We start from the raw sequence: 57671 nt of genomic DNA on the forward strand, positions 1-57671 counted from the left end.
CAGGTGATGACTGGGTTGATAGGCCGGGTGTGGAAGCATCGTAAGGTGTGGAGCTGACCGGTACTAATAGGCCGAGGACTTGACCACAGAGCATGCTCGCGTCCACTGTGTGATCTCAGAGACAGCAGACCTGAGACCCGCACCATTCCACGTCTGGCGTGGTGTTGTGTGTGCTTGGTTTGTGTGTTTCGCGGGGTTACGGCGGTTTTAGCGGAAGGGAAACACCCGGTTACATTCCGAACCCGGAAGTTAAGCTTTCCAGCGCCGATGGTACTGCACCGGGGACGGTGTGGGAGAGTAGGACACCGCCGGACAATCTTTGTTTAACGCAGGAAGGCCACCCGGGCTGCCGGGTGGCCTTCCTGCGTTTCTGGCGTCTTCTCATATACCTGTGTCTTGCTTCGTGTATTGAGCTGTAGGCCGGGTTCTCGGCAGTGGCCGCGGGCCCTGGAGAAACCCGGCCTTTTTGTGTGCCATGGGCGTTTCAGGGGCAGACCGAAGTTCGGGGACGGGCGCAGGGTGGCAGAGAGGGACAAGCGCGTAGGGAGAACTTTGCTGCGCGGACCGGTGGGCTTGGGTGGCTTGCTAGGCTGGAGGTGCTGGCCACCCCACGGCGGGTGGCCATCGTCGCGTAAGACGCCGAGGGCGAGCAGCGACAGAGCGCGAACGGGCCTGTGGCTCGCGGCCGGACGGATCGTCCCCTCCGCACACGGTCGGCGCGATGAAGGAACGCGATCACAACGCAAGTGGTCAGCGAATAACTAAGGACAGAAGTGAACAGAGACAACGGACGTGAGGACTCGGGCCGTCCCGACGAAGGCGGTTACCGCTCGGGCGAGCGCTCTGGCGGGTTCCGCGGCGACCGCCCCGCGCGAAGCAGGGACGACCGCCCGGCGGAGCGTGACCGCGGAGGTGCGTCCCGGGAAGGACGTCCGGGGGACCGTCCACGCTATGGCGAGCGTCGTGAAGGCCGTCCCGCCGGCTCCTACGGGTCCCGCGATCGTGACTCTCGGGGCGCTCGTCCGTTCCAGCGCGAGGGCGGCGGCGACCGGCCGTTCGATCGTGAAGGGCGCGGCGGCCCGGCGGGCGGCCGCGGGTTCGACCGGGACAATCGCGGGGACCGTCCCGACCGCGGGGACCGTCCCGGCCGTTTCTCTGATCGTGACAGCCGCCCCTCCGACCGCGGCGAGCGGGGCGGTTACGGCGGCGAGCGTTCCTACAACCGAGATGACCGTGATCGCGGCCCAAGCCGTGGTTCGTACGGCTCGCGGGACGACCGTCCCTATCGTGAGGGAGGGCGTCCGGAGTCTCGTGAGGGAGGGCGTCCGGAGTCGCGTTACGGGGACCGGCGTGAAGGCCGCCAGGGTGGCGGCTATGGGCGGCCCCAGCGTGACGACCGCGGCGGGCGGCCGTACCGCTCGGACGACCGTGGTGGTTCCTACCGGTCGGATGATCGCGGCGCTCGTCCCTCCCAGCCCGGCGACCGTGGTGACCGTGGCGGCAGGCCCTTCCAGAGGGACGATCGGAGAGGCGGGCCGGGTCCGCGCCCGTTCAGCCGTGAGGGACGCGGTGAGAGCGAGGGGCGGCGTCCGTACAACCGCGACGAGCGCGGCGACCGGGAAGGCCGGCCGCCGTACCGCGATGACCGCGGCGCTTCGGGCGAGCGCCGCTACGGCCGTGACGACCGCGGTCCCGCCGGTGGTGGCCGCCCGTCGAACAGGGACGACCGGTACGGCCGGGAGGGCGGCCGTTCGTTCGACCGCGGGCCCCAGGGGGGTGGAGGAGACCGCTTCTCCGGCCGTGGCGACCGCGCGCCTCGTTCGTTCGACCGTGATGACCGTCCGGGACGAGGTGGGCGCTCCTTCGAGCGCGACGACCGCAGGGGCGGGGATTCGCGTCCCCCCTTCAACCGCGAGAACCGTGACACGCGCGAAGGCCGGCCGGATCGGGGCGACCGAGGCGGCTTCGGCGAGCGTCCTCCATACCGGCGCGAGGACCGCCCGCATGGCCGGGACGATCGCGGTGGGCGTCCGTTCGAGCGGGACGACCGGCGTGGCGCGGGGCCGCGTCCCTTCAGCAGGGAAGGCCGTGAGGCCCGGGACGATCGCGGCCCACGGGGCGGGCGGACGTTCGAGGGGGATCGCGGGCGGTCGTCGGGGTACCGCGACAGGGATGAGCGGGGCTCCGGTGAGTTCCGTGGCGGGCCCGCGCAGTCCGAGAGCGGCACCCGTGCCCGGTACGGCCGTGAGCGTGGCGGCCGGCCCTTCGAGCGTGAGACCGCACGGCCCGCGCGGGAGGAGCACGTCCCCATTCCGGAGCTCGCGGCCGACATCATGCCGGACGAGCTGGACAAGGAGATCCGCGACGAGCTGCGCGCGCTCCCGAACGACCTGGCGGACAAGATCGCGAGCCACCTGGTCGCCGCGGAGCGTGCCTTGGGTGACGATGATCCGGAGCTGGCCTACGAGCACGCGAAGGTCGCGCGCAGGTTCGCCGCCCGTATCGGGGTCGTGCGCGAGGCGGTCGGGCTGGCGGCATACCGCGCGGGCCAGTACGCGGAGGCCCTCAGTGACCTGCGCGCGGCACGCCGGCTGACCGGGTCGGACGAGTTCCTGCCCATCATGGCCGACTGCGAGCGCGGCCTCGGCCGCCCGGAGCGTGCCCTCGACCTGGTCCGGTCCCCCGAAGCCGAACGTCTCGACCGGGCCGGGCGCATCGAGCTGGCGATCGTCGAGTCGGGAGCCCGCCGTGACCTCGGGCAGCACGACGCCGCCGTGATCACGCTGCAGCGCCTGCCGGAGCTGCGCGTCCCGGAGCCTCGCCCGTGGTCCGCGCGCCTGACCTTCGCCTACGCGGACGCGCTCGCGCAGGCGGGCCACCTGGAGGCCGCGACCGACTGGTTCGAGCGCGCGATGGCGTTCGACGAGGACGGCGAGACTGAGGCCGCCGAGCGTTACGCGGAGCTGACCGGCGCGGTGATCGAAGACGTCGAGGAGCTTGAGGACGACGAGTCGTTCGAGGACTTCGACGACGCGGAACACGATGTCGATGACGAGGCTGGGGACCTGGACGCCCTCGACACCGATGACGACGCCGATGACGATGAGGATGGCGACGTCCTGGCCGCCGAGGCGGTCCTGGTCGACGACGCCGACGAGGATGACGACGACGAGGACATCGAGGAGAACCCGGACCTCACCCCTGCGGTGACGCAGAGGCCTGACGTCACGCCGGTGGTGGGTGCCGATGAGCCGGCGGTTGCGGTCGCGGACTCGGCGGAGCGCGGTGCGACCGGGGAGAAGCCGGTGGCCGGGGCCACGGGCGCCTCGTCCAAGGACGCCGCTGTCACGGAGGGCGTCGACGACGAGGGCGACGACATCGAGGGCGACATCCTTGGGCCCGGCGGCGGGCGCGTGCGACTGGAGCCGGGAATGGCTCCGGCGTTCATCGAGCCCGACTTCGGTGACGTGAACGCCGGGGACTCGGGCGACGACCTCGATGACGATGACGAGCCCATGGATAAGCCGGACAAGTCTGACAAGCGCAAGCCCTAGGCGCGCCAGAGGGAGGTTGGTGGGCGCCGCCTAGCGTGAAGGCGCGCGGCGCCCGCCACACATCGTTCCCACACCGCATCGTTCCTATGCATGCTCATGGAAATTCGAGCCCGGCCTCGGCGTTTAGCCGTGACCGGCCCGGAGGGGCTCAGATGGACTCGGGCTTGGCGAGATCGAGCCAGTGCATGATGCCTGCCACGTTCGAGGGCGCGCCGCTGAGCAGCTCGAAACGCTCCGCCGTCTCCGCGTCCTCGAAGGCCAGCGCGGCGTAACGCTCGCGCGTCTTGTCCCGGACCATCGCGACCGCGTGGTCGAGGTCCATGCCCGCCGCGTGCGCCTGCTTGGTGAGATCCACCCATACGCGCAGTTCCTCGGCCGACCGCTCCAGTGTCGCGGCGACGTCGGCGACCGGCCCGTAGTGGCTGAACAGCAGCCTCTGGGGGCGCAGATCGCCGAACAGCGCGACGGACCGGAGCGCGGTCTCGAGGTCGAAATCGGGCGGCGGGGTGGCGGGGCGCAGGTCGCCGGTCTCGGGAAGGTAGACGCCGGCCGCGTCGCCGACGTACAGGTCTCCGGTGGCCGAGTCGAGCAGGCCCACGTGGTGCTTGGCGTGACCGGGGGAGTAGTGACCCGCCAGTACGCGGCCGCCGCCGAGGTCGACCGAGCCGGTGTCGCCGAGGGTCCTGATGCGTGCGGCGTCGGTCGGGGCGAGTGAGCCGAAGAGACTGTCCAACTGGTCGCCCCACACCATACGGGCGCTGGCCATGAGACGCGACGGGTCCGCCAGGTGCCGCGCGCCCTTCTCGTGGACCACGATCTCGGCGGACGGGTAGTAACCGGCGATGTCGCCGACCCCTCCGGCGTGGTCCAGGTGGATGTGGGTGACCACGACCGAGGCGAGATCGTCCGGGCCCACGCCAAGAGATGTCAGGGCGTCGCGGACCACAGGCGCCGACGTGGAGGTTCCCGTCTCGACCAGGCAGGGACGGTCGCCGAGGATCAGGTAGCCGGCCGTGATCCCGGCGTATCCCGCCATCCGCGTGTCGATCTCGTAGACGTCACCGCCGAGCGGTGTCACGTTGTCCACAGGTCACTCCCTTGCAGGCCGGCGGGTTCGTGCGGGTTCGCTGACGAGCGTAGGGCACGTCCGGCATGCGATGCGGTGCCGGTTCGCCCGTTTGTTCGGCGTTCGGGCGAAATGGCGGACGTTCTCGTTGCCGCCCATCCCGTCATACCCGGGGAGCCGATCGGCATATATCCGTAATGGCGTTGCCCGGATCCGCACGCGGTTCCGTCTCGTCGTCGTCCCTTCGTGCTGGCCGGCCCCGGAGCCGCGCCGGTGCGCCGTCGGAGTTTTCCACAGAATGACGCTCGGCCCTCGTCCGGCCGTCCCGAGCCCCAAGAATGGGCCCCGATCGAGGAATCCGACGCAAGGGGGATCCGATGGAAGAGAATGTGGCGCACCGCAACGAGGTCACGCTGGTCGGGCGCGTGTCCAGGGCGCCCATCTGCAAGGAGCTGCCCAGCGGGGACCGGGTGACGAGCTGGGGCCTCGCCGTCCGGCGGCCGCGCGGTCATCCGAGCAACAAGAAGTCCGACGGCATCGCCTGCGTCGCCTTCGGATCCGAGGTGGCGGCCGTCGTGACGGAGTGGAGCGTGGACGACGTGGTCGCGGTAGAGGGAGCCCTCCACCACCGATTCTGGAGGATGCCCGGTGGCGGGTCGAGCACCTACGAGGTCGAGGTGCACCGAGCCGGAAGGCTGGAGCCGGCACGGCGTTCCCACGCGGCCGGCCCGCCCGGGCCGCCGGGCGACGACAGCCTTGGGGATCTCACGTCGCAGGCCGTCCCCTCCCATGCCGCCACGGCTCCGCTGTAAAGGAAGTCCGTGGCCTCATGGGAGTGCGGAAAGCGTGCCGGCCGGACGCCGGGCCGGCCTGTCAGCCGGTCGCGAAGGTTCGCAGGATCAACCCGGTGCGTGGCTTGGGGCCGAACGACGTCGACTTGCGCGGCACCCGTTCGCCTCCCGCCGCGATGGCGTACACGTCCTCCACGGAGAGGGGGGGCACGATCACCGCGGTGCCCGACTCCTTGCGGGCCATCCGGACGGCGAGCAGGGGGTCGTGGTGGACGATTCGGACGGTGCGCTCGTCGTCGTGCAGTCCCCAGACCTTCGGCAGGAGGAACTCCGACAAGATCGAGGTGGTGAGCGACTTCCATCGCGCCGTCCGTGACCCGGGCATCGCGTGGTCGACCTGGACGGGGTCCGGGTCGGTGAGCAGATGGCTCGGGCCGTGCCCCGCCAGGACGAAGGCCGGCCCCTCGGCCGCGGTGAGCGCGGCGAGGGCGTCCTCCAGGTGGGCGTGCTCGTGCACCTGCCAGGCACCCTTGGCACGCGCCGCCGCCTTGGCCAGGGGAAGCCCGGGGATGACGCGATGGATGGCCTTGAGGTGCGGAGGGTAGGCCGTCGAGTCGACCAGGAGGGCCAGGCCGTAGTCCCAGGGGCCGGGGCCGCGCCCTTCGGCGTGGTACTCGCGCTGGAGCGCCAGATATGTCGCGTATCGATGGTGTCCGTCGGCGATCAGGGCCTGGTGGCCGTGCAACCCGGTCGCCACGGTGCCCAGTTCGTCCGGCTCGGTCAGAGCCCACAGGCGATGGACGACGCCGTCGTCCGTACGGACGTCGACCAGAGGTGGCCGGGTCGAGGCCACGTCGTCGACGAGCGGCGCGAGGGCGCCCTTGCCGTCGTAGAGGAGGAAGATCGGTTCGAGGTTGCTCTCGGTGGTCCGCATGAGCGCGAGCCGGTCCGCGACCGTGCCGGGCATGACGTCCTCGTGCGGCAGCACGATGCCGTCCTCCGGGGCCGAGAGGGCGAGGCCGCCGATGAGGCCCCGCATCACGAGACCGGGGGCGCTCTGTTCGTACACGTAGATGGCGGGGAGGTCGTCCGCGACGAGGACGCCGGAGTCCAGCCAGGCACGCAGGGTGTCGCGCGCCTCGCCATAACGATGCTGGTCGGCGCCGGGAAGGATCAGCCGCACCACATTGTTGGAGTGGACGTCAAGAAGGGGCTGCACGTCTTCCCGCGCGATGAGGTCGTACGGTGGGGAGGTGACTGCGGCCAAATCGTCGACGGCGAATCGCACGCCGCGAAAAGGGCGTAGTACCAGTCCGTCCGGTGACGGCAGTTCAGGAATCGCCATACCGGGCATGGTGCCATAAGGCCGTCGGTCACTCAGAGACAGCCCCGACATCGTTGCGCTGACCGGCTCGTCGGAAAGCCGGAATCACAGGTCGCCCGAAGGAGGTTTCGAGGAAATGACGCAGGGACGAGGCCAGCCTGAGTCCCCCGACTACGAGCCGAGTGCTCCTGCGGGTGATGTCTACGAGTGGTTTCAGCGCGGAGTAAAGCTGTTGAAGGACGGCAGCCCGGCCGCGGCGGCGGCCATCCTCGCCCGGGCGGCCGACGCCGAGCCCGATTCCCGCAGCATCAGGGAGGCGCTCGCCCGGGCGCAATTCAATTCGCGGCGCTACGAGGACGCCGCCGACAGTTTCCGCTGGATCGTCTCGGCCAACCCCACCGAGGACTACGCGTACTTCGGCCTGGGCATGGCACTGTGGCGTACCGGCGACATGGAGGCGGCCCAGGAACCCCTGGCCATCGCGGTCGCGATGCGCCCGGATTCCCGCGACTACGTGCAGGCCCTCAAGCAGGTCCGGGCGACCCTGCGAGCAAGAGAAACCTGACCCGCGCCGCCCCCCCGCGCACCAGGACTACCCTCCCGTCCTCGATCCCCTCCGGCAGCGGCCTTTCGTGCAGGCGGGCTGTGGGCGGGGGAGCGATTGGGTGGGGGGGTGGGCTGTCGGGGTTCTTGGATCGGAAATAGTAGGGGCATGGACTCCGCTTTGATCGACATTTACGACACCCTGTTGCTCGATCTCGACGGGGTCGTGTACCTGGGGCGGCAGGCCGTGCCGGGGGCTCCGGAGGCGCTTGTCCGGGCGCGTGACGCCGGTGTGCGGCTGGCTTACGTCACCAACAACGCCTCGCGCACCCCCGCCGCCATAGCCGAGCACCTGGTCCACCTGGGGGCGCCCGCCACTCCGGACGACGTGGTGACCTCGGCGCAGGCGGCCGCGCGGTTGATCGCGGAGCGGGTGCCCGCCGGCGCGGCCGTGCTCGTGGTCGGGGGCATGGGCCTGCGCTCGGCCGTGGGGGCGCGCGGCCTTCGCCCGGTGACGACGGCCGCGGACGAGCCCGTGGCGGTGGTCCAGGGCATCTCGCCCGACCTGTCCTACGCCCTCCTCTGCGAGGGCACGCTGGCCGTACGACAGGGCGCGTGGTTCGTCGCGGCCAACGCGGACACGACCATGCCCACCAACCGCGGGGTGCTGCCGGGCAACGGGGCGATGACCCGTGTGATCGCCACCGCGACCGGCGTCGAGCCGGTGGTGGCGGGCAAACCCGAGCCTCCCCTGCACCGGGAGTCGATGCTGCGCACCGGCGCGAAGCGCCCGCTGATCGTGGGCGACCGCTTGGACACCGACATCGAGGCCGCCACGCGCGCGGGTGCCGACAGCCTGCTGGTGCTGACCGGCGTCACGGGCCCGATGGATCTGCTGACGGCGCCGCCCGAGCACCGTCCCACGCACATCGCGGCCGACCTGTCCGCCCTCCATCTGCCGCCCGCGCCGGTCACTCAGGAGGGGGACGCGTGGACCCGCGCGGGCTGGGCCGCCCGCTGGGAGGGAGATCGCCTGAGGCTGACGGGCGCGGGTGATCCGGTGGACGGCCTCCGCGCGGCGTGCGCCGCCGCCTGGGCGCGCGCGACCGGCGGGCCCGCGGACGAGGACGGCCTCAAACAGGTCGCCGAGGTCCTGAGCCTCTAGTCCGGGACTTGTGGATCGACCGTTTGAGCCCTGAGCCCGGGGTCGCCGAGGTCCTGAGTCTCCGGCGGGCCTGAGGGGCGATCGTCTGAGCGACTGAAGGCCAGGTGACGGAGGCCCTGAGCCGCGCTGTCCCCGGGCTTGATATCGATCGTCGAAGCCTCAGCTTCTCGCCCCGTCCGGGGCGTCCGCCTTCTCGGGGGCCGAGCGTGGTTCAGAGCAGCTTTCGGAGGCGGAGGAGGTCGCCGAGGCTGGCGTCGATCTTCACGCGTCCCCCGAACAGGGCACGCCCCATGTCCAGCTCGCCGTTCACCAGCGAGAGCAGGTCGTCGCTGGAGATGCGGATGCGTACCTCGGCGGGCCGCCCGTCGGGCGGGGGCACGTCGGTGAACGGTTCGAGCCCGTCCTGGTGGATCCTGCCGTAGAAGGTCACGTCCAGGTCGGTGATGCGGCAGCTCAGACTCCTGTCGACCACGTGCTTGGTACGGGTCTCGTCGTCCAGCTCGCCGAACTGCTCGGTGAGCTTGTCCAGCGCCGCCCGGCACTCATCGACGGTCGCCATGCGTCCTACCCCTTCTCATGCGCCGAAGCTCCTGACCTACGGAAGGTAGCGTTTCACTTGAGTACTACGCGAAATTCGGCGCCCTGGAGCGGCCTGGGAAGAGAAGTGCATCGCACGAGTCGTGGCTTCCGATACGGTCAGGGTCTGACGGCCGTGACACAGGCGGTCGTCCGCCTGCGCGTTGAGCACACCATCATGACCGGAATCCGCGCCGCGACCAAGAGCGACACCGCGAATGGAAGGTGTCCGGCAGTGGATTTGCCCGTGGTGGGCGCGAGCGGACGCGGGCGCGGCGCCCGGGGTGGCCGCGAGGACGGCGGCCGGGCGCGGGGGCGGGCGGTGGGACGATGATGCGGGTGGGTGGAAAGACGGATGACGGAGAGCGGCGAGACCCGGACGGAGAGCGGCGAGGCGCGGGTCTCGGCCGCTCTGACCAGGCTGGGCGCCCTCGGCGACCTTCCCGTGGGGGAGCACGTCGCGGTGTTCGAGGAAGTGCTCGGGGAGCTGGAGGCGATCCTCGCCTCGGTGGACGAGACGTCCGCCGTGCCCGGGAACGGACCTCGGTGAGAGGGGCGGCGCCGGCCGCCGTGACGTACGAGACGGCAGCCCGGCGGCGCGGGCGGGCGCGGTGAGCCGTCGTATCCGGCTGGACAGCGAGCTCGTACGCCGCGGCCTGGCCCGTTCCCGCGAGCACGCCGCCGATCTGATCACCGGGGGCCGGGTGACCGTGGGCGGCCGTACGGCGGCCAAGCCCGCCACCCAGGTCGACACCGCCTCGGCGATCGTGGTGGCCGAGGCCGCGCAGGGCCCCGACTACGTCTCACGGGGTGCCCACAAGCTGCTCGGCGCCCTGGAGGCGTTCGGCCCCGCGGGCCTGGCAGTGGCGGGTCGCCGTTGCCTGGACGCGGGCGCCTCGACCGGCGGCTTCACCGACGTGCTGCTCCGCGCGGGCGTGGCGCACGTCCTGGCGGTGGACGTCGGGTACGGTCAGCTCGCATGGTCGCTGCGCACGGACGACCGCGTCACGGTGATGGAGCGGGTCAACGTCCGCGATCTCACGCCCGAGATGGTGGGCGAGCCGCCGTCCCTGGTCGTCGGGGATCTCTCGTTCATCTCGCTGCGCCTGGTGCTGCCCGCCCTGGCCGCCTGCGCGGCCCGCGAGGCCGACTTCGTCATGCTGGTGAAGCCGCAGTTCGAGGTGGGCAAAGAACGTGTGGGGGCGGGCGGCGTCGTGCGGGATCCGGCGCTGCGGGCGGGCGCCGTGCGCGACGTCGCGGCGGCGGCGTCCGCGCTGTCCCTTGAGGTGCGCGGCGTGACGGCCAGCCCGCTGCCCGGTCCCTCGGGCAACGTCGAGTACCTCATCTGGCTCGGGAGAGGTCCCGGGCCCGCGCCGGTGGCCGATCTCGACGCCGAGATCGGCCGCGCCGTCGCGGAAGGTCCCCAGTAGTGCGCGGAGTGCCCGCCGGACGAGCGGAGTAGAGCATGGATGCCGTCAAGCGTACGGTGCTGATCACGGCCCACACCGGGCGCGAGCCGGCGGTCGAGAGCGCGCGGCGGGTGATCGAGCGTTTCCTGGAGGCGGGCTTCACGGTCCGCGTGATGGAGCCGGAGGCCGAGGAGATCGCCGCCCCCGGGGTGGACGTCGTGCCCGCGCGCCCCACGGCGGCCGAGGACGCCGAGGTGCTGATGGTGCTCGGCGGGGACGGAACCCTGCTGCGGGCCGCCGAGCTGGCCCGTCCGGCCGGTACGCCGCTGCTGGGGGTGAACCTCGGGCACGTGGGGTTCCTGGCCGAGGCCGAGATGGCCGACCTGTCGGAGGCGGTGGACCGCGTCGTGGCGCGCCGCTACACCGTCGAGGAGCGGATGACGGTCGAGGTGAACGTCCGGGCCAACGGTGAGGTGCTGGCCTCGACGTGGGCGCTGAACGAGGCGAGCGTCGAGAAGCGCGACCGCATGCTGGAGGTCGTGGCCGAGATCGACGGCCACCCGCTGTCGCGCTGGGGTTGTGACGGGGTGATCTGCGCCACTCCCACGGGTTCGACGGCCTATGCCTTCTCGGCCGGCGGCCCGGTGGTCTGGCCGGAGGTCGAGGCCCTGCTGCTGGTGCCCAACAGCGCCCACGCGCTGTTCGCCCGCCCGCTGGTGGTCTCGCCGCGCTCGGCCATCGCGCTGGAGATCCTTCCCGGGACGACGGGCGCGGTGCTGTGGTGCGACGGCCGCCGCCGGTTCGACCTGCCGCCGGGTGTGCGGGTCGAGGTGCGCCGGGCCGACCTGCCCGTGCGGCTGGCGCGGCTGCACGACGTCGACACCACGGGGGCCCCGTTCACCGACAGGCTCGTGGCCAAGTTCGATCTCCCCGTGCAGGGCTGGCGGGGCCGCGTCCGCCCGTAGTGCCCCGCACGGTCCGCGACACTCCAGGACGCCCGCCGCCCGGCTCCCGGTCCGCATGGGGTTTACGCCCTGGTCGCGCCCATGTGCGGGGGTAGTCATCGAAAACCTTGGCGATTTCCGCGTAGGATCGGCTCCGCACGGAGAGGTGACCGAGCCATGCCCCACACGGTCCGGCGAGGTGCCCGGTCGGGAGGCGGCGCGGCGATACGGCGGGAGGGACCCAGTGCGGCCACGGGTCGATGAGGTCCGGATCAAAGGGCTCGGCGTGATCGATGAGGCTGTCCTCAAGCTCTCATCGGGTCTGACCGTCGTCACGGGCGAGACCGGCGCGGGAAAGACGATGGTCGTGACCGGGCTCGGCCTGCTGTTCGGAGGCAGGGCCGACCCCGCGCGCGTCCGGCCGGGCGCCGACCGCGCGTCGGTGGAGGGCACGCTGGTCGTCGAGTCCGGCGGCCGGGTGGCCCAGCAGGTCGAGGATCTCGGCGGCACGGTCGAGGACGGCGAGCTGATCATCTCGCGCACGGTCTCGACCGAGGGCCGTTCGCGGGCGTGGCTGGGCGGGCGCTCGGTGCCGGTCGGCACGCTGACCTACCTAGCCGAGGACCTGGTCGCCGTGCACGGCCAGATGGACCAGCAGCGGCTGCTCCAGCCGGGCCGCCAGCGCGCCGCCCTGGACCGCTACGCGGGCGAGGAGCTGGTCAAGCCGCTGCGCGCCTACACCCAGGCGTACCGGAGGCACAAAGAGGTCAGCGACGTGCTCGACGAGCTGACCACCCGCGCCCGCGAGCGCGAGCAGGAGGCCGACCGCCTGCGCTTCGGCCTGGAGGAGATCGAGAAGGTCGACCCCAAGCCGGGCGAGGAGGTCGAGCTCAAGCAGGAGGAAGAGCGGCTGGCCCACGCCGACTCGCTGAAGAGCGCGGCGGTGAGCGCCCACACCGCCCTGCTCGGCGACCCCATGGCGAGCGCCCAGGGCGCGCAGGACGCCATCTCGCTGCTCGGGCACGCTCGCTCGGTGGTGGACGCCGTGCGCGGCTTCGACACGGCGCTGGCGGGCATCGGCGACCGCCTGGCCGAGGCCGGCTACCTGGTCTCGGACGTCGCCACCGAGCTCGCCGCCTACGCCGAGTCGGTCGACTCCGACCCGGCCAGGCTGGCGGCCGTGCAGGAGCGCCGGGCGCTGGTGACCGGCCTGCTCAGGAAGTACGGCGAGGACACCGCGGCCGTCCTGGCGTGGGCGGCGAACGCCGCCGCCCGGGTCTCCGAACTGGAGGGCGACGACGACCGCATCGCCGAGCTCACCCGCGAGCGCGAGGAGCTGACGGCCCGTCTGACCGAGCTGGCGGGCGATCTCACCCGCATCCGCACCTCGGCGGCCGAGCGCTTCGGCGCGGCGGTCACCGCGGAGCTTGCCGCGCTGGCGATGCCGCACGCGCGGGTGGTCGTGGTGGTCTCGCCGAGCGGTCAGTTCGGCACCGAGGGCGCCGACGACATCGAGCTGCGCATGATGTCCCATCCGGGGGCTCCGGCGCTGCCGCTCAACAAGGGCGCCTCCGGCGGCGAGCTCAGCCGGGTGATGCTGGCCATCGAGGTCGTGTTCGCCGGTGCCGATCCTGTGCCGACCTTCGTGTTCGACGAGGTCGACGCCGGGGTGGGCGGCAAGGCGGCCGTCGAGATCGGCCGCCGCCTGGCCCGCCTGGCCCGTACGGCGCAGGTCATCGTGGTGACCCACCTTCCGCAGGTGGCGGCGTTCGCCGACCAGCATCTGGTGGTCGAGAAGGCGCGGGACGGCAGCGTCGTGCGCAGTGGCGTGACGGCGCTGGACCACGAGTCCCGCGCCCGCGAGCTGTCGCGCATGCTGGCCGGTCTGGAGGACTCCGAGCTGGGCCGCGCGCATGCCGAGGAACTGCTGTCGATCGCCGCCGCGGACAAGGCGGCGGACTGACCAGGACCGCCGGACCCGCCCGTTTCGCCGGGTATGCAGTGACTCACCGCGGGCAGGGGGATCGAGTGATCGCAGGGCGGAGGTCCGCGGTCCGGGGGCAGTGACAAATCTGACACGCCACGAAGCGAGCCCATCTTGGTCTCAAGCTCTGGCAGGATGGTCCGTGATGAAGGTGCCGACCTTGAGGGTTCAGGGCCTCCGCCGCAGGAAGGCGTCAGACCTTCCCGGGGTGACGGCAGTGGCGAGGATCGATCGGCGGACCAAGACACTGACCAAGCGTCTGCGGCCCGGGGAGATCGCGATTATCGATCACGTCGACGTTGACCGGGTGAGCGCGGAGGCTCTTGTCGCGTGCGGTGTTTCGGTCGTGGTGAACGTCGCGGCCAGCATCAGCGGGCGCTATCCGAACCTCGGGCCGCAGATCCTGCTCAACGCCGGGGTCACGCTGATCGACAACGCCACGCCCGACCTGTTCGACCGCGTGCGCGACGGCGACGTCGTGCGCGTCCACGACGGCGAGGTCTACCTGGAGGACGAGCTCGTCGGCAAGGGCGAGCCGGCCACCGCCGAGAGCGTCGGCGCGGCGATGACCGAGGCGCGGGCGGGCCTGTCGATCCAGATCGAAGACTTCGCCATGAACACCATGGAGTACATCCGCCGCGAGCGGGACCTTCTGATCGACGGCGTGGGCGTGCCCGACATCCGCACCACCATGGAGGGGCGGCACGTCCTGGTCGTGGTGCGCGGGTACCACTACAAGGAGGACATCGCCACCCTCCGCCCCTACATCCGCGAGTACCGCCCCATCCTGATCGGCGTGGACGGCGGGGCCGACGCCCTGATCGAGGCCGGTTACCTGCCCGACCTCATCGTGGGCGACTTCGACTCGGTGTCCGAGCGCGCGCTGTGCTGCGGCGCCGAGCTGGTCGTGCACGCCTACCGCGACGGGCGCGCGCCGGGCCTGGAACGGGTGCAGCAGCTCGGCCAGCAGGCCGTCATCTTCCCCGCGACCGGCACGAGCGAGGACATCGCGATGCTCCTCGCCGACGACAAGGGCGCCAGCCTGATCGTGGCGGTCGGCACGCACGGGACGCTGATCGAGTTCCTGGACAAGGGCCGGTCCGGCATGGCCAGCACCTTCCTCACCCGGCTGCGCGTCGGCGGCAAGCTGGTGGAGGCGAAGGGCGTCAGCAGGCTCTACCGCAGCCGCATCTCGATCGGCTCGCTCCTGCTGCTGGTGGCCACAGCCGTCGTCACCATGAGCGTGGTGCTGTGGTTCTCTCCGATGGGCAAGGTCTGGCTGAACGGGCTTCGTGACGCCTGGAACGGTTTCGTCTTCTGGTTGGTCGGGCTCTTCTCGTGATCGATTTCCGTTACCACATCGTCTCCATCGTCGCGATCTTCCTCGCGCTCGCCATCGGCATCGTGCTCGGCAGCACCGTGCTGAACGCGCCGCTGGTCGCCTCGACGGAGAAGGTCACCGCGCAGCTTCGCGGCACCAACGCCGAGCTGTACGACCAGATCGCCCACGCGCAGACGCGCGGCGGCGCCAGCGACGCCTTCATCGCCGAGCGGCTGCCCCAGCTGGTGCAGGGCACGCTCACCGGCGAGCGCGTCGTGATCGTCGAGGCCCCGGGCGCCGACTCCAAGCTGCGTGAGCCGTTCCAGCAGGTGCTCACCGAGGCCGGCGCCGTGGTCAGCGGCCGGGTCACGCTCACCGAGAAGTACCTCAGCGCCGACCAGGCCGCCGCCGTCGACCGGCTCGCCACGGCCAGGCCCACCCCGCTGACGCTCTCCGCCGACGCCACGCTCTACGACAAGGCGGCGGCGCTGCTGGCCGGCGCCGTCGTGACGGCCGACAAGGCGCTGGCGGGCAAGGACGACCCCTCGTCCGCGGGCGTGCTCGACGGCTTGGAGAGCGACGGCATGGTCGCGCTGGAGGGCGAACCGGGCAAGCGGGCCACCCTCGCGCTGGTCATGGCCCCCGCCGCCCCGTACGAGGGCAAGGACGCCGAAGCGCAGACCGCCGCCGTCGTCGCCCTGGCCACCGCGTTGGACCAGGCGAGCGAGGGCGCCGTCGTGGCCGGGGTGGTCCCGGTGTCCACGGCCGCCGGCGTCGTCGCCGCCGTGCGCGCGGACGGCGACGCCTCCGCGAAGGTCTCCACCGTCGACAACGCCGATATGGCCTTCGGCCGGGCCGCGGTGGTCTACTCTCTGCGGGAGCAGGTGGCCGGGGACGTCGGGCAGTACGGCCTGGGTTCGGACGCCGTGGCGGCCGACCCGTCCCCCGCGGCCACCCCGACCCCCACGCCCACCTCCACGGAGGGCGCGGGCGGCTGATCTGCCCTGACGACCACGCGCCCGGCCCGCGCGCCGGATGCTCCTGACGAAGAGGGATCCGCTGTGGCCCATCGCTCCTGGCTCGGTGCCCTGGCCGGCGCCGCCCTCGGCGCCGTCGCCGCCCGCGCCGCCTACGCCGCGTTCACCCGCCGTCCCCCGATCGGCGACGAGAAGACCTGGACGCGCACCAACCACCGCGGCGAGCCGATCACGCTGCTCGAAGGCCCGGCGTTCGTGGCGGGGGCGGGGGCCGCGGCGGCCCTGGTCCCAGGCCTGCCCGGGCGGGTCCGCGCCGCGGCCGTCCTCGCCGGCGTCGGCGCCGGGGGTCTCGGCGCCTACGACGACCTGCACGGGTCGGGCGCGTCCAAGGGCTTCAGGGGGCACCTGACCGCGCTGGCCCGGGGTGAGGTGACCAGCGGGGCGGTGAAGATCCTAGGCATCGGCGCCGCGGGCCTGGCGGCCGCCTCCCTGTTGCGGCGTTCCGGCGAGGGCGGCGCGACGGCGCGGTTCGCCGACACGCTGATCGACGGCGCGCTGATCGCCGGGGCCGCCAACCTGGCCAACCTGTTCGACCTGCGCCCCGGACGCGCCATCAAGGTGGGCCTGCTGGCCGGAGGCCCGCTGGTGGCGGCGTCGCTGGCCAAGGACGCTACGGCGGGCGCCGCGCTCGCCGCCGTGCCGCTCGGCGCCGGCATCGCCCTGCTGCCCGAGGACCTCGGCGAGCGCGCCATGCTCGGCGACGCGGGCGCGAACGCCCTCGGCGCGCTGCTCGGCGTCGCCGCCGCCTCGTCGCTCGGCCGCCCCGCGCGGCTGGCCGCGCTCGGCGTGGTGGCCGGGCTGACCGCGGCCTCGGAGAAGGTCAGCTTCACGAAGGTGATCGCCGGGAACCCCGTGCTGAACCGTCTCGACATGCTGGGCCGCCGTCCCAGATGATCAAACGGGCGGGCCAGGGGGTCGCGGCGGCCGCGGTGGTGATCGGGGTCGTCACGATCCTGGCGCGCGTGGTCGGCTTCGGCAAGCAGCTCGTCCTGGCCCGCACCGTCGGCACCAACTGCCTGAGCACGGCGTACTTCACGGCCAACCAGGTGCCGAACATCGTCTTCGAGATCGTCGTGGGCGGCGCGCTCGCCGGCATGGTCGTCCCGGTGATCGCCGGCGCGTCGTCCGGCGGCGGCCAGGGCGCGGCGCGGACGCCCGAGGCACGCGCCGAGGCGGGGCGGATCGCCTCCGCCCTGCTGACGTGGGTGCTGCTGCTCCTGGTGCCCCTGGCCCTCCTCACCGCGCTGGCCGCCGGACCGGTGATGGGGCTTTTCGCCGGAAACGTCCCCGGCTGTGACGACGGGGCGGCTCTGACGGCCGTCGCCACCCGCATGCTCGTGGTGTTCGCGCCGCAGATCCCGCTGTACGGGCTGGCGGTCGTGCTGTACGGGGTGCTCCAGGCCCACCGCCGATTCGTCGGCCCGGCCGTGGCGCCGCTGGTGTCCAGCCTGGTGGTGATCGCCGCCTACCTCGCGTACGTGCCGCTGGCCGGGAACGCCGGGACCGACCTGTCCAAGCTGCCTCTGCCCGCCGAGCTGGCCCTGTCCGCCGGCACGACCCTCGGCGTCCTGGCCCTGGTGGTGACCGTGATCGGGCCGGCGTCCCGGCTCGGCCTGCCGCTGCGGCCCACGCTGCGCTTCCCCGAGGGTGTCGCGGCCCAGGTGCGCCGCCTGGCCCTCGCCGGCCTCAGCGCCCTGGTCGCGCAGCAGGTAGCCATGGCGATGGTGGTGTGGCTGGCGAACCGCCAGGTCGGTGGCGGAGCGCTTCCCGGCTACAACTACGCCTGGGCGATCTACCAGGTGCCGTACGCCGTGCTGGCCGTGCCCATCGCCACCAGCGCGTTCCCCGCCCTGTCGGCGCGCGCCGGCGATCCTGAGGGCTTCGCCGCGCTGTCCGCGCGCACCACGCGCGCCGTGCTGCTGGTGTCGGGGCTCGCGGCGGGCGCGCTGGCGGCGGTGGCGGCGCCGGTGGCCTCGGTGTTCGTGGAGGGAATGGGCGGCGAGGTCGCCCCCGCCGAGCTGGCCGGTGCCATCGCGCTGTTCGCCCCCGGCCTGGTCGGGTACGGGCTGCTCGCCCATCTCAGCCGCGTGCTGTACGCGTCCGGCGGGGGCAGGGCCGCCGCCGCGGGGACGGTGGCCGGCTGGGTGGTCGTCATGGTGGCCCAGACGGTGTTCGCGCTGGCGTTCCCCCCTGAGTGGAAGCTCGGCGGGCTCGCCCTCGGGAGCGCGGTCGGGATGACGACCGGGGGCGCTCTGCTGGTCGCCGCCGTCGCCCGCGCCCGGGGCGGCCGGGCGCTGGCCGGTGTCCCGCGCGCGGCGCTGGCCGCCGTGCTGGGCGGGGGAGCGGGCTTCCTCGCCGGTGAGCGGGTCGCCGCGGTCGTGGTCGTCCACGGGCCGGTCGCGAACGTGGGTGTGGCCGTGCTGGCCGGTGGGGTCGCGGTGGCGGTGGCCCTGGCGGTCGCGGCAGTGGTCGACCGGCGCGACCTCGCCTCGCTGGTCGTGCGGGGCCGGGGTCGCGGGGACGGCCCCGCACGGGCGACGCCGCCGGACGAGCCGCCCCCAGGCTCCGGCCCGGAGGAGGTGGCGGGCGAGCCGCTGCGAGGCACGGGGCCGGTGCGAGCAGGTGAGGCCGCGGGCGGTGGCGCCAACGGCGAGACTGGCGCGGAGACGGGCGCTGATACGCGTGAAGGTTCGTCGTCGCGGGTGGTCCGGCGAGGCGCGGACAGCCGAGCGGGCGATGGCCGTGGGCGTGAGAGGGGCGATGGGCATGGGTGACGGGCAGGGGTGGGGGCATGGCTGAGGCGGCGCCGCACGTGCTGCTGGTGCTCGGGACGAGCGCGGGCGGGGTCGGGCGGCACGTGCGCATGCTCGCCGCCGGGCTGACCGCCGAGGGTCACCAAGTGGTCGTGGCCGGGCCCGCGAGCACCGACCGGGTGTTCGGCTTCTCCGGCCTGGCCCGGTTCGCCGAGGTGCCGATCTCCGACCGGCCGCGCCCCGCGAGCGACCTGCGCGCCGTCCGCCGGCTTCGGACGCTGGCGGCGGGGGCGGACGTCGTCCACGCCCACGGACTGCGGGCCGGAGCCCTGGCGGCGCTCGCGCTGACCGGGCGGCGCGCCGGGCTGGTGGTCACGCTGCACAACGCGCTGACCGCTTCGGGGGCGACCGGCGCGATATATGGCGTGCTGGAGCGCGTCGTCGCGAAAAAGGCCGACGAGGTCCTGGTCGTCTCGCCCGACCTCGGGGAGCGCATGGCCGCCCTTGGGGCCCGGAGCGTCGCGCCCGCCGTCGTCCCGGCTCCCGCCCTCGGCCCGCCGGTCCGGACGGCCGCCGAGGTCCGCGCCGAGCTCGGCGCGGGGGAGCGCCCGATCCTGCTCACCATCGCCCGCCTGGCCCAGCAGAAGGGGCTGGAGACCCTGCTGGACGCCGCCCGCGGTCCGTACGCGGACCCCGTCCCGCTGTTCGCCGTCGCGGGGGAGGGGCCGCTGAGACGGGCGCTCCAGGCGCGGATCGACGCCGAAGGGCTGCCGGTGCGGTTGCTCGGCGACCGTGCCGACGTCGCCGACCTGCTGGGGGCGGCCGACGCACTCGTCCTGCCGAGCAGGTGGGAGGGGCAGCCGCTCAACGTGCAGGAGGCCCTGCGGGCGGGACGGCCGATCGTCGCGACCGCTGTCGGCGGGGTGCCCGGCATGGTGGGGGACGCCGCCCTGCTGGTGCCGTCCGGCGACGCGGCGGCGCTGCGGCGGGCCGTCGAGGAGTTGCTCGCCGACCCCGGACTGGCCGCGCGGCTGTCGGCCGCCGCGGCGGCGCGCCCACTGCCCGACCTGGACGCCGCCGTCCGCGCCGTCCGGAAGAGCTACGGCTCCCTGCGGGGCCGCCGGGCATGAGCGGGACCGCCGGGGCGGTTCCGGCGACTTCACTTACTACGGGTGAAGTACTGATTATGTGACGTGGATCTCTTTCGACTCCTGGGGGCGCGAAGGCGGGCGTAAGGGGGCGTTCGCGGGGGGCGAGCCTGTGACCTGCGCCATCACGGCGCCGGGAGCGGCCCTTCGTGCTGTCCGGCTCCGTCCGGGCGTGGTCGCCGCGTCTGTGATCTCGCGGCGCGCTCATGGGCTGATTAGGTAGGGCTTATGTGCTCGCCTATACTCCTCGGCGAGGGGGGGAGTATCCCTTCGCGACAGCCTCGTCATCACGGTGTGCCCCCATGGGCTAACCCGGGGCTGCCGGTCCGAGGCATCGGCGCCACGGGCGGGAGAGACCTCCGGCACTTTGACGCGGGCCGGAGGTTTTGTGTTGGACGTTTCCGTGTGGGCGTGGGCTGCCGTCATCGGCGGGCTCCTGGTGGTACTCGCCGTCGACCTCTGGATCGTGGACCGCGGTGAGCCGCGGGAATTCTCCCTGCGTCAGGCGGGTTTCTGGGTCGGCTTCTATGTCGGCCTGGCGGTGTTGTTCGGCATCGGCCTGTTCGTCGTGGAAGGCGCGGACAAGGCGGGCGAATTCTTCGCCGGCTACATCACCGAGTACAGCCTGAGCGTGGACAATCTGTTCGTCTTCTACATCATCATGGGCCGTTTCGCGGTGCCCCGGATGTACCAGCACAAGGTGCTGCTGGTCGGCGTGCTGCTCGCCCTGGTGATGCGAGGGTTCTTCATCCTCATCGGCGCCGCGGCCCTCGAGCGCTTCAGCTGGCTTTTCTACGTGTTCGGCGCCTTCCTCATCTACACGGCCGTCAACCTGCTGCGCGGCCACGACGAGGAGGAGTTCAAGGAGAACCTCCTCCTGCGCTGGGTGCGCCGTGTCTTCCCGACCACCGACGGCTTCGTGGGATCCAAGGCCATCACCCGGGTCGACGGCCGCCGCATGGTGACGCCCATGCTGATCGTCATGGTGGCCATCGGCACCACCGACCTTCTCTTCGCGCTCGACTCGATCCCGGCCATCTTCGGGCTCACCAAGGACGCCTTCATCGTCTTCACGGCCAACGCGTTCGCGCTGATGGGGCTGCGCCAGCTCTACTTCCTGCTGGGCGGTCTTCTCCAGCGGTTGGTGTACATCAGCTACGGTCTGTCGTTCATTCTGGGCTTCATCGGCGTTAAGCTCATCCTGGAGGCTTTGCACACCAGTGGCGTCTCCTGGGCGCCCGAAGTGCCGATCTCGGTGTCCCTCTCGGTGATCGGCGTCACGATGGTCGTCACCACCGTGGCAAGCCTGATCAAGGCCCGGCGGGACAAGAAGCGGTCCGGCGAGTCGACGGCACCCGCGAAGGTGTCTCAAGGGTAGCGAAACGGTGCATGACCCGATTGCTTGTCCCATATCGCTATGCGGGAGCCGCGAGCTGGGTAGCATTCGGCGATAAGTCACAATCCGGTCTCTGGCCGCAATCATCACAAAGGTTCCCTGTGTCCAACGATTCGCCCAACCACGGCCGTCGCCGCGTGCGGCTGGCTCGTGGCGTTTCCCCCTGGCTGGCCCCCACCGCCACGGCCGCCGTCATCTCGGCGGCGCTGGCCCGGCGGTCCCGCCCGTGGGTGCTCGCGGCGGCTCCGCTGGCCGCCCTGACCGGCGCCATGCTCTGGTTCTTCCGGGATCCCGAGCGTGACCTCGGTCCCGGGCTGGTGCTGAGCCCCGCCGACGGCGTGGTGCAGAGCATCGACCCCCAGCCGGACGGCCGCATCCGTGTGGCGATCTTCATGAGCCCGCTGAACGTCCACGTGAACCGCGCGCCGCTCGACGGCACGGTCACCTCGGTCCAGCACGTGGCGGGCGGGTTCCGCCCGGCGTTCAACAAGGACAGCGACCAGAACGAGCGGGTCGTCTGGCACTTCGCCACGGCCCTCGGTGACATCGAGCTGTGGCAGATCGCCGGAGCCGTCGCCCGCCGCATCGTGCCCTACGTCGGCATGGGCGCCAAGGTCTCGCGCGGCGAGCGGATCGGCCTGATCCGCTTCGGGTCGCGGGTGGACATCTACCTTCCAGAAGGGATCGCCCCCGCGGTGAGCGTGGGGCAGCGGACGACGGCAGGAGTGACTCGCATTGACCATGGCTGACGCGGGATGGTCCATGGACGACCTGGGCGAGGACGAGGAGCCGCGGGGGCCGGTCGGGAAGGCGTTCCGGCTGTCCGCCGCCGACTCGCTGTCCCTCGGCAACGCGGTCTGCGGGTTCCTGGCGGTCTGCGTGCTGGCGTGGTCGGCGATCACCCAGCTCCAGCAGTCGAAGGGCGAGTTCCAGCCCGATCCGCGCTATTTCGCCACGGCGGTGGTGCTGCTGCTGATCGGCGCCACCTGTGACCTGTTCGACGGGCTCGTCGCGCGGCGGTTCCGTGCCTCGGCCATGGGCGCCGAGCTGGACAACCTCGCCGACGTGATCAGCTTCGGGTTCGCCCCCGCCTTCATGGTGGTGGCCTGGGCGGGTTTCTCCCACAGGCTTCCCCTGTGGCTGGTGCTGTGCGCCGCCGTGTCCGTGCTGGTCGCGGGGGTCGTGCGGCTGGCGCGGTTCGCCTGCGTGAAGACCAAGAGCGGCGATTTCATGGGCCTGCCCATTCCCATGGGCGCCATGACCGTGGTGTCGATCGTGCTGCTCTTCCAGCCGTCCTACCCGACGGTGATCGGCGTCTTCGCCGTCGCGTGGCTCATGGTCAGCCGCATCGAGTACCCCAAGCCCAAGGGCAACCTGGCGGCGGTCGTGCTGGCGTGGATCATGGTCAACGTCGCCTGCCTGATCATCTGGGCGGCCGACCTCGCCGGCGGTGACCTCCTGATCCAGATCGGCGCCTGCATGCAGATCGCACTGGTGTCGGCGATCCCGCTGCGCGTGCTGATGTTCAAGCGTGAGCAGCGCAAGGAGCGCAAGGTCACCGAAAGCGTGCGCTAGCCCCCCTTTTCGCGCTCGACCGGCCCGGCACCTTCCTTCATCAGGTGCCGGGCCGGTCTCGTCTCGCGGGCGGGGGCTACCAGCCCCGGGCGCGCCACTCGGGCAGCGCGGGACGCTCGGCCCCGAGCGTGGTGTCCTTGCCGTGACCCGGGTACACCCAGGTCGTGTCGGGCAGCCGGTCGAAGACACGCTCCACCACATCGGTGTAGAGCTGGTCGAACCGGGCGGCGTCCCCCTGGGTGTTGCCGACTCCGCCCGGGAACAGCGAGTCGCCCGTGAACAGGTGACCGTCCTGGTAGAGCAGGGCGATGGAGCCGGGCGTGTGGCCGCGCAGGTGGATCACCTCGATGGTGGCCACGCCCACGCTGACGCGGGCGCCGTGTTCCACCGGGCGGGTCACCGGCACCGGCAGCTCGGGGGCGTCCAGCGGGTGGGCGATGGTCTCCGCGCCGGTCTCCTTGGCGACTTCGGCCAGCGCCATCCAGTGGTCCGGGTGCCGATGGGTGGTGATGATCTTGCTGATCGGCCGGTCGCCGATGAGCTCGAGCAGGCGGGGCGCGTCGTTGGCGGCGTCGATGAGCACGCCGTCGCCGGTCTCGCGGCACCGCAGCAGGTACGCGTTGTTCCCGAAGTCCCCGACCTCGATCTTGCTGATCGTCAGGCCGGGCAGGTCACGCACGTCGGCGGGGCCGCCGGCCGTCACGTCACCGGTGTATGTCATGGGTACTCCTCAGGAGGCGTCGGCGGGAGGCCGGGCGGCGCGGACATCGTCGGCCACTTCGGCGCCGCCGGAGGCCTCTCCGCCAGCCTAAGCCCCGTGAATTCCAGGCCCGCCGTCCGAGGGTCGCCGTCCAGGCGTCCGGTCACCCAGGCCAGGACGAGCGGGGCGTCCCCGCGCAGCTCCGGGCCCTCGCCGAGACCGGTCCAGCTGCGCCCGCCCGTGTGGATCGCGCTGATCGGACTCCCGGCGCGCGGCCACATCGCCACCGCGTCGTGCAGCTCACGCAGGACGAACGCGTCGGGCAGGTCGGCACGGGTGTAGCCCGCGCCGAGGTCGATGTGGTGGATCTCCACCTCCCGGACCCTGCGGACCAGCACGTACCAGGCGGGGTGGCCGGTACCGGTCATGCCCGCCACGGTCGCGTGCCAGGCCTGCGGGGGCATCTCGCGAAGGGCCGCGTCGAACCGGGCCGAGCTCGCGATCAGGTCGGCGTGCTGCTCGGCGGCGGCCCTTCCCGCGCCTTCGGCTATCTGTGCCTCCCGAGCCTCCGGCGTTGGGTACTGTGGTGTGAACACGCCCGTCTTGGCCCAGGTCAGCAGGTTGACATGGCTGTCCGCGTTGCGCGCGACGTGGGTGAGCACGTGGCCGCGCGTCCAGCCCGGAAGCAGGGAGGGGGCCGTGACGTCCCGATCGGGCATCGCGGCCGCGGTCGCGAGCAGCCGCTTGGTGGCGGCGTCGAGTTCGGTCCCAAGGTCGTCCAGAACGCTCATGAACACCATCATCGCGTCAGGCCCTCACGGTCGTGCGCACCCCGGGTTTCCGTCTCCTCGCGGGGCCATCTCCCGACCGGAAGAAAACTGTCGGACCCCGTCGTTAGAGTGGCGGCGACTAGTCAAAGGTGGCCCTAGCTCGGCTGCCGTGGATCATGAACGGACATGAGAGATCTGCTGTGGCCGACCGCTTGATCGTTCGTGGCGCCCGCGAACACAACCTCAAAGACGTCTCGCTCGACCTTCCGCGAGACGCTCTGATCGTCTTTACCGGGCTGTCCGGCTCGGGTAAGTCCAGCCTGGCCTTCGACACCATCTTCGCCGAGGGGCAGCGCCGCTATGTCGAGTCGCTCTCGGCGTACGCCAGGCAGTTCCTCGGGCAGATGGACAAGCCCGACGTCGACTTCATCGAGGGCCTGTCGCCGGCCGTCTCGATCGACCAGAAGTCCACCTCGCGCAACCCGCGGTCCACCGTCGGCACGATCACCGAGGTCTACGACTACCTGCGTCTGCTGTGGGCGCGCATCGGCAAGCCCCACTGCCCGGCGTGCGGCCGTCCCATCGCCCGGCAGACCCCGCAGCAGATCGTCGACCGCGTCCTGGAGTTGCCCGAGGGCACCCGTTTCCAGGTCATGGCCCCGGTGATCCGCGGCAGGAAGGGCGAGTACGCCGAGCTGTTCCGCGAGCTCCAGACCAAGGGCTTCGCACGGGCCAGGGTCGACGGCACCGTCGTCAGGCTCGAAGAGCCGCCCACCCTGAAAAAGTACGAGAAGCACGATATCGAGGTCATCGTCGACCGTCTCTCGGTCAAAGAGAGCGCGCGACGCCGGCTCACCGACTCGGTCGAGACCGCGCTCCAGCTCTCCGGCGGCACGATCACCCTCGACTTCGTCGATCTGGCCGAGGACGACCCCGGCCGCGAGCGCTTCTACTCCGAGCACCTCTACTGCCCCTACGACGACCTGTCGTTCGAGGAGCTCGAGCCTCGCTCGTTCTCCTTCAACTCGCCGTTCGGCGCCTGCCCCGACTGCACGGGCCTCGGCACCCGCATGGAGGTCGACCCCGAGCTCGTCGTCCCCGACCCCGAGAAGTCCCTCGGCGACGGCGCCATCTCCCCCTGGGCCGGCGGCCACACCAGCGACTACTTCATCCGCCTGGTCGAGGCGCTCGGGCACGCCATGGGCTTCGACCTCGACACGCCGTGGGAGCGGCTGTCCAAGCAGGCGCAGAAGGCGTTGCTGCGCGGCCACGACGAGCAGGTCCACGTCCGCTACAGCAACCGGTACGGCCGGCAGCGCTCCTACTACACGGCGTTCGAGGGCGTCATCCCGTGGGTGCAGCGGCGGCACGCCGAGGCCGAGAGTGACTCCAGCCGCGAGCGCTTCGAGGGCTTCATGCGGGAGATCCCCTGCCCCACCTGCAAGGGAGCCCGTCTCAAGCCGGTCTCGCTGGCCGTGACGGTCAGCGACCGCTCGATCGCCGAGGTGTCGTCCCTGTCGATCGGCGAGTGCGCGAAGTTCCTCGGCGGCCTCACGCTGTCCGAGCGCGACATGCACATCGCCGAACGGGTCGTCAAAGAGATCAACGCCCGGCTCGGCTTCCTGCTCGACGTCGGCCTCGACTACCTCACCCTCAACCGCGCGGCGGGCACGCTCGCCGGTGGCGAGGCCCAGCGCATCCGCCTGGCCACGCAGATCGGCTCCGGCCTCGTCGGCGTCCTCTACGTCCTGGACGAGCCGTCCATCGGCCTGCACCAGCGCGACAACCAGCGGCTGCTCGACACGCTGATCCGCCTGCGCGACATGGGCAACACCCTCATCGTCGTCGAGCACGACGAGGACACCATCGCCGCCGCCGACTGGGTGGTCGACATCGGCCCCGGCGCCGGTGAGCACGGCGGCCAGGTCGTCGTCTCCGGCACCGTCCAGGACCTGCTCGCCAGCGAGGACTCGCTGACCGGCGCCTACCTGGCCGGGCGCAGGAGCATCCAGGTGCCCGCGGTCCGGCGCAAGCGCGACCCCAAGCGCAAGCTGACCGTCAAGGGCGCCCGCGAGCACAACCTCAAGGGCGTCGACGTCGACTTCCCGCTCGGCGTGTTCACCGCGGTCACGGGGGTGTCGGGCTCGGGCAAGTCGACGCTGGTCAACGACATCCTCTACAGCGCCCTGGCGAAGGAGCTCAACGGCGCCAAGACGGTCCCCGGCAGGCACTCCCGCGTGACCGGCACCGACCTGGTCGACAAGGTGGTCCACGTCGACCAGAGCCCGATCGGCCGTACGCCGAGGTCCAACCCGGCCACCTACACCGGGGTGTTCGACCACGTCCGCAAGCTGTTCGCGCAGACCACCGAGGCCAAGGTCCGCGGCTACCTTCCCGGCCGGTTCAGCTTCAACGTCAAGGGCGGCCGCTGCGAGGCCTGCGCCGGCGACGGCACGATCAAGATCGAGATGAACTTCCTCCCGGACGTCTACGTCCCCTGTGAGGTCTGCCACGGCGCCCGGTACAACCGGGAGACCCTGGAGGTCCACTACAAGGGCAAGACGATCTCCGAGGTCCTCGACATGCCGATCGAGGAGGCCCTGGAGTTCTTCGACGCGATCCCGGCGATCAAGCGGCACCTGAAGACGCTCAACGAGGTCGGTCTCGGGTACGTCCGGCTGGGGCAGCCCGCCACCACGCTGTCGGGCGGCGAGGCCCAGCGGGTCAAGCTCTCCTCCGAGCTCCAGCGGCGCTCCACCGGCCGCACGGTGTACGTGCTGGACGAGCCCACCACCGGCCTCCACTTCGAGGACATCCGCAAGCTGCTCGGCGTGCTCGGACGCCTGGTCGACGGCGGGAACACGGTCATCGTCATCGAGCACAACCTCGACGTCATCAAGACCGCCGACTGGCTGATCGACATGGGACCCGAGGGCGGGTCCCGGGGCGGTCAGGTCCTCGCGACCGGCACTCCCGAGCAGGTCGCGCGCATCGAAGAGAGCCACACCGGCCGCTTCCTCAGCAAGATCCTCGGCAGCTGACCGCCTCCCGCGCCCGGGGGACGCGGGCCGGCGGCGCCGGGCGAGCGTGCGCCGCGGGCCGCCGTCCTCCTGGGCCTGGCGTGTACTGGCGTGTACCCGGGAATCGTCCGATCCGTCCTCGACCCCTCGTCCGCATCCTCCGTCGGGAGGGCGGTGGTTCAGTTTGGCGTTGTAGGAGTGACATTTGACTCGGGTGTTGCGCGTGATTGTTCATACTTCCTGAGTTACTTCTCGCCCATGCTGAACCAACCCGCGGCGGGAGCCGTAGCACGGGTAAGAGATCTCTAGGAAGGCGATCATGACGGACACGGAAACCACACGACGTGCGATGATGCTCGGCGCGAGCGGCGCGGGACTGGCCGTGGTGCTCACCGCGTGCAGTGGGGGCGACTCATCCGCCACGGTGGACGGCGGCTCCTCCTCGGGCCCCGCTCCGGCCTCCTCGGCGGCGGGCGACGCGACGGCCGGCGGAGACTCCGCCGGGGGCTCGGGCGGTGGTCTGGCGAAGACGAGCGACATCCCCAAGGGGGGCGGCAAGGTCTTCAAGGACCAGGGAGTCGTCATCACCCAGCCCAGCGACGGGGAGTTCAAGGCGTTCAGCGCCATCTGCACCCACCAGGGCTGCCCGGTCAACGCCGTGTCCGGCGGCACCATCAACTGTCCCTGCCATGGCAGCAAGTTCAGCATCTCGGACGGTTCGGTGACCGCCGGCCCGGCGAAGAAGCCGCTCGAAGAGAAGCAGGTCAAGGTCGACGGCGACTCGATCAGTCTCGCGTGACGTCATGGCCGTGAACTAGCCCCCAGCGGTTCGGTCGCCGGGCGGGGGTGAAGGGGGCGGTGCCCTTCACCCTCGCCCGTAGTCATGTCCGGACCGAACTTCACCGAATATGCGCGGATATATCGCTCATATCTGTATTGCGATGGTTAACCCCGGTGTTACTGCCCCGCTCTTCCCGCCGGTCTTCCGTGTGGCCGTTCTGGCGCGCGGGCGGCCGTGCACCGGGGGGCGTTCCGGTCGCGAGGGGATCGCGGGGTGGCCGCGCGGAAGTGGTGCCGCCCTTCGTCGGCGTGCCCGCGCCGATGATCGTCCGTCCTGGCCTCCGGCCCCCCGGGCGTCCGATCGCCCTATTCTGTCGGCGGGTCCGGATAGGCTTTGAGGTGTGGTGAGACCCGCGAAAAGCCCCTTGAGTTTCCGGCCCGAGCCCGGGTCGATCCCCGACTGCCCGGGGGTCTACCGGTACAGGGACGCCAATGGCCGGGTCATCTATGTCGGCAAGGCCAAAAGCCTGCGCCAGCGGCTCAACTCCTACTTCGCCGACTTCGCGAGCCTGCATCCGCGCACCCAGACGATGCTCACCACCGCCGCCGGTGTCGACTGGACGGTCGTCGGCACGGAGGTCGAGGCCCTCCAGCTCGAATACTCCTGGATCAAGGAGTTCGACCCCCGCTTCAACGTCAAATACCGCGACGACAAGTCCTATCCCTTCCTCGCCGTCACCATGGGGGAGGACTACCCGCGGGTTCAGGTGATGCGGGGCGCCAAGCGCAAGGGCACCCGATACTTCGGTCCTTATTCCCACGCCTGGGCGATTCGCGAGACCGTCGACCTGCTGCTGCGCGTGTTCCCGGTGCGCACCTGCTCGGCGGGGGTGTTCAAGCGCGCCGGCCAGATCGGCCGCCCCTGCCTTCTGGGGTACATCGACAAGTGCTCGGCCCCGTGCGTCGGGCGCGTCAGCGAGGAGGAGCACCGCCGTCTCGCCGAGGATTTCTGCGACTTCATGGCGGGCAACACCGGCCGGTTCATCAAGCGCCTGGAGCGCGAGATGCGCGAGGCCGCCTCCGCCGAGGAGTTCGAGAGGGCCGCCCGGCTGCGCGACGACATCCAGGCGTTGCAGCGGGCGCTGGAGAAGCAGGCCGTGGTGCTCGGCGAGGGCACCGACTGCGACGTGGTGGCGCTCGCCGAAGACCCGCTGGAGGCCGCCGTCCAGGTGTTCTACGTGCGCGGCGGCCGTATCCGGGGCCAGCGCGGCTGGGTGGTCGACAAGGTCGAGGAGGCCACGCCCGGCGAGCTCGTCGAGCACTTCCTGCTCCAGATGTACGGCGAGGCCGCGCCCGAGGCGGTGCCGCGTGAGGTCCTCGTACCCGACCTCCCGCCCGAGGCCGACGCGGTGGCCGAGCTCCTCAGCGAGCAGCGCGGCTCCCGGGTCGAGGTGCGGGTGCCCCGGCGCGGAGACAAGAAGACGCTCATGGAGACCGTCGAGCGCAACGCCAAGGAGTCCCTGGCCCAGCACAAGCTCCGCAGGGCGAGCGACCTCACCACCCGCAGCCGCGCCCTCCAGGAGATCGCCGACGCGCTCGACCTCGACCAGGCGCCGCTGCGCATCGAGTGCTACGACGTGTCCCACCTGCAGGGTGACGACGTCGTCGCCTCGATGGTCGTGTTCGAGGACGGCCTCGCGCGCAAGAGCGAGTACCGCCGGTTCGCGATCCGCGGCACGGCCGGGCAGGGCGACGTCGCCTCGATCTACGAGGTGATCTCGCGGCGGTTCAGGCGCCACCTGGAGGAGCGCTCCTCCGTCGGCGAGCTCGACCCCGAGCCGATCGACCCCGAGACCGGCAGGCCGCGCAGGTTCGCCTACCCGCCCAACCTGGTCGTGGTCGACGGCGGCCCGGCCCAGGTGGCGGCGGCCCGGCGCGCGCTCGACGAGCTCGGCGTGGACGACGTCGCGGTCAGCGGGCTGGCCAAGCGGCTGGAGGAGGTCTGGCTTCCGGGCGACGACCAGCCCGTGATCCTGCCCCGCAGCAGCGAAGGCCTTTATCTTCTCCAGAGGGTGCGCGATGAGGCTCACCGATTCGCCATCACCTACCATCGATCCAAACGCGCGAAGTCGCTCAAAGAGAGCGCTCTGGACGACATTCGCGGGCTCGGCGCGGCGCGTAAGCAGGCTCTGCTGAAGCGCTTCGGATCCGTCAAGCGGTTACGCGGAGCCACGGTCGACGAGATCCGCGAGGTTCCCGGCATCGGTCTTTCCACGGCCGAGGCGATCGTTGCGGCACTGAAGGGGGAGGGCACGTGAACCAGCACACGAACCGGCACGAAGACGACCACGGCACCGGGCCGTCGACGCCGGGCGCGCCGCCCGCGCCGCCGCACGGCGTCCCGGGCGTCCCGGCGTCGCCCGAGGGCGGCCAGGACGTCGTCCCGCTACCCGGCGACCAGGTCGTCCCGCTGCCGGGCGACCGGCCGGACGTGGGCGCGCCGCCGGGCGCCGCGGACGTCTCCGGGACGGCCCCTGGCGGTCATGGCGCGGTCCAGCCGCCGGGGGAGCGGCGCGCGGCGGGAGACACCGCGTTCGTCATCGTGACCGGAATGTCCGGGGCCGGCCGCAGCACGGCCGCCAAGGCCCTGGAGGACCTCGGCTGGTTCGTCATCGACAACCTGCCACCGGGCATGCTCTTCGCCATGGCCGAGGAGGCCGGGCGGGTCAAGCTCGCCACCGACAAGGTCGCCGCAGTCGTGGACGTGCGCAGCCTGGCCTTCACCACCGACCTCAACTCCGCGATCGAGGAGCTGGAGGCGCGCGGCGTCGCCGTCCGGGTGGTGTTCCTGGAGGCTAGCGACGAGGGGCTCGTGCGCCGCTTCGAGAACGTCCGGCGTCCCCACCCGCTCCAGGGCGAGGGCCGGCTGGTCGACGGCATCGCCCGGGAGCGCGGCATCCTGCGCGAGGTCCGCGCCAACGCCGACCTGGTCATCGACACGTCCTCGCTCAACGTGCACGAGCTGCGCGGGAAGATCATCTCGTTCTTCGGCGGTGAGGACCGGCCCGGTCTGCGGGTCAACGTCGTCTCCTTCGGCTTCAAGTACGGCCTCCCGGTCGACGCCGACCTCGTGGTCGACTGCCGGTTCCTGCCCAACCCTCACTGGGTGCCCGAGCTGCGCGCCATGAACGGCCTCGACACCCCCGTGCGCGACTACGTCCTCAGCCAGCCGGGCGCCAAGGAGTTCCTGGACGCCTACGAAGAGGTGCTGGGCGTCGTGGCCGCCGGCTACGTCCGCGAGGGCAAGGGATACGCCACCCTCGCCGTGGGCTGCACCGGTGGCAAGCATCGCAGCGTGGCCATGTCCGAGCAGATCGGCGCCCGGTTGCGCGAGCGGGGCATGGAAGTGCAGGTGAGCCATCGGGATGTGGGCCGCGAGTGAGCGAGGAGAGCGGGGCGTCACCGGGCACGTCCCGAGGTGAGGCCCCGGGCGGGCGCCTCGGCGACGACGCCGGGGAGGAGGGCGGCGAACGTCCCCTCCATCCGGCGTTCCCGCGCGCCCGTTGGCACGCTCTACCGCCCGCCGGGCCGGTCCCGGACGGCGCGCCCGGCCCAGGTGGGTTCTCCCCTGGTGCGGCGATTCCCTCCGGCGCGGCCGCTTCCCGGGGCCGGGCGGTCGCCTGGGGGGCCGCCGTTGCCCGTGGCGCGGCCGTTTCCGTTTCTCGCGGAGCTGTCGCGGCCTGGGGGCCTGCCGTCGCCCGTGGCGCGCGCTTCTCCGCCGGTCCCGCCCTCGGTGCCTGGAAGGGCGTGGCCGGTGCGGGCGCCTCGGGGAGCCGGTCGCCGGGTTCTGGTGAGGCCGGGGCGCCGGCCCCGATGGCGGGCGGTGGGGGCGGCGCAGGGCCGGGCCCGGTGGCGGGCGGTGAGGGTGAGGGGCGGCCTCGGCGGGGCCGTCGCTCGCAACCGAGAGGAGATCGCGTGGGCCAGGGCACGAAGGTGGTCGCGTTCGGTGGTGGGCACGGCCTGTACGCCTCTCTGTCGGCCCTGCGGCGGGTCACGAGCGAGCTGACGGCAGTGGTCACGGTCGCCGACGACGGGGGCTCCAGCGGCCGTCTGAGGCGCGAACTCGGCGTCCTTCCCCCCGGTGACCTGCGCATGGCGCTCGCGGCGCTGTGCGGGGACGACGACTGGGGCCAGACCTGGAGCAAGGTCGTCCAGCACCGCTTCCGCAGCGAGGGCGAGTTACACGGGCACGCGGTCGGGAATCTGCTCATCGTGGCGCTCTGGGAACTGCTCGACGACCCGGTGGCGGGGCTCGACTGGGTGGGCCGCCTGCTCGGAGCGCACGGCCGGGTGCTGCCCATGGCGTCGGTGCCGATCGACATCGAGGCCGAGGTCGAGCTGGACGGGCGGGTGACGGTCGTCCGCGGCCAGGTCGCCTGCGCGCTGACCCCGGGCAACGTCCAGGCGATCTCCCTGGTGCCCGCCGACCCGCCCGCCTGCCCCGAGGCCGTCCGGGCGGTGGCCGAGGCCGACTGGGTGCTGTTCGGCCCCGGCTCGTGGTTCACCAGCGTGATGCCGCACTTCAAGGTGCCCCGGCTCGCCGAGGCGCTGCACGGCACCGCCGCCCGCCGGGCGGTCGCGCTCAACCTCGCGCCGCAGCCCGGCGAGACCGACGGCTTCTCCGCGGGCAAACACCTGCAGGTGCTGCGCGAGCACGCCCCCGACCTGACGATCGACGTGGTGCTGGCCGACCACCGGGTCGCCGGGGACCGCGACGAGCTGGAGAAGGCCGCCGACGCGCTCGGCGCGCGCCTGGTGCTGGCCGACGTCGCCGCCTCCGACGGCTCGCCGAGACATGATGCACGACGGCTTGCCTTGGTCCTGGACGAGATTTTCCGTGGGAAGCGTTGATCCTGGTCAGCGAGCCCACGGGGTGCGAGAGACTTGCCGAGGGCCGATGGAGCCGCGTCGCCTGGCGGCCGCTTCCGCGTGGCGCGACGAGGCGGCTCCGACCAGGAGACGGGTCTGTATGGGGGAGGACACACGCACATGGCCATGACGGGTGTGGTGAAGGACGAGCTGAGTCGGCTCGCGGTGCTCAAGCCTTGCTGCCGCAAGGCCGAGGTGTCGACGCTGCTGCGGTTCGCGAGCGGGCTTCACCTGGTGGGCGGGCGCATCGTCATCGAGGCCGAGCTCGACACCAATGTCACCGCCCGGCGTCTGATCAAGGACATCGGCGAGGTTTTCGGGCACAAGGCCGAGGTGCTGGTGCTGGCGCCCGCCGGGCTGCGCAAGGGGTCGCGGTACGTCGTGCGGGTGTATCGCGACGGTGAGGCGCTGGCCCGCCAGACCGGCTTGATCGACAACCACGGGCGGCCGGTGCGGGGCCTGCCGCGGCAGGTGGTGTCGGGGGCCACGTGCGACGCCGAGGCGGCCTGGCGGGGCGCCTTCCTGGCCCACGGCTCGCTGACCGAGCCGGGCCGCTCGATGTCGCTGGAGGTCACCTGCCCCGGGCCCGAGGCCGCTTTGGCGCTCGTCGGCTCCGCCCGGCGGCTCAAGATCCACGCCAAGGCGCGTGAGGTGCGCGGCGTCGACCGGGTGGTGGTGAGGGACGGCGACGCGATCAGCGCGCTGCTGACCCGCCTCGGCGCCCATGACAGCGTGCTGGCCTGGGAGGAGCGCCGCATGCGCCGCGAGGTGCGCGCCACCGCCCACCGCCTGGCCAACTTCGACGACGCCAACCTGCGCAGGTCCGCGCGCGCCGCGGTGGCGGCGGGCGCGCGCGTGCAGCGCGCGCTGGAGATCCTCGGCGACGACGCGCCCGAGCACCTGGTGGTGGCCGGGCGGCTGCGCGTCGAGCACAAGCAGGCGTCCCTGGAGGAGCTCGGCCAGATCGCCGACCCGCCGCTGACCAAGGACGCCATCGCCGGCCGCATCCGCCGCCTGCTCGCGATGGCCGACAAGCGGGCGTCCGACCTGGGCATCGCCAGCACCGACGCCAACCTGACCGCCGACATGCTCGCCCCCTGACCGGTCCCACTCGGCGACCGCCAAGCTGGAGGCCCGCCGCCTCCCCACGGCCCTTGACGGCCGGACGCGGAGGGGGCGTGGCCGACCGCGGCCGCCGGATCGTCACCAGGCGAGTGGGACCGCTGTGGCTGGAGGGACGTGGGCGCATTGTGGAGATATGCGTGCTTGTCTACGCCGTGACCGATCCCGCGTGAAGGCGCGGACGGTCCATTCGGATGGGAATCGCGGGATTCCCGTGGCCTCGGCATGCGGCGCGGCGGTGCGCCCGACGATATTGATCAGGGCTTTGACCAGGGGGGACGTTATCCTTACCGAGGCCGGTGTGCGAAGGGTGGAGCCACGTGGTCTACACCAATTGGCACCCGGTAGGGTTATCTGAGGTTTCAGCCCGCCACGACGCCGGTTCGAGCCGGCGTACGACGTTCGAGGAGATCTGTTTCCGTGAGCATCCGCGTAGGCATCAACGGCTTCGGCCGTATCGGCCGCAACTTCTGGCGTGCCGTGGCGGCCAGCGGTAAGGACATCGAGGTCGTCGCCGTCAACGACCTGACCGACAACGCCACCCTTGCACACCTGCTGAAGTACGACAGCATCCTGGGCCGCCTGCCGTACGAGGTCAAGAGCTCGGCCGACGACATCACGGTCGACGGCAAGGCCATCAAGGTGTTCGCCGAGCGCGACCCCGCCAAGCTTCCGTGGGGCGACCTGGGCGTCGACGTCGTCCTCGAGTCCACCGGCCTGTTCACCGATGCCGCCAAGGCGGGGGTGCACGCCCAGAACGGCGCCAAGAAGGTGATCATCTCCGCGCCCGCCAAGGGTGAGGACATCACCATCGTCATGGGCGTCAACGACGACAAGTACGACGCGGCGTCGCACACGATCATCTCCAACGCCTCCTGCACCACCAACTGCCTGGCCCCCATGGCGAAGGTCATCAACGACACCTTCGGCATCGAGAAGGGCCTGATGACGACCATCCACGCCTACACCCAGGACCAGAACCTCCAGGACGGCCCGCACAAGGACCTGCGCCGCGCCCGCGCCGCCGCGCTGAACATCGTGCCGACCTCCACGGGCGCCGCCAAGGCCATCGGCCTGGTGCTGCCGGAGCTGAAGGGCAAGCTGGACGGCTTCGCGCTGCGCGTGCCGATCCCCACCGGCTCGGCCACCGACCTGACCGTCGACGTCGCCCGCGAGACCAGCGTCGAGGAGGTCAACGCGGCGCTGAAGGCCGCCGCCGAGGGCCCGCTGCGCGGCATCCTCAGCTACACCGAGGACGAGATCGTCTCCTCGGACATCGTGACCGACCCGTCGTCCTGCATCTTCGACTCCGGCCTGACCAAGGTCATCGGCAACCAGGTCAAGGTCGTCGGCTGGTACGACAACGAGTGGGGCTACTCCAACCGCCTCGGCGACCTCATCGAGCTGGTGGGTTCCCAGCTCTGATGCGGACCATCGACTCCCTCGACGTCAAGGGCCGGCGCGTGCTGGTGCGCGCCGACCTGAACGTCCCCCTCGACGGGGACACCATCACCGACGACGGCCGCATCCGCGCCTCGGTCCCGACGATCTCGTCGCTGGCCGGGCGCGGCGCGCGCGTCATCGTCTGCGCCCACCTCGGCCGTCCCAAGGGCAAGGTGGCGCCGGAGTTCTCCCTGGCCCCGGTGGCCGCCCGCCTGGGCGAGCTGCTCGGCGCCCCGGTGAAGTTCGCCTCCGACGTCGTCGGGGAATCGGCGCAGAGCATCGCCGAGGGCCTGGCCGACGGCGAGGTCGCCCTGCTGGAGAACCTGCGCTTCGAGCCGGGCGAGGAGTCCAAGGACGACGAGGCGCGCGGCGCGTTCGCCGACCGCCTGGCCGGCCTCGCCGAGCTGTACGTCGGCGACGGGTTCGGCGCGGTCCACCGCAAGCACGCCAGCGTCTACGACGTCCCGAAGCGGCTCCCGCACGCCGCCGGCGGCCTGATCGTGGCCGAGGTCGAGGTCCTCAAGAAGCTCACCGAGGACCCGGCGCGTCCGTACGCCGTGGTGCTCGGCGGCGCGAAGGTCTCCGACAAGCTCGGCGTGATCGCCAACCTGCTCGCCAAGGTCGATCGCCTGATCATCGGCGGCGGCATGGCGTACACCTTCCTCAAGGCCCAGGGCCACGAGGTCGGCAAGTCGCTGCTGCAGGAGGACCAGCTCGACAAGGTCCGGGGCTTCATCGCCGAGGCGGGCAAGCGCGGTGTCGAGCTCGTCCTGCCGGTGGACGTCCTCGCGGCGACAGGGTTCGCGGCGGACGCCGAGCACGAGGCGGTCGAGGCGACGGCGATCCCGTCCGACCGCGAGGGGCTCGACATCGGCCCGGAGACCCGCAAGCTGTTCGCGTCCAAGCTGTCCGACGCCGCCACGGTGTTCTGGAACGGCCCGATGGGCGTGTTCGAGTTCGACGCGTTCTCCGGCGGCACGCGCGCCGTGGCCGAGGCGCTGATCGCCGCGGACGCGTTCACCGTGGTCGGTGGTGGCGACTCCGCCGCCGCCGTGCGTAAGCTCGGTCTCCCCGAGGACGGCTTCTCCCACATCTCCACCGGTGGCGGGGCCAGCCTGGAATACCTGGAGGGCAAGACCCTGCCCGGACTCGCCGCGCTGGAGGACTGACCGACACATGAGCACCGCCCGCAAGCCGCTCATCGCCGGCAACTGGAAGATGAACCTCAACCACCTCGAGGCCATCGCGCACGTCCAGAAGCTGGCGTTCTCGCTGACCGACAAGGACTTCGACCGCGTCGAGGTGTCGGTGCTGCCCCCGTTCACCGATCTGCGCAGTGTGCAGACGCTGGTGGACGGCGACAAGCTCCGCATCGTCTACGGCGCGCAGGACCTGTCGGTCCATGACAGCGGGGCCTACACCGGGGAGATCTCCGGTTCGATGCTCGCCAAGCTCGGCTGCACGTTCGTGCTGGCCGGTCACTCCGAGCGGCGCGAGTACCACGGCGAGGACGACCACGTCGTCAACGCCAAGGTGCAGGCGGCCTACCGTCACTCGCTCACGCCCATCCTGTGCGTGGGGGAGGGCCTGGCCATCCGCCAGGCCGATGGTCACGTCGCCTACTGCCTGTCGCAGCTCGACATCGCGCTGAACGGCGTGAAGGCCGACCAGGCCAAGTCGCTGGTCATCGCCTACGAGCCGGTCTGGGCGATCGGCACCGGCGAGGTCGCCACCCCTGACGACGCGCAGGAGGTCTGCACGGCGATCCGCGCGCGACTCGCCGAGCTGTACGACGGCGAGGTGGCCGCCGCCATCCGTATCCTTTACGGTGGGTCGGTCAAGTCCGCCAACATCGCCGGCATCATGGCTCAGCCGGATGTCGACGGCGCCCTGGTCGGTGGCGCGAGCCTCGACCCGGTCGAGTTCGCCAAGATCTGCCGTTTTGGCGAATTGTCGGGCTAGCTGAGCTGTTTCGGAGGTGCGAGTTGACATTACGACGTACCCTCGAAGAGATACTTTGAATCGTCACCCGGCGAAGGTCGGGCAGGTCAGGTCGCGCTGCGGCGCGCGTAACAGGGAACAGGTCACCGGTGACTATTGGCATCTCGATCGCCCTCATCCTGTCGAGCGCTCTCATGGTGCTGCTCGTGCTGCTCCACAAGGGCAAGGGCGGAGGCCTTTCGGACCTCTTCGGCGGCGGGTTCACGTCGTCATTCGGCGGGTCCTCGGTGGTGGAGCGGAACCTCGACCGTCTCACGATCATCACCGGCACGATCTGGTTCGTCTGCATCATCGCGCTGGGCCTGATCCTCAAACCGTAAGCCGCCCGCCCGGGTCCGGGCCTGACAGTGATTCTTTCCCCCGCTTCAGGGCGGGGGCGATCTAGCGAGGAGTTCATCCGTGGGTAGTGGCAACGCGATCCGTGGTAGCCGTGTCGGCGCCGGCCCGATGGGCGAGGCCGAGCGTGGCGAGGCGGCCCCTCGAGTGCGGGTCTCGTTCTGGTGCGCCAACATGCACGAGACCCGTCCGAGTTTCGCCAGCGACGCCGCCGTCCCTGAATACTGGGACTGCCCGCGGTGCGGTCTCCCGGCCGGTCAGGACGAGTCTGCCCCGCCCGCGCCTCCGCGAAACGAGCCGTACAAGACTCACCTGGCCTACGTGAAGGAGCGGCGCAGCGACACCGACGGCGCCGCGATCCTCGCCGAGGCCCTGGAGCGGCTGCGCAGCAGCAGCCGCACCCACTGGTAGAGCCCGGCCGAGCGCCGAGCAAAAGGTGTACGCAGAAGGCCCCCGCGGACGTCGCGGGGGCCTTCTGCGACCTCGGGAGACCGGGGCGGCCGTCCAGGGACTCCAGGGACTCCAGGGACTCCAGGGACGTGGTCAGGCGGGACGCTCGTAGACGGCCTCGCCGTCGACGAACGTCATGGCGACCTGGGTGGTCCAGATGTCCTGGGGCTCCAGGGCGTACGGGTCGCGGTCCAGCACGACCAGGTCGGCGCGCATGCCCTCCTCGATGACCCCCGCCTCGTCGTCGTGGTTGATCCGGGCCGATCCCTGCGTGTACGCCGCCATGACCGTGGCGAGGTCGAGGCTCTGCCGGGGCAGGAACGGCGTCTGGGCGGTGGGGTAATCCGCGTGCACCGATCCTCCGGGCTCGGTGCGGTTGACCGCCACGTGCATCCCCTGCAGCGGGTCGGCGGACGAGACCGGCCAGTCGCTGCCCGCGCACAGCCGGGCGCCGGTCTTCACCAGGTCGGCGAACGGGTACTGCCAGCCGGAGCGCTCCTCGCCGAGGAACGGGATGCACAGCTCGTCCATCTGCATGTGGTGGGTGGCCCACAGGGGCTGAAGGTTGGCGGTCACCTCGAGCCGGGCGAAGCGCGGGATGTCGGACGGCTCGATGATCTGCACGTGCGCGATGTGGTGGCGGTTGGCCGGGGCCGACCCCTCCAGCGCGTCCAGGGCCTCGCGCACGGCCCGCTCGCCGATGGCGTGGAAGTGCACCTGGAACCCCCGCCGGTCCAGCTCGGCGACGTAGCCCTTCAGCAGCGCCGGGTCCACGTACGACAGGCCGCGCTGGTCGGGGCCGCAGTTGCAGTACGGCTCGATCACGGCGGCGGTGAAGTTCTCCGGGATGCCGTCCTGCATGATCTTGACCGACCGGGCGTGGAACCGGCCGACGGAGCGGGCGCGGCGCTCGGTCATCTCCTCGATCTGCTCGGCGCCCCGGGTGCGGTCCCACCACAGCGCGCCGACGACGTGCGCCTTCAGCCGTCCCGACTCGGCGGCGGAGATGTAGGCCGGGTACTGGTCGTCGGAGCCCGCGTACGAGCCGACGATCGCGTCCTGCCAGCCGGTGATGCCGAGGGAGAACAGGTAGGACTGGGCGTCCATCAGCGCCGCGTCGATGTCGCTCTCGGTGGGCCGCGGGGTGAGCAGGCCGACCAGGTCCATGGCTCCCTCGTGCAGGACGCCGCTCGGGGCGCCGTCGGCGTCGCGCTCGATGCGGCCGTCGGCCGGGTCGGGGGTCTCGGCGGTGATCCCGGCGATCTCCAGGGCGCGGGTGTTCACCCACGCGGCGTGGTGGTCGCGCTGGATGAGGTAGACGGGCCTGTCCAGGAAGTCGAGCTGCGTGCGGTGGGGGAGCCCGCCGGGGAAGGCGGACATGTCCCAGCCTCCGCCGTCGATCCACTTGTGGTCCGGGTGCGCGGCGGCGTAGCCGGCGATCTTCTCCAGGTAGGAGGGCAGGCCGTACACCTGTGAGATGTCGCACTTGGCCCGTTCGAGTCCGGCCTGCACCGGGTGGATGTGGGCGTCGACGAACCCGGGCGTGAGCAGCCTCCCGCCGAGGTCCACGGTCTCGTGCCCGGGACGCGCCCGCCGCAGGACCTCGTCCTCGTCGCCGACGGCGGCGATCCGCCCGTCGCGGACGAGCACCGCCTCGGCGAAGCGCGGGGTGGAGCGGCCGGCGGAGCGCGTGGCCCGGGTGAACGCGGGGCCGCCGCGGAAGAGCAGATCGGTCATCGAAGAATCCGGGGTCACCGCGGGGCGGGAACCCCTCCTCCTGCCTGTTGTGGTGATGGTGGGGTGGTGCGACTACGCCGCCTTATCCTGCTATATCCGTCGCAGGACCGCAGCGTGGCCACCGAGAACCTGGGCGGTTCGCGGCGTATCCCGCGGAAACGCCTGTTTGGCAACAAACTACGTAAACGAAACGACCGGCTCATCCATGTGTAGCAGTCTCGTAACAGTCCGGCGGCACTCTGGTCTCTGGACACCAGGGGGTTTAGATGGGCTTTTTGCGGATCCGCACCACCGTGGACGAGCGGCCGGGCCGGTTGGCCTCCCTCACCGCCGCGCTGGCGGCGAAGGGCGGCAACATCCTCGGGCTGAGCGTGCAGCCCGACACCGACGGCACCGTCGACGAGTTCGTCGCCGACATCCCGGCCTCCGCCGAAACCGTGCGGGAGGCGCTGGAGGCGGCCGGCGGGCGTCGTGTCCAGGTGGTCCCCGCGACGGCCCACGAACTGACCGACGAGCCGACGCGCGTCCTGCTGCTCGCCTCCCGCCTGCGCGCCGCGCCGTGGCGGCTGCCGGAGGTGCTGGCCGACCTGCTACGGGCCGACGACGCGCGCTGGGTGTACGGCGCGGACCTGTCCGACCTGCCGGACCCGACCCTGCTGACCGTCCCCGTGGCGCCGCGCCGGGCGATCCGCCTGCGCCGCATCGGGCTGCCGTTCACGCTCACCGAGTCCGCCCGCGCGGCGGCCCTCGTGCGCCTGGCGCAGCCGCCGGCCGAGACGATTCCCGCCGAGCGCCCCGTGACGCTCAGCGACGGCATCGAGGTGCGGGTGCGGCCGCTGACCCACCTGTACCGCGAGGCCGTCCGCGACCTGCACGACCGCTGCTCGCCCGACTCGCGCCGGTTCCGGTACTTCACCGCCATGCCGTCGCTGCCGCCGCGCATGTTCGACCGGCTCTGCGACCGCGACCGCGGGCACTCGCTCGTCGCCGGGTACGACGGCCAGGTCGTGGCCATCGCCAGCCTGCTGTTCAGCCCGGATCCGGGCATCGCCGAGATGGCCTTCCTGGTGGAGGACCGCTGGCAGGGGCGCGGCCTGGGCTCCGCGCTGGCCCGCATGCTGCTCCAGGAGGCCCGCGACCTCGGGTTCGCGGAGGTCAAGGCCGGCCTGCTCTCGGACAACGCGCGCATGCGCCGCCTGCTGCTCTCCCTCGGCGCCACCCTCGCCTACACCGACGACCCGGGGGTGCTGGAGGCACGGATCGCCGCGGGCGCGACGGCGGCCCTTCCCCGCCCGTCCTGAGCCCCCGGGACCGGCCGGCCGTGCTCCGGGGACGCTCGGGGACCGCGGATCACGGCCGACCGGCCCCGGCGAACACGGGCCGCGTCACTCGGCCTGCCGCCGTGGCCCCTCGCCCCCGTCGGACTCCGGCGCGGGCGGCACTCCGAAGGCGTCGAGCCGCCGTTCGATGCGGTCCAGGCTCGCCTGGATGCGGTCCAGGCGGGTGGCGAAGGACGGGCCGGAGGTAAGGAAGACCGAGCCCTCGCCGAGCGGCCCCAGAGGCCGGCCGGTGCGGCCCTCCGCTTCCTCGGCGAGCCGTGCCCGCAGGCCGTCCGGGTCGACGCCGTGCCGCTCCAGGACCTGCCCGGCGACGCCCGCCGGCTCGCGGAGCAGGCCGAGCAGGATGTGCTCGGTGCCGATGTAGTTGTCCCGCTGGTGCAGCGCCTCGCGCAGGGACAGTTCAAGCAGCTTCTTGGCGTACGGGGTGAACGGGATGTGCCCCATCGGAGACGCCTCCTGGCGGCCGGCGATCTCCTCGACGTCGGCCCGCGCCGCGTCCAGCGTGAGGCCCGTCTCGCGCAGGACCGTGCCGCCCAGGCCCGTGCCCTCGCCCAGCAGCCCGAGCAGGACGTGCTCCGTGCCGATGGTGCGATGACCCAGGCGCCGCGCCTCCTCCTGGGCGACGACCACGACGCGGCGGGCGGAATCGCTGAAGCGCTCGAACACGGGGGCCTCCGCGGGGGTTCGGTGGAGATCACCGGTTCCATGGGCGGACTCGGTGGCAAATTCCACTATGCGTCACCTTTCCCGCCATGGCTGCCCCTTTCGCGGAGAGGACGGAGAGGACGGCGACGCGGAGCCGGTCCGCGTCACTCGCGGCCGTAGACCACCCGGCCGGGCAGGCGGTCGTCGGCGATCCGCAGCCAGGTGCGCAGCGAGGATCTCGCTGTTGCGCGAGTCCCCGGCGCGGTAGGCGATGTCCCGGTTGGCCGTGTAGTCGCGCAGGTCGGCGTACGGCCGGATCTCCAGGACCTTGACCTCCGCCTCCACCCCGGCGGCCCGCGCGGAACGTTTCATGACTTTTGCGGGCCAGGACCATCCTGCATCCGGAGAGTGCGTCTCCGTGCAGGTCGCCGAGGGTTCTCGTGGGCGAATTCGCTTGTGGGAGGTCACCGGGGCAGGTGGACCACGATGTGCTTGCCGCCCATGGCCGTCGGTTCGACGGTGTGCACGCCGCCCGCCTCCTCGGTCAGCAGCATGACCATCCGCAGGCCCCGGCCGCCGTCGTCGTGCGGCGTCGCCAGAGCCCGGGGGAGCCGTGGGTGGGTGTCGTGCACGGCCACGGTGACCCAGCGGGCGTCGGCGGCCAGCGCGACGGTCGCGGTCGGCGATTCGGCGGCGGCGTGCTCGGCGACGTTCGTCACCAGCTCCGTCACGATCAGGCTCGCGGTGAAGACCGTCTCCTCGTCCAGGCCCCACGATTCGAGAGTCTTCACCGCCCGGTGTCGGGCGAGGGGCACCTGGTCGATCGTCGAGACCACGACGAAGACGTCACTCACACGCTCGCCTGAACACATCACGCTGCTCCTCTCGCAGGCCGTCCGCCCTTCGCGCGGGCGGTTGTCAGCGTCGGGGGAGAAGCGTCAAGCGAAAACGTCGGAGCGTCATCGTATGCTTGCTCAAAGTTAGGACGATCCGGCATGGCCGACGACCTCGGGATGGTCGTACTTTGACGCGCCCGCCGGATCTCGCGGGGTGAGGAGTGGGTGAATGGACGAGCGGCTGTGCCCGCGGTGCCGGAAGACTCTGCTGAGCCGTTACAGCCGAGATCCGGCGTGTGCTCCGTGCGCGCGGGCGAGTCGGGGCGCGCGGCCCGCCGCGCCGGCGTGGCTGTGGGATTCGGCGCCGGTACGCGAGGCGCTGGCGTCGGCGGACATGGCGGCGTTCCTGACGAGCATCCGCGCCGCGATGGGGCTGAGCCAGCTCGAACTCGCGAGCCTGGCCGGCTGGTCCCAGAGCACGGTGAACCGCATCGAAAGTGGCGAACGCAACACCTTGTACGACATCCGCGAACTCCTCCGCTTCACCGACACCATCGCCATGCCCCGCCATGCCCTCATTCCACTGCTCACGGGAAACCTTGTGGCAGATCCACCGCAAGAGGGCATAAATCCGGACATGGATATGAACCGTCGGCACTTCACCGGAGTCCTTGCCGGAAGTCTCGTGGCGGGAATGGGGTGGGGCCCTCTGCACGTGCCCGACCGCGTCGACATCGCTCATATCAAGCATCTCAGGGCCACGACCCAGCGTCTTTACGCCGACGACCAGCGAATCGGCGGCGGTCTCCTGCTCGCCCCCGCCCTGCACCAGGTGACCCGTGTACGGCGAATGCTGGACGAGGCTGACTTCAGTGAGTCGATCGGCCGTCGTCTTCTGTCCACGGCCGGAGAACTGTGCGTGTGCGCGGGCTGGCTCGCTTATGACTCGGGCGACCAGAACCTGGCGCGGCAGTTGTACGGCGAAGCCCATATGTACGCGGAGTACTCCGGTGACGAGCAGCTCCGCGTGAACGTCGCCTCCTACCTGGCGATGCAGGCCATACGGCAGGCCCGGACAAGTCCCGGGCGTGCGCGTGAGGCGCTGCATGCCGTGACCGCTGGGAAGGAGGCCGCTCGTACGTGGGCCACGCCCCGGGTGTACGCGTTGCTCGCCGTCCGGGAAGCCACGGCTCACGCCGTCATGGGCGATGAGATCGCGTGCCGCAAGGCCATCTCCACGGCGTGGCGCGAGATTGACCGGGGGGCACACCAGGACGACCCCGACTGGGCCGGGTTCGTCACCGAGAACACGTTGATCTACTTCGAGGGTCTGACGGCGATGGCGCTCGCGAAGCCGGTCATCGCCGCGGACCGTTTCCGAATCCTGCTCGCGGAGCCGTCGATAGGGGAGCGGAACCGGACTTATTACCGCTCTTGCCTGGCAAATGCCTTGCTGATCTCAGGGGCGAAGTCCGATGCCCTTTCTGAAGGGCTCCAACTGTTGCCCCTCGTCAGCGGATCACGGCGGACCTTGCAGGAATTAATGCCATTGAGAGAAGCGGCGGGGGAGTCGTCGGAGTTCGGGCAACGGTATGACGAACTCCTCGCGGCCTAGCATTGCAGCCGAAGGTCGTGACTTGCCGGTGCCGGTGCCGGTGCCGGTGCCGGTGATGGTGATGGGGCGGGTGGCCTACGGCAGCCTGGAGGCTCCCCGGCCAGGCATGGTGAAGCCCGTGGAGCGGCGGTGGCGCGTCGCGCCCGGCCTGCCGTCGATGATCACTTGCCCGCGGTCACGGCTTTGAGCTCGTCGAGTGACTCCCGGATGATCTGTGGCAGCTCTTTCTCGTTGGTTTCCTTGATCCAGCGCTCGAACGCGACCTTGAAGATGGCGATTCCCGCCTCGGCGGTCAGGCTCGCGGCCAGGTCTGTGACGCCGCGACGGCGCAGTGCGCCGGCGAGCGCCGAGGCGAGTGTCGCGAGCTTGATCAGCTCGCGCTCGCGTAGCTCCGCGTTCGCGTCGATGACGGCCTGGCGCTGCCGGGAGCGTTCGCGGCGTTCCTGGAGCAGGGCGCCGGCGCCTTCCAGGGCCGCGATCGTCGCCTCGATCGGCGTCGTGGAATCGGGCGCATCGGCGATGGCGCGCACCAGCAGATCCTCCAGCATGACCCCGCCCGCGAAGAGAACCTCGCGTTTGTCGGCGAAGTGCCGGAAGAACGTCCGCTCCGTGAGCCCCGCCCGCTTGGCGATCTCGGCCACCGTGGTCTGTTCGAACCCGCGCTCACCGTAGAGCTCCAGTGCCGCCTGCTCAAGCCGGCCACGCGCGTTCGGCTGCCATCGCCCCATGCATAGATCGTACTTGATGACAGCGCCTGACATGACTACTATGCTGATGACAGCAACTGACATCAGTCCTGGTGTGCGCTCTGTGCCCAGGACGGTCGGCTTACCCGGAGGATTTCTCATGCGCGTTTTCGTCACCGGCGCGTCCGGCTGGATCGGCTCCGCCGTCGTTCCCGAGCTCATCGGCGCGGGCCATCAGGTCATCGGGCTGGCACGCTCGGATGCCTCGGCCGCCGCCCTCGCCGCGGCGGGGGCAGAGGTACGTCGCGGCACTCTTGACGATCTCGACGGCCTGCGGAGTGCGGCGGCCGCGTCGGACGGCGTGATCCACCTGGCGTTCAAGCACGACATCGCCTTCTCGGGGGGCTTCCAAAGCGCTGCCGACGCGGATCGCCGCGCCGTCGAGGTATTCGGCGAGGCGCTCGCGGGATCTGATCGGCCGCTCGTCATCGCCTCCGGGACGCTCGGGCTCGCACCGGGGCGTGTGGCGACCGAACGCGATGGGCTTGATCCCAAGTCGGCTACGGCGCATCTGAGCGGCGGTCCGCAGACTCGGCTGGCCACTGCGCAGATGACGCTCTCCCTGGCCACCCGCGGCGTCCGCTCGTCCGTTGTGCGACTCCCCCCGACGGTGCACGGCGAAGGAGATCACGGCTTCATGGCGACCCTGGTCGGCATCGCCCGTGCCAAGGGCGTCTCCGGTTACATCGGCGACGGGCTCAGCCGCTGGCCCGCCGCGCACCGGATCGATGCCGCGCACCTCTTCCGCCTGGCGCTGGAGAACGCCCCGGCGGGATCGGTGCTGCACGCGGTCGCCGACGAGGGCGTGCGGATCCGCGCCGTCGCCGAAGTGATCGGCCGGCAGCTCGGCCTCCCGGTGGCGGCCATCTCACCGGAGGACGCGGGCGAGCACTTCGCCTGGCTGGCCGGCTTCCTCGCGGCCGACAGCCCGGCCTCCAGTGCGCTGACCCGCGAGCTGCTGGGGTGGCAGCCGACGCACCCCGGCCTCATCGACGACCTCGACAAGGGCCATTACTTTCACAACCCATCCGTATAACCCGCCAGGCCACGACGGGATCGCCACCCTTGACCCAGCTGCGCCGGTTGGGAGGCCGAAGATTCTGCGGGCCTGAGCATAGATCGCCACTATGGGAACTTCCGCCTCGCCACCGGTGATCTTACGCACACCTCCTCAGTGAACATCTTTCGCAGTGCGGCTTGATAACCGGCACCATCATCCGGATTTCAAGTGAGATGAGCCGTGGAGTGCGTTGCGCAATTTTGTGCGAGCCGGCTCTCGTCTCCCGCCTCAGAGGACCGAGGCTCGCTCGACGGGCGCATGGTTTCTCGACGTGCGAGTATCGGCAGGCGTGAAGAGCGTTGATCTTGTTTCGCCTGGCCTGCTTTCTGAGTCACATGAATCGGGCGATAATCGCGGGCTTTTCCTGATGGGCGGGAGTAGTCTCAATTCCGGTCTCCGAGCCTCGGCGGCCGACGATGGCTCCCATTCCCCATCGCATGGAGCGCGGTATGCCCGATTCGCAGGAATTGATCGAGGCGCGGCAACGTGTGGACGTGGCGCGGGCCGCCGGTGACCGTCCCGCGCTGGCGTACGCGCTGGTCGTCCTCGGCGCCCATGCGCAGAACGCGGGGCTGCTTCCGGAGGCCGTCGCCGCCACCGAGGAGGCCGTGGCCATCTACCGCGATCTCGGCGACGAGGCGCAGCTCGTGTGGGCCCTGGAGAACCTGGCCGCCCGGTATTCGTTCGCGTCGATGAATGACCAGGCGGTCGCCGCGGGACAGGAGCGGGCCGATCGCTATCGCACCTCGGGGAATCGGGCGGGCCTCGCCAATGCGCTCGTCGTGCTCGGCGCCTATCTGCAGAACGCGGGGCGTGTTCCGGAGGCGGTCGCGGTGACGGAGGAGGCCGTGGCGATCGATCGTGAGCTGGGCGATGTGAGCCAGGTGACCTGGGCCCTGGAAAACCTGGCCTCTCGGTACGCGTTCGCCGCCCGATACGAACAGGCGGTGGCCGCCACCCAGGAGAGGGTGGATCGTTTCCGAGTGGCGGGGATTCAGGCCGGTCTGGCGAGTGCGCTGGTCACTCTGGGGGCGTATCTCCAGAACGCGGGGCGTGTTTCGGACGCGGTCACGGCGACGGAGGAGGCCGTGGCGATCGGCCGCGAGCTGGGCGACGAAGCCCAATTGTCGTGGGCGCTGGAGAATCTGGCCGCCCGGTATTCGTTCGCGTCGATGAATGACAAGGCGGCCGCCGCGGGACAGGAACGCGCCGACCGGCTGAGAGCCGCCGGGAACCGGCCGGGACTGGCGAGTGCGCTGGTCACTCTGGGGGCGTATCTCCAGAACGCGGGGCGTGTTCCGGACGCGGTCGCGGCCACGGAGGAGGCCGTGGCGATCGGCCGCGAGCTGGGCGACGAAGGCCAATTGTCGTGGGCGCTGGAGAACATGGCGTCGCGTTACTCCTTCGCCGGGCGGCACGCGCAGGCGGTGGCGGCGGAGCAGGAGCGGGCCGATCGCTTCCGAGCGGCGGGGAATCGCCCCGGGCTGGCGAGTGCGCTGGTGACGCTGGGGGCGTATCTGCAGAATGCCGGACGTCTGCAGGACGCTGTCGCGGTGACCGAGGAAGCCGTCGCGATCGACCGTGATCTGGCGGACGAGGTACAGCTCCTGTGGGCCCTGGAGAATCTGACGTACCGGTATTCCGCCGCCGGGCGCGCGGAGGCCGTCCAGAGCGTGACGACCGAGATCGCCGTCCACCGGTGGCTTCCCCGGTTCGGGTACACGACCGGGCCCGAGGGCGGCGCGTACACCTTCGCGCAGGCCCTGGCCCGCTTCGAGAAGGCGTGGACGATCGGCGGCCCCCACCTGCTCTTACCCGAACGGATAGCTCTCGTCGCCGCCAAGGCCGACAGACGGTTCTGCGGCGTCCCGGACTCCCTGGACGCGGAGGGCGGCCTGCGTCCGATGAGCTACGGGGCCTCCTCCGCGGGCGGCTGGCCCCGGGGAGGCCTCACCTGGTCGTTCGACCCGTCCGGCAGCACCATGCCGCCGCAGCAGATCCAGGACCAGCTCACGGCGGCGCTGGACGCGTGGGCGCGCGTCCCGCCGGGCTTCTTCGCCTTCACCCGCGTGCCCTCCGGCGGCGACCTCACGATCCGCTTCGGCGGGTCGGACCTGAACGGGGACTTCGGGAAGCCGGGGGGTGTCAACGGGGCCGCGTACCTCCCGACCGATCCGGAAGCGGGCCGGATCATGTTCGACGTCGCCGACCCCTGGCCCCCGGGGCCGCCGCCCGGGGTGGTCCTGCACGAGATCGGCCACGCGCTCGGGCTGACCCACTCGGGCGACCCGCGCTCGATCATGTACCCGTACGCTCCGAACACCGGGATCGACACGGTTGACGAGGAGGCGCTCGGCACCATCTACGGGTGGTCGGTGCCGCAGCCGGCCGTGGGGGCGACGAGCCACCGGCCGGCGCTCGCGCGGGCGGGACGCCCGACCTTCGTCGGTGAGCCCACGGCTGACAGGCTCTACCTGGCCTGGCGCGGCTTGGGAGGTGACCGAAGGATCTATTGGTCGTCCTACGACGGGTCGGGATGGTCGCCGGCCGAGCAGATAATGGGGTACTTCAGCTCGCACGGCCCCGCCATGACGACGATCTCGGCCGGGCAGAACGGCGAGACCGCGCTCTTCATGGCGCACAACGGGGGCCTGGACGACAACGCCCTGTACTACTCCTCCCTCCAGGTGGACGCGGGCCACGTGTGGCCGGAGCGGCTGCCCGTGGAGGGCCTCTCCATCAACTCAGGCCCCGCCGTGGCGGCCTTGGGGAACCGCATCTACCTGGCGTACAAGGGCCTCGAGGACGACCAGAGGATCCACTGGTCCTACGCCGTGGTCGACGGCCTCTGGCATCCCGGCGACCCCTTGACCTGGACGCACAAGGGGCCCATCCGCGGCGTCGGCACGTCCGAGGGCCCCTTCCTGCTCAATTTCCGCAATCGGCTCCATCTGTTCTGGAAGGGCGTCGAGGGCGACACCGCCGTCTACTACAGCTCGCGCGGGCCGGACCTCGATTCGCTCTGGCAGGCGCAGCGCAAGGTCCAGTACGTGGAGGCCGAGACGTCCGGGGAGACCTGGGCGGAGATCCACTCCAACCACGGGCCGTCGGCGGCGGTGCGTGGCGACCGGGTGGTCCTGGCCTGGTGGCCGGGACCCGAGGACGTCGCCCTCTACACCTCCCGGTTCAACACCGCGGAATGGACCGGCCAGGTGCCGGTCCGCGGGTTCGGCAGCTCGGCCGGCCCCGCCGTGGGCGTGTGGGACGACAGGCTCTTCGTCGTGTCGACCGGAGCGCCCTGGTGGGTCGGGGGCGAGCGGATCTTCTACTCCCGGCTCGGCTGACGCGCGATCGTGGCCGACCGGACGCCGCCGGCGAGGCGCGACGCCCCGCCGGCCGGACGACACGCAGGGGCCGGTCAGCCCGCGCCCGGCACCGTGACGTTCTGCTCCTTGAAGTTGAAGCCGGTCTTGCTCGCGTCCTGTTGCAGGCCGTCCATGGAGGACTTGCTGGTGTCGAGGTCGCGTTCGGTGGCGGTTCCGCCCTTGAGCTTGTCGGTGAGGCTCTGGAACTTGCTGCTCACGCCCTCGACGGCCTTGCACAGCGTGGGGTTGGCCACGGCGAAGCCCTTGGCGACCTTCAGCTCGTGCAGCGCGAACGCGCCCGCGATCGCGGCCTTGAGGAACGTGCGCTTGCGCTTCTCGGCGCCCTCCTTGAAGCCGCCGGCGCGCAGGGGCTTGTAGATGTACCGGTGGAACGCGCCGAGCGCGAGGCCCGCGTGCAGGGCGAAGCGGGTCTTGGCGAAGGGCCGCGCGTTGCCGGTGGTCGGGCACGCGCCGTTGTACTCGGCGTCTCCGCCCGCCGACGTCGCCACCGCCGCCGGGCTGGAGGCCACAGCCGCCGGGCTGGTGGCCACCGCGGCTTCCGGAGTCATGGTCGCGGACTTGCCCCCGCAGCCGCCCACCAGCGTCACCGTCAGGATCGCCGCCATGGCGGGCGTCGCGATGATCCGCGCACGTCTAGCACTCCGTACAGCCACTTCTTCCCCCTTGGAACCTCACGGCGCTGATCCGCACTCCTCCTCTCCCTTTCCCTTCGTGCAAGATCCGACACTCAGCGTGATCGAGGGAAGATTCCGCCGATGTCAGGGGCGACCGGCGCGGGCGCGGAAGGCGGCGGTCTTGACCCGGTTCTGGCAGGACGTCGAGCAGAAGCGGCGGGTGCCGTTGCGGGAGGTGTCGACGTAGACCCGGTCGCAGTGGGGGGCGGTGCAGACGCCGAGCCGGTCGTACAGCTCGCCGCCGAGCACGATGGCGAGGCCGGTCGCGCAGGAGGCGGCCCAGTCCTCGCCTGGGGCCTCGCCTGAGCCGTGGAAGTGCAGGTGCCACGGCTCGCCGTCGTGCCGTTCCAGGTGCGGGCGCGCCTGCGTGCGGTCGAGCAGCCGGTTGACCTGGTGGGCCGCGGTGTCGACGTCCCCGGACTCGACGGCCTCGAAGACGACGCGCAGCTCGGCGGCGACCTCGGCGAGCCCGAGGGCCTCGGCGTCGGTGACCTCTCTGGACCGCGCGCCCCCCGCGCGCAGGGCCTCGCTCGCCGCCGTGCGTCGTGCCGGGCCCTCGGAGGGGAGGGTGTACGTCCTGCCGCGGGCCTCGCCCGGGGTCAGCGCGTTCACCAGGGATGCCGCCACCGCCACCACGGCATCGGAGTGACTGTTGAAATTCACTTGACCGGTTACATCCTTCGGTTCTACGCTGTCACTATCTAAAGGATAGACGACAGTTACCAGGAGGCTTTCATGTCCATTCTCACGCGTAACACGGCGCAGGACTGGATCACCCGCTGGGACCGCCAGCAGGAGGGCTACCTGCCCGACCGCGAGGAGCGCTTCACCGCGCTCATCGACGCCGTCGAGGCCGGCGCCGGGCGGCCCGACCCGCTCGTGCTGGACCTCGGCTGCGGCCCCGGCTCGCTCTCGGCCCGCCTGCTCGACCGGCTCCCCGGGGCCACCGTCGTGGCCGTGGACGCCGACCCGCTGCTGCTGGCCCTCGGCGGGGCCGCTCACGCCGGACGCCCCGGCCTGCGCTTCGCCGACCTCGACCTGCGCCGGCCGGGCTGGGCCGCGTCCCTCGGGCTGCCGCGCGAGGTGGACGTGGCGGTGAGCACGACGGCCCTGCACTGGCTGTCCGCCGAGGGGCTGCGCACGATGCTCGCCGAGCTGACCACCGTCCTGCGCCCCGGCGGCCTGTTCCTCAACGGCGACCACCTCGCGGTCGGCGACGTCTCCCCGGGCCTGGCGAAGCTGGAGCGCGCGGTCCACGACCGGGCGACCCGGCGCCGCTTCGCCGGCGGCATGCCCGAGGACTGGCGCCAGTGGTGGGACGCGGCCGCCGCCGACCCGGTGCTGAGCGGCCTGCGCGACGAGCGGGAGCGCAGGGTCGCGGCCGCGGACCATCACGGCTCGGAGTCCCTCGACCTGTCGATCCACGTCGCGGCGCTGCGCGAGGCGGGTTTCGGCGAGATCGGCACCCTGTGGCAGAACGGCGACAACCGCCTGCTCTGCGCCATCCACGCCTGAACTCGGGCCGAACTTGCCGGGATGTTGTCAGATTCCAGGAAATTGACTTTCGGAAGGCGTGGCAGGTGCCTAATGTCGGGCGCCATGAGCCTGGAATCGGTCAACGAGTTCATCGCCGCCCTCCCGAAGGCCGAGCTGCACGTCCACCTGGTCGGGTCGGCCTCGGTGCCCACGGTGCTGGAGCTGACCCGCCGCCACCCCGGTGGCCCGGTCCCCACCACCGAGGAGGAGCTCCGGAGGTTCTACGACTTCCGCGACTTCCGCCACTTCGCCCAGATCTACGAGGGCGTAAACGCACTCGTGCGCGAGCCCGAGGACGTCGCCACGCTGGTCACCGGCGCCGCGCGCGACCTCGCCGCGCAGAACGTCCGCTACGTCGAGCTGACCGTCACCCCGTACTCCCACCACCGCATGGGCATGCCGATGCCAGCCGTCACCGAGGCGCTGGACCTGGCGGCCCGTGAGGCCGCCGGCCTCGGCGTGCGCGTCGGGTACATCTTCGACATCCCCGGCGAGTTCGGGGTCGAGGGCGCGCGGGCGACGCTGGACCACGCGCTGTCGGAGCCCCCGCAGGCCCTCGTGGCGCTCGGGCTCGCGGGCATCGAGGAGGAGCGCCCGCCCTACCGCGACGCCTTCCGGGACGCCTTCCGCGCCGCCACGGCGGCCGGTCTGCACAGCGTGCCGCACGCGGGGGAGACCTCCGGCCCGGAGACCATCTGGGAGGTCATCGAGGGGCTCGGCGCCGAGCGCATCGGCCACGGCATCCGCTGCCTGGACGACCCCAGGCTCGTCGAGCACCTGCGCGAGACCCGGACGCCGCTGGAGGTCTGCCCGACCTCCAACGTCCGGACCCGCCAGGTGCCCGAGATCGCCGCCCACCCGCTGCCCCGCCTGCTCCAGGAGGGCCTCTACGTCACGCTCAACAGCGACGACCCGCCGATGTTCGGCACCACGCTAAACCGGGAGTACCAGGTGGCGGCCGAGGTGTTCGGCCTCGGCGCCGAGGACCTCGCCGGGCTGGCCCGCGACGCGGTGAGGGCGTCGTTCCTGGAGGAGGACGCCAAGCGGGCGATCATCGACGAGATCGACCGGGTGCCGATGCCCGCCTGACGCCGCGCCCCGGGTCAGGCGGAGGCGGGACGGCCGAGGCCCCGGGCCGGGGAGAGAGGGGACGGCCAGGTCCCCGGTCAGGGGGAGGCGGGACGGCCGAGGTCCGGCGGGATCTTGGACGCGGCGGCCCGGTCGAGCAGGAACATCGTCCGCACCCGCCCCCGCGCGCCGGCGGCCGGCACCTGGAACGTCCCGGCCCCCTGGAGGGCCAGCCGGACGGCCCCCGCCTTCTCCTCGCCCGCCGCGATCACCCAGACCTCGCGCGCCGCCTGGATCGTGGGCAGCGTCATCGTGATCCGGGTCGGCGGCGGCTTCGGCGCGCCGTGCACCGCGACGACCGGGCGCTCGTCGTACAGGGCGGGCATCTCGGGGAACAGCGAGGCCACGTGCGCGTCGGGGCCGAGGCCCAGCATCAGGATGTCGAACGACGGCACCGGCCCGTGGTCCTCGGGCCTGGACGCCTTGCGCAACTCTTCGGCGTACCGGTCGGCGGCCTCCTCGGCCGTCAGGCCGGAGTCGGGGCCGGGGACGGGGTGCACGCGCTCGGGGTCGGTGTCGACGTGGTCGAGCAGCGCGCGGCGGGCCCCGGTCTCGTTGCGCTCGGGGTCGCCGGTGGGCAGGAAGCGCTCGTCGCCCCACCAGATGTCAAGGCGGCGCCACTCCACCGCGTCGTGCGCCGCGTTGGCCGCGACCTCCGCCAGCGAGGCGATGCCGATCGTGCCTCCGGTCAGGACCAGGTGGGCCGACCCCTTGGCCGCCTGCGCGTCGGCGAGACCGGTGATCAGGCGCGCGGCGACGGCCTTGGCCAGCACCTGGGCGTCCCGGTGGACCAGGACCGTGGGAACACTCACGAGAAGAACCGTCCTTACGAAGCCGAAGATGTCCTCGGGAGACGTCCCGGCGTCCGTCCCCGTGGTCGCGGGGACGGACGCCGGGCGCGATGGTCAGGAGCCGTCGAACCCGGCGGCGACGCCCCGGATCGTCTCCTCGTACACCTCGTCGGGGTCGAGCCGCCGCAGTTCCTCGGCCAGGAGGTCGGCGGTCGGCCTGCGGGCCAGGGCCACCTGCCGGTCCGGCTGCCCGGGCCGCTTCAGGGTGGCGGTACGCGAGTCGTGCCGCTCGACGGCGACCTCGCCGTCCTGGACGCGCAGCCGCACCGCCGTGAGGCCGGGCCCCTTGGACTCGGTCACGCGGATCGGCGCGTCCAGCTTGCCCGACAGCCACACCGCCAGCAGGTGGGCGCTCGGATGGCCGGCCTCGGCCTCGACGTAGCCGTCCAGCACCTTGCCGACCGGCTGGTCGAACGCGGCGGCCAGCAGACTGCGCCAGGGCGTGATCCGTGTCCACGCCAGGTCGGTGTCGCCGGGCGTGTAGCCGTGGATGCGCGACTTGATCGCCGCCACCCCGTCGGGGGCGGAGCGGGCGTCGGTGACGCGGCGCTGGCCGTAGACGCCGACCGGGTCCTTGCCGGGGGCCTCCGGCGCCTCGCCGGGCCACCACACGACCACAGGGATGTCGGTGAGCAGCAGCGGGGCCAGCACGGAGTCCGCGTGCTCGGTGAGCTCGCCGTACAGGCGGAGCAGGACGACCTCGCCCGTCGTCAGCTCCCCGACCCGGATCTCCGCGTCCAGGCGGGTCGCCTCCTCGCGCTCTCTCGGGACGACCGCGAGGATACGGGACGGATGCTCTCGCGAGGCCTCGGACACGGCCCGGACCGCGTCGTACTGGTGGCTCTCGTCGCACACCACGACGACGGTGAGCACCATGCCGACGGCGGGCGCGCCCACCTGGTGGCGCAGCCGGGTGAGCTGCGCGGCGATCTCGGAGGCCGTGGTGCTCCCCATCAGGAAACTGGTCACAGCGCCTCCCCTGAGCCGGTGGGACGGATCACAGCGGAAATACCGGTCACAGCCGCCTCCAGACCCGCCCGTCGCGGGCCATCATCTCGTCGGCCGAGGCCGGGCCGCCCGTGCCGGCCGGGTAGCCCTCGGGCCGCCGGCCGCTCTGGGCCCAGAACTCCTCGATCGGGTCCAGGATCATCCACTGCAGCTCGACCTCGCGCTGGTGCGGGAACAGCGGCGGGTCGCCGATGAGCACGTCCAGCAGCAGCCGCTCGTAGGCCTCGGGGGACGACTCCAGGAACGCCTCGCCGTAGGCGAAGTCCATGTTGACGTCCCGGACCTCCATCGCCGTGCCCGGCACCTTCGAGCCGAAGCGCACCGTGATGCCCTCGTCCGGCTGGATGCGGATCACCAGGGCGTTCTGCCCGAGGATCTCGGTGTCGGTCTTGCTGAACGGCAGGTGCGGCGCCCGCTGGAACACCACGGCCACCTCGGTCATGCGCCTGGCGAGCCGCTTGCCGGTGCGCAGGTAGAACGGGACGCCCGCCCAGCGCCGGTTGGCGATCTCCAGCTTGACGGCCGCGTAGGTCTCGGTCCGGGAGTCCGGCGGGATGCCCTCCTCCTCCACGAACCCCTTGACCGGGACCCCGCCCTGCCATCCGGCGGTGTACTGGCCGATGGCCGTGGCCAGGTCCAGGTTCTCCGGGAGGGTGACCGCCTCCAGGACCTTCTCCTTCTCCCTGCGCAGCGCCGCCGCGCCGAACGCGGTCGGGTCCTCCATCGCCACCAGCGCCATCAGTTGCAGCAGGTGGTTCTGGATGACGTCCCTGGCCGCGCCGATGCCGTCGTAGTACCCGGCCCGCCCGCCGACGCCGATGTCCTCGGCCATCGTGATCTGCACGTGGTCGACGTAGCCGCGGTTCCAGATCGGCTCCCACAGCGTGTTGGCGAACCGCAGCGCCAGGATGTTCTGGACCGTCTCCTTGCCCAGGTAGTGGTCGATGCGGAACACCGAGTCCGGCTTGAACGCCGAGTCGACGACCGCGTTCAGCTCCTGGGCGCTCTTGAGGTCGTGCCCGAACGGCTTCTCGATCACGATGCGGCGCCAGGCGCCGGGCGGCGGCTTGTGCAGCCCGGTGCGCTTGAGCTGCTCGATGATCACCGGGAAGAACTTCGGCGGCGTCGAGGTGTAGAAGGCGTAGTTTCCGCCGGTGCCCCGGGTCTCGTCGATCTCCTTCAGCACCATCGCCAGCGCGTCGAAGGCCCCGTCGTCGTCGAACGCGCCGGGCACGAAGTGCAGGCCCTCGCAGATCTGCTTCCAGACCTCCTCGCGGAAGGGCGTGCGCGCGTGCTCCTTCACCGCGTCGTGAGTGATCTTGGCGAAGTCCTGGGCGGCCCAGTCGCGCCGCGCGAAGCCGACCAGGGAGAACCCCGGCGGGAGCAGACCCCGGTTGCCCAGGTCGTAGATCGCCGGCAGCAGCTTGCGCCGCGCCAGGTCACCCGTCACGCCGAAGATGACCAGCACGCACGGCCCGGCCACCCGCGGCAGCCGCTTGTCGCGCGGGTCGCGCAGCGGGTTGGCCTCGGCGACCTCCACGGTGGTGGAGGCGGTCGCCGCGGACTGCGCGGCGGTCACGGTGTCGTCGGCGGGGGCCGCGGGCTCCTGAACCCGCGCGGCCTCCTGCGCGGCCCGGGCGAGCACGTCCGCCGACGGGCCCCCGGCCGGATCAGCGGAACGCGCCGGGCCGTTCTCGGGGGCCACGCCTGGCTGCTCGCTGTCGTTCATCAAACCTCCCGTGCGGCGTCGAGCAGGTACCTGACGCCGGCCTTGCGATCGGTGAGGTGGAGGCGCAGGGCCGGACGCCCCCGCCCGCGCTGCGCGTCGAGGTCGCCGAGCGCCTGCGCGAGCTGCAGCCTTCCCAGGGTGTACGGCTTGCCGGGCACTTCGAGGTCCTCCTCGACGGCGCCGGTGAGCTGCAGGAAGACGCCGTTCTGCGGGCCGCCCTTGTGGTACTGCCCGGTCGAGTGCAGGTAGCGGGGACCCCAGCCGAACGTGACCGGGCGGTCGGTCCTGATCGCCAGCAGCCCCTGAAGGCTGGCCGGGTCGTGCGCGGCCCAGATGTCGGTGATCTCCTCGAACGAGGCCTCCGGCGGCACCGGCACGTCGAACGCGGCCTCGCGGTCGAGGAAGGCCAGGATCGCCAGGTAGCCCCGGTCGGGGATCTGCTCCAGCAGGTGGGTGAGCACCCCGGAAAGGTCCTTGACGTGCGCGGGGAGCTCGCCGTAGACCTCCACCGGGCCGTCGACCAGCGCCGGCGTGCCGGTGGGCAGCGGGCCGTCGCCGGACTCCCGCAGGATGCGGGCGGTGTTCTCCTTCGACTCGGCGACGTTCGGCTGGTCGAAGGGGTTGATGCCGAGCAGGCGCCCGGCGATGGCCGTGGCGTACTCCCAGACGAGGAACTGGGCGCCGAGCGGGCCGTCGACCTGGACGTCCGCCTCGGTGTCGATGCCGGCGACGATCTCGTCCTCGGCCTCGGTCGGGTCGGCGCCGACGACGGGCAGGATGCCCTTGCCCTGCTTGCCGGTGGACTCGGCGACGAGCTGCTCGATCCAGTCGGGCAGGCCGTTGATGGGGGAGAGGCCGTCCTCCAGCACGAGCTTGTCGCGCCCGGCGAGGGCGGCGGTCCCGAGCGCGGCGCCGAGCGTCAGGCCGGGGTTGGCCTCGGAGCCCTCGGCCAGCCGGGGACGCACCTCGGCGGCGTCGTCGAGCAGCCGGATGACCTCCGCCCCGGCCAGCGCGCTCGGCACCAGGCCGAACGCGGTCAGCGCGCTGTAGCGGCCGCCGACGTTCGGGTCGGCCAGGATGACGGGGTACCCGGACTCGATCGCGAGCTGCTCCAGCGGAGAGCCGGGGTCGGTGACCACGACGATGCGGTCGGCCGGGTCGATGCCGGCGTCGCGGAACGCCTTCTCGTAGACGCGGCGGTGGCTGTCGGTCTCGATCGTCGAGCCGCTCTTGCTGGACACGA

Annotated in this window: 50 protein-coding genes and 2 rRNA genes (1 of these 52 running past the window's edge); 35 read left to right on the forward strand and 17 right to left on the reverse strand. The window is 71.5% G+C overall.

Going from position 1 to position 57671, the window contains the following annotated elements:
• Together DQ384_RS18460 and rrf are read left to right on the forward strand one after the other, a co-directional pair.
• Positions 1-87 (forward strand): 23S ribosomal RNA (locus tag DQ384_RS18460); the annotation flags it as partial.
• 110 nt (positions 88-197) lie between these two features.
• A 5S ribosomal RNA gene (gene rrf / locus DQ384_RS18465) occupies positions 198-314 on the forward strand.
• 447 nt (positions 315-761) lie between these two features.
• On the opposite strand, the gene DQ384_RS18470 is transcribed toward rrf, so the two are convergent.
• Complete coding sequence (locus DQ384_RS18470; RefSeq protein WP_114030096.1) at positions 762-2006, reverse strand: hypothetical protein; 1245 nt, start codon at positions 2004-2006, stop codon at positions 762-764.
• Positions 2007-2333: 327 nt separating this feature from the next.
• Here DQ384_RS18470 and DQ384_RS18475 point away from each other — a divergent pair, with 327 nt between their 5' ends.
• The gene (locus tag DQ384_RS18475; RefSeq protein WP_114030097.1) at positions 2334-3554 is read left to right on the forward strand and encodes a tetratricopeptide repeat protein; all 1221 of its coding nucleotides are present in this window, start codon (positions 2334-2336) and stop codon (positions 3552-3554) included.
• Between the two features lie 148 nt (positions 3555-3702).
• Here the strand turns inward: DQ384_RS18475 and DQ384_RS18480 are convergent, their stop codons facing one another.
• Positions 3703-4641 (reverse strand): MBL fold metallo-hydrolase, encoded by a 939-nt coding sequence (locus tag DQ384_RS18480; RefSeq protein WP_245966586.1) that lies wholly within the window; start codon positions 4639-4641, stop codon positions 3703-3705.
• A gap of 356 nt (positions 4642-4997) precedes the next feature.
• Between DQ384_RS18480 and DQ384_RS18485 the strand changes: the two genes are divergently transcribed.
• The gene (locus DQ384_RS18485; protein ID WP_181871280.1) at positions 4998-5432 is read left to right on the forward strand and encodes a single-stranded DNA-binding protein; all 435 of its coding nucleotides are present in this window, start codon (positions 4998-5000) and stop codon (positions 5430-5432) included.
• A gap of 61 nt (positions 5433-5493) precedes the next feature.
• Here the strand turns inward: DQ384_RS18485 and DQ384_RS18490 are convergent, their stop codons facing one another.
• On the reverse strand, positions 5494-6756 hold the full coding sequence (locus DQ384_RS18490; protein WP_245966587.1) for a DUF1015 family protein: 1263 nt from the start codon (positions 6754-6756) through the stop codon (positions 5494-5496).
• Positions 6757-6871: 115 nt separating this feature from the next.
• Here DQ384_RS18490 and DQ384_RS18495 point away from each other — a divergent pair, with 115 nt between their 5' ends.
• Both DQ384_RS18495 and DQ384_RS18500 read left to right on the forward strand, forming a co-directional pair.
• Positions 6872-7300, forward strand: a complete 429-nt coding sequence (locus DQ384_RS18495) for a tetratricopeptide repeat protein (protein ID WP_114030100.1) — start codon at positions 6872-6874, stop codon at positions 7298-7300.
• 147 nt (positions 7301-7447) lie between these two features.
• The gene (locus DQ384_RS18500; protein WP_114030101.1) at positions 7448-8443 is read left to right on the forward strand and encodes an HAD-IIA family hydrolase; all 996 of its coding nucleotides are present in this window, start codon (positions 7448-7450) and stop codon (positions 8441-8443) included.
• A gap of 211 nt (positions 8444-8654) precedes the next feature.
• Here the strand turns inward: DQ384_RS18500 and DQ384_RS18505 are convergent, their stop codons facing one another.
• Positions 8655-9002 carry an SCP2 sterol-binding domain-containing protein gene (locus DQ384_RS18505; protein WP_114030102.1) on the reverse strand — a complete coding sequence of 116 codons (348 nt, stop codon included), beginning with the start codon at positions 9000-9002 and terminating at the stop codon, positions 8655-8657.
• A 372-nt stretch (positions 9003-9374) separates the two neighbouring features.
• Between DQ384_RS18505 and DQ384_RS18510 the strand changes: the two genes are divergently transcribed.
• From DQ384_RS18510 to pssA, 12 genes are all read left to right on the forward strand, one after another.
• Positions 9375-9569, forward strand: coding sequence for a hypothetical protein (locus DQ384_RS18510; RefSeq protein WP_114030103.1), 195 nt, complete (start codon positions 9375-9377; stop codon positions 9567-9569).
• Between the two features lie 61 nt (positions 9570-9630).
• Entirely contained in the window at positions 9631-10449 is an 819-nt protein-coding gene (locus tag DQ384_RS18515; protein WP_114030104.1) for a TlyA family RNA methyltransferase, read from the forward strand.
• Between the two features lie 35 nt (positions 10450-10484).
• Entirely contained in the window at positions 10485-11393 is a 909-nt protein-coding gene (locus DQ384_RS18520; protein WP_114030105.1) for an NAD kinase, read from the forward strand.
• 223 nt (positions 11394-11616) lie between these two features.
• Entirely contained in the window at positions 11617-13335 is a 1719-nt protein-coding gene (recN, locus tag DQ384_RS18525; protein WP_245966588.1) for a DNA repair protein RecN, read from the forward strand.
• Positions 13336-13501: 166 nt separating this feature from the next.
• On the forward strand, positions 13502-14698 hold the full coding sequence (gene steA, locus DQ384_RS18530; protein WP_114030107.1) for a putative cytokinetic ring protein SteA: 1197 nt from the start codon (positions 13502-13504) through the stop codon (positions 14696-14698).
• A complete protein-coding gene (locus tag DQ384_RS18535; RefSeq protein WP_181871281.1) occupies positions 14695-15675 on the forward strand; it encodes a copper transporter in 981 nt (326 codons plus the stop codon). The genes steA and DQ384_RS18535 overlap by 4 nt, the downstream gene beginning before the upstream one ends.
• Positions 15676-15738: 63 nt before the next feature.
• Positions 15739-16608: a hypothetical protein gene (locus DQ384_RS18540; RefSeq protein ID WP_114030109.1), complete on the forward strand. Its 870-nt coding sequence runs from the start codon at positions 15739-15741 to the stop codon at positions 16606-16608.
• Positions 16605-18488, forward strand: coding sequence for a murein biosynthesis integral membrane protein MurJ (murJ, locus tag DQ384_RS18545; protein WP_114030110.1), 1884 nt, complete (start codon positions 16605-16607; stop codon positions 18486-18488). Before DQ384_RS18540 ends, murJ begins: the two co-directional genes overlap by 4 nt.
• 17 nt (positions 18489-18505) lie before the next feature.
• Positions 18506-19597 (forward strand): glycosyltransferase family 4 protein, encoded by a 1092-nt coding sequence (locus DQ384_RS18550; protein WP_114030111.1) that lies wholly within the window; start codon positions 18506-18508, stop codon positions 19595-19597.
• Between the two features lie 409 nt (positions 19598-20006).
• Positions 20007-20993 (forward strand): TerC family protein, encoded by a 987-nt coding sequence (locus tag DQ384_RS18555; protein WP_114030112.1) that lies wholly within the window; start codon positions 20007-20009, stop codon positions 20991-20993.
• A 119-nt stretch (positions 20994-21112) separates the two neighbouring features.
• A complete protein-coding gene (locus DQ384_RS18560; protein ID WP_245966589.1) occupies positions 21113-21760 on the forward strand; it encodes a phosphatidylserine decarboxylase in 648 nt (215 codons plus the stop codon).
• On the forward strand, positions 21753-22586 hold the full coding sequence (gene pssA, locus DQ384_RS18565) for a CDP-diacylglycerol--serine O-phosphatidyltransferase (RefSeq protein ID WP_114030114.1): 834 nt from the start codon (positions 21753-21755) through the stop codon (positions 22584-22586). Before DQ384_RS18560 ends, pssA begins: the two co-directional genes overlap by 8 nt.
• A gap of 76 nt (positions 22587-22662) precedes the next feature.
• Here the strand turns inward: pssA and DQ384_RS18570 are convergent, their stop codons facing one another.
• Together DQ384_RS18570 and DQ384_RS18575 are read right to left on the reverse strand one after the other, a co-directional pair.
• Positions 22663-23307 carry an MBL fold metallo-hydrolase gene (locus DQ384_RS18570; RefSeq protein ID WP_114030115.1) on the reverse strand — a complete coding sequence of 215 codons (645 nt, stop codon included), beginning with the start codon at positions 23305-23307 and terminating at the stop codon, positions 22663-22665.
• Entirely contained in the window at positions 23304-24077 is a 774-nt protein-coding gene (locus DQ384_RS18575; protein WP_220183006.1) for a maleylpyruvate isomerase family mycothiol-dependent enzyme, read from the reverse strand. Before DQ384_RS18575 ends, DQ384_RS18570 begins: the two co-directional genes overlap by 4 nt.
• A 179-nt stretch (positions 24078-24256) precedes the next feature.
• Between DQ384_RS18575 and uvrA the strand changes: the two genes are divergently transcribed.
• The 11 genes from uvrA (at position 24257) to DQ384_RS18630 (ending at position 38098) form a co-directional block, all read left to right on the forward strand.
• Positions 24257-27097 carry an excinuclease ABC subunit UvrA gene (gene uvrA, locus DQ384_RS18580; protein ID WP_114030117.1) on the forward strand — a complete coding sequence of 947 codons (2841 nt, stop codon included), beginning with the start codon at positions 24257-24259 and terminating at the stop codon, positions 27095-27097.
• A gap of 298 nt (positions 27098-27395) precedes the next feature.
• Positions 27396-27875, forward strand: a complete 480-nt coding sequence (locus DQ384_RS18585; protein ID WP_114030118.1) for a Rieske (2Fe-2S) protein — start codon at positions 27396-27398, stop codon at positions 27873-27875.
• Positions 27876-28281: 406 nt separating this feature from the next.
• On the forward strand, positions 28282-30174 hold the full coding sequence (uvrC, locus tag DQ384_RS18590; RefSeq protein ID WP_220183022.1) for an excinuclease ABC subunit UvrC: 1893 nt from the start codon (positions 28282-28284) through the stop codon (positions 30172-30174).
• A gap of 281 nt (positions 30175-30455) precedes the next feature.
• Positions 30456-31298 carry an RNase adapter RapZ gene (gene rapZ, locus DQ384_RS18595; RefSeq protein ID WP_114030336.1) on the forward strand — a complete coding sequence of 281 codons (843 nt, stop codon included), beginning with the start codon at positions 30456-30458 and terminating at the stop codon, positions 31296-31298.
• Between the two features lie 551 nt (positions 31299-31849).
• Positions 31850-32767, forward strand: a complete 918-nt coding sequence (locus DQ384_RS18600; RefSeq protein ID WP_114030337.1) for a gluconeogenesis factor YvcK family protein — start codon at positions 31850-31852, stop codon at positions 32765-32767.
• Positions 32768-32905: 138 nt separating this feature from the next.
• The gene (whiA, locus tag DQ384_RS18605; protein ID WP_114030119.1) at positions 32906-33886 is read left to right on the forward strand and encodes a DNA-binding protein WhiA; all 981 of its coding nucleotides are present in this window, start codon (positions 32906-32908) and stop codon (positions 33884-33886) included.
• A gap of 441 nt (positions 33887-34327) precedes the next feature.
• A complete protein-coding gene (gap, locus tag DQ384_RS18610; protein WP_114030120.1) occupies positions 34328-35332 on the forward strand; it encodes a type I glyceraldehyde-3-phosphate dehydrogenase in 1005 nt (334 codons plus the stop codon).
• Complete coding sequence (locus DQ384_RS18615; RefSeq protein WP_114030121.1) at positions 35332-36519, forward strand: phosphoglycerate kinase; 1188 nt, start codon at positions 35332-35334, stop codon at positions 36517-36519. The genes gap and DQ384_RS18615 overlap by 1 nt, the downstream gene beginning before the upstream one ends.
• A gap of 7 nt (positions 36520-36526) precedes the next feature.
• Positions 36527-37312 (forward strand): triose-phosphate isomerase, encoded by a 786-nt coding sequence (tpiA, locus tag DQ384_RS18620; RefSeq protein WP_114030122.1) that lies wholly within the window; start codon positions 36527-36529, stop codon positions 37310-37312.
• A 128-nt stretch (positions 37313-37440) separates the two neighbouring features.
• Positions 37441-37671: a preprotein translocase subunit SecG gene (gene secG / locus DQ384_RS18625; RefSeq protein ID WP_114030123.1), complete on the forward strand. Its 231-nt coding sequence runs from the start codon at positions 37441-37443 to the stop codon at positions 37669-37671.
• Positions 37672-37750: 79 nt separating this feature from the next.
• Positions 37751-38098 carry an RNA polymerase-binding protein RbpA gene (locus tag DQ384_RS18630; protein WP_114030124.1) on the forward strand — a complete coding sequence of 116 codons (348 nt, stop codon included), beginning with the start codon at positions 37751-37753 and terminating at the stop codon, positions 38096-38098.
• A gap of 132 nt (positions 38099-38230) precedes the next feature.
• On the opposite strand, the gene DQ384_RS18635 is transcribed toward DQ384_RS18630, so the two are convergent.
• Positions 38231-39874, reverse strand: coding sequence for an amidohydrolase (locus DQ384_RS18635; RefSeq protein WP_114030125.1), 1644 nt, complete (start codon positions 39872-39874; stop codon positions 38231-38233).
• A 266-nt stretch (positions 39875-40140) separates the two neighbouring features.
• Here DQ384_RS18635 and DQ384_RS18640 point away from each other — a divergent pair, with 266 nt between their 5' ends.
• Entirely contained in the window at positions 40141-41175 is a 1035-nt protein-coding gene (locus tag DQ384_RS18640; RefSeq protein ID WP_114030126.1) for a GNAT family N-acetyltransferase, read from the forward strand.
• A gap of 84 nt (positions 41176-41259) precedes the next feature.
• On the opposite strand, the gene DQ384_RS43960 is transcribed toward DQ384_RS18640, so the two are convergent.
• From DQ384_RS43960 to DQ384_RS18650, 3 genes are all read right to left on the reverse strand, one after another.
• Positions 41260-41946: a Clp protease N-terminal domain-containing protein gene (locus tag DQ384_RS43960; protein ID WP_342769429.1), complete on the reverse strand. Its 687-nt coding sequence runs from the start codon at positions 41944-41946 to the stop codon at positions 41260-41262.
• Between the two features lie 6 nt (positions 41947-41952).
• Positions 41953-42231, reverse strand: a complete 279-nt coding sequence (locus DQ384_RS40460) for a hypothetical protein (protein WP_147268819.1) — start codon at positions 42229-42231, stop codon at positions 41953-41955.
• Between the two features lie 92 nt (positions 42232-42323).
• Complete coding sequence (locus tag DQ384_RS18650) at positions 42324-42713, reverse strand: ATP-binding protein (protein WP_220183007.1); 390 nt, start codon at positions 42711-42713, stop codon at positions 42324-42326.
• 211 nt (positions 42714-42924) lie between these two features.
• Here DQ384_RS18650 and DQ384_RS18655 point away from each other — a divergent pair, with 211 nt between their 5' ends.
• Positions 42925-44310 carry a helix-turn-helix domain-containing protein gene (locus DQ384_RS18655; RefSeq protein ID WP_114030129.1) on the forward strand — a complete coding sequence of 462 codons (1386 nt, stop codon included), beginning with the start codon at positions 42925-42927 and terminating at the stop codon, positions 44308-44310.
• 161 nt (positions 44311-44471) lie between these two features.
• On the opposite strand, the gene DQ384_RS18660 is transcribed toward DQ384_RS18655, so the two are convergent.
• Complete coding sequence (locus DQ384_RS18660; protein ID WP_114030130.1) at positions 44472-45038, reverse strand: TetR/AcrR family transcriptional regulator; 567 nt, start codon at positions 45036-45038, stop codon at positions 44472-44474.
• 118 nt (positions 45039-45156) lie between these two features.
• Here DQ384_RS18660 and DQ384_RS18665 point away from each other — a divergent pair, with 118 nt between their 5' ends.
• Both DQ384_RS18665 and DQ384_RS18670 read left to right on the forward strand, forming a co-directional pair.
• A complete protein-coding gene (locus DQ384_RS18665) occupies positions 45157-46092 on the forward strand; it encodes an SDR family oxidoreductase (protein WP_114030131.1) in 936 nt (311 codons plus the stop codon).
• A gap of 473 nt (positions 46093-46565) precedes the next feature.
• Positions 46566-49460, forward strand: a complete 2895-nt coding sequence (locus DQ384_RS18670; RefSeq protein ID WP_181871283.1) for a matrixin family metalloprotease — start codon at positions 46566-46568, stop codon at positions 49458-49460.
• A 74-nt stretch (positions 49461-49534) separates the two neighbouring features.
• Here DQ384_RS18670 and DQ384_RS18675 read toward each other — a convergent pair whose 3' ends face one another.
• A complete protein-coding gene (locus tag DQ384_RS18675; RefSeq protein ID WP_245966591.1) occupies positions 49535-50155 on the reverse strand; it encodes a hypothetical protein in 621 nt (206 codons plus the stop codon).
• Positions 50156-50260: 105 nt separating this feature from the next.
• Positions 50261-50839, reverse strand: coding sequence for a CGNR zinc finger domain-containing protein (locus DQ384_RS18680; protein WP_114030133.1), 579 nt, complete (start codon positions 50837-50839; stop codon positions 50261-50263).
• A gap of 72 nt (positions 50840-50911) precedes the next feature.
• On the opposite strand from DQ384_RS18680, the gene DQ384_RS18685 reads away from it, so the two are divergent.
• Both DQ384_RS18685 and add read left to right on the forward strand, forming a co-directional pair.
• Entirely contained in the window at positions 50912-51691 is a 780-nt protein-coding gene (locus DQ384_RS18685) for a class I SAM-dependent methyltransferase (RefSeq protein WP_245966592.1), read from the forward strand.
• A gap of 84 nt (positions 51692-51775) precedes the next feature.
• Positions 51776-52801 carry an adenosine deaminase gene (add, locus tag DQ384_RS18690; protein ID WP_220183008.1) on the forward strand — a complete coding sequence of 342 codons (1026 nt, stop codon included), beginning with the start codon at positions 51776-51778 and terminating at the stop codon, positions 52799-52801.
• A 77-nt stretch (positions 52802-52878) separates the two neighbouring features.
• Here the strand turns inward: add and pgl are convergent, their stop codons facing one another.
• The 4 genes from pgl to DQ384_RS18710 all read right to left on the reverse strand — a co-directional run.
• A complete protein-coding gene (gene pgl, locus DQ384_RS18695; RefSeq protein ID WP_114030134.1) occupies positions 52879-53652 on the reverse strand; it encodes a 6-phosphogluconolactonase in 774 nt (257 codons plus the stop codon).
• 93 nt (positions 53653-53745) lie between these two features.
• Positions 53746-54645 carry a glucose-6-phosphate dehydrogenase assembly protein OpcA gene (locus DQ384_RS18700; RefSeq protein ID WP_425451473.1) on the reverse strand — a complete coding sequence of 300 codons (900 nt, stop codon included), beginning with the start codon at positions 54643-54645 and terminating at the stop codon, positions 53746-53748.
• 61 nt (positions 54646-54706) lie between these two features.
• Positions 54707-56428: a glucose-6-phosphate dehydrogenase gene (gene zwf / locus DQ384_RS18705; protein WP_245966593.1), complete on the reverse strand. Its 1722-nt coding sequence runs from the start codon at positions 56426-56428 to the stop codon at positions 54707-54709.
• Positions 56428-57671 carry the 3' portion of a glucose-6-phosphate isomerase gene (locus DQ384_RS18710; RefSeq protein ID WP_114030136.1) on the reverse strand. 391 nt of this gene lie beyond the right edge of the window, so the window shows 1244 of its 1635 coding nt (coding positions 392-1635); the start codon falls outside the window, past its right edge — the gene reads right to left on this strand; the stop codon is at positions 56428-56430. Before DQ384_RS18710 ends, zwf begins: the two co-directional genes overlap by 1 nt.

This window comes from Sphaerisporangium album (genome assembly GCF_003323745.1).
In the GTDB taxonomy this organism is placed as follows: domain Bacteria; phylum Actinomycetota; class Actinomycetes; order Streptosporangiales; family Streptosporangiaceae; genus Sphaerisporangium; species Sphaerisporangium album.

Excerpts from the sequence above, each read along its gene's own strand:
- DQ384_RS18470 (WP_114030096.1), bottom strand. The coding sequence starts at position 2,006 with ATGCGGGCGGTCCTCGCGCCGGTATGGAGGACGCTCGCCGAAGCCGCC.
- DQ384_RS18475 (WP_114030097.1), top strand. The coding sequence starts at position 2,334 with ATGCCGGACGAGCTGGACAAGGAGATCCGCGACGAGCTGCGCGCGCTC.
- DQ384_RS18485 (WP_181871280.1), top strand. The coding sequence starts at position 4,998 with ATGGAAGAGAATGTGGCGCACCGCAACGAGGTCACGCTGGTCGGGCGC.
- DQ384_RS18490 (WP_245966587.1), bottom strand. The coding sequence starts at position 6,756 with ATGGCGATTCCTGAACTGCCGTCACCGGACGGACTGGTACTACGCCCT.
- DQ384_RS18495 (WP_114030100.1), top strand. The coding sequence starts at position 6,872 with ATGACGCAGGGACGAGGCCAGCCTGAGTCCCCCGACTACGAGCCGAGT.
- DQ384_RS18500 (WP_114030101.1), top strand. The coding sequence starts at position 7,448 with ATGGACTCCGCTTTGATCGACATTTACGACACCCTGTTGCTCGATCTC.
- DQ384_RS18505 (WP_114030102.1), bottom strand. The coding sequence starts at position 9,002 with ATGGCGACCGTCGATGAGTGCCGGGCGGCGCTGGACAAGCTCACCGAG.
- DQ384_RS18510 (WP_114030103.1), top strand. The coding sequence starts at position 9,375 with ATGACGGAGAGCGGCGAGACCCGGACGGAGAGCGGCGAGGCGCGGGTC.
- DQ384_RS18520 (WP_114030105.1), top strand. The coding sequence starts at position 10,485 with ATGGATGCCGTCAAGCGTACGGTGCTGATCACGGCCCACACCGGGCGC.
- steA (WP_114030107.1), top strand. The coding sequence starts at position 13,502 with ATGAAGGTGCCGACCTTGAGGGTTCAGGGCCTCCGCCGCAGGAAGGCG.
- murJ (WP_114030110.1), top strand. The coding sequence starts at position 16,605 with ATGATCAAACGGGCGGGCCAGGGGGTCGCGGCGGCCGCGGTGGTGATC.
- DQ384_RS18550 (WP_114030111.1), top strand. The coding sequence starts at position 18,506 with ATGGCTGAGGCGGCGCCGCACGTGCTGCTGGTGCTCGGGACGAGCGCG.
- pssA (WP_114030114.1), top strand. The coding sequence starts at position 21,753 with ATGGCTGACGCGGGATGGTCCATGGACGACCTGGGCGAGGACGAGGAG.
- DQ384_RS18570 (WP_114030115.1), bottom strand. The coding sequence starts at position 23,307 with ATGACATACACCGGTGACGTGACGGCCGGCGGCCCCGCCGACGTGCGT.
- DQ384_RS18575 (WP_220183006.1), bottom strand. The coding sequence starts at position 24,077 with ATGAGCGTTCTGGACGACCTTGGGACCGAACTCGACGCCGCCACCAAG.
- DQ384_RS18585 (WP_114030118.1), top strand. The coding sequence starts at position 27,396 with ATGACGGACACGGAAACCACACGACGTGCGATGATGCTCGGCGCGAGC.
- whiA (WP_114030119.1), top strand. The coding sequence starts at position 32,906 with ATGGCCATGACGGGTGTGGTGAAGGACGAGCTGAGTCGGCTCGCGGTG.
- DQ384_RS18615 (WP_114030121.1), top strand. The coding sequence starts at position 35,332 with ATGCGGACCATCGACTCCCTCGACGTCAAGGGCCGGCGCGTGCTGGTG.
- tpiA (WP_114030122.1), top strand. The coding sequence starts at position 36,527 with ATGAGCACCGCCCGCAAGCCGCTCATCGCCGGCAACTGGAAGATGAAC.
- DQ384_RS18635 (WP_114030125.1), bottom strand. The coding sequence starts at position 39,874 with ATGACCGATCTGCTCTTCCGCGGCGGCCCCGCGTTCACCCGGGCCACG.
- DQ384_RS18640 (WP_114030126.1), top strand. The coding sequence starts at position 40,141 with ATGGGCTTTTTGCGGATCCGCACCACCGTGGACGAGCGGCCGGGCCGG.
- DQ384_RS40460 (WP_147268819.1), bottom strand. The coding sequence starts at position 42,231 with ATGAAACGTTCCGCGCGGGCCGCCGGGGTGGAGGCGGAGGTCAAGGTC.
- DQ384_RS18655 (WP_114030129.1), top strand. The coding sequence starts at position 42,925 with ATGGACGAGCGGCTGTGCCCGCGGTGCCGGAAGACTCTGCTGAGCCGT.
- DQ384_RS18660 (WP_114030130.1), bottom strand. The coding sequence starts at position 45,038 with ATGGGGCGATGGCAGCCGAACGCGCGTGGCCGGCTTGAGCAGGCGGCA.
- DQ384_RS18665 (WP_114030131.1), top strand. The coding sequence starts at position 45,157 with ATGCGCGTTTTCGTCACCGGCGCGTCCGGCTGGATCGGCTCCGCCGTC.
- DQ384_RS18670 (WP_181871283.1), top strand. The coding sequence starts at position 46,566 with ATGCCCGATTCGCAGGAATTGATCGAGGCGCGGCAACGTGTGGACGTG.
- DQ384_RS18685 (WP_245966592.1), top strand. The coding sequence starts at position 50,912 with ATGTCCATTCTCACGCGTAACACGGCGCAGGACTGGATCACCCGCTGG.
- add (WP_220183008.1), top strand. The coding sequence starts at position 51,776 with ATGAGCCTGGAATCGGTCAACGAGTTCATCGCCGCCCTCCCGAAGGCC.
- DQ384_RS18700 (WP_425451473.1), bottom strand. The coding sequence starts at position 54,645 with ATGGGGAGCACCACGGCCTCCGAGATCGCCGCGCAGCTCACCCGGCTG.
- zwf (WP_245966593.1), bottom strand. The coding sequence starts at position 56,428 with ATGAACGACAGCGAGCAGCCAGGCGTGGCCCCCGAGAACGGCCCGGCG.